The organism is Kluyvera intermedia, from assembly GCF_021440345.1.
GTDB lineage: Bacteria > Pseudomonadota > Gammaproteobacteria > Enterobacterales > Enterobacteriaceae > Kluyvera > Kluyvera intermedia_A.
This window is the reverse complement of sequence record NZ_JAKCNS010000034.1, coordinates 1-57671: the sequence shown is the minus strand read 5'-3', so window position 1 is coordinate 57671 and position 57671 is coordinate 1. Positions and strand designations below refer to the sequence as shown.

Here is a 57671-nt window from a genome sequence, read left to right as displayed (position 1 = left end):
CCTTCGCACCGGGTGAATCAACGGTATTGCCCGAAGTCGAGGTTTTGCTGGCGATTATCAGCGCTTGGCAGGGTGAGAGCCTTCCGCGGCGAATCACTTTCGACGGCGGCCTGCGGCTGGTGGGGTTTGGTGAGCTTCCGGCTTATCCCTGCGGTGGGACACACGTCGCCCAATTATCTGAGGTCGGTGATGTGACGATAACCCAACTGAAGCTCAAGAAAGGGCAAATGATCGTCCACTATTCGTTACAGCCTTGAAATCCTTACCTGCAATGGGGCTACGTTGATTGGCTGGTAGCCTGCGTTTTTCCGGTTGTTTTCTCACCACTCCACGCGATTGCGAGCGAGTTTGACTTCTTTCCTCCACTGCGGCAATGATTCATCCTGCGGGATGAATCATGTCTTTTACTGATATTCCTCTCTGTTTATCATTAAATTCTAATTATGGACGTTTTCGGCTGGCGACCCTACAGCGGGCTAGTTACTCTGAAAACGATTTACGCAATTTTAATAAAAGAGAATAGCTATGCATGATGCACAAATCCGCGTTGCCATCGCGGGTGCCGGTGGCCGCATGGGACGGCAGTTAATTCAGGCGGCAATGGCGATGGAAGGCGTTCAACTGGGCGCCGCGCTGGAACGCGAAGGTTCCACTTTACTGGGCAGCGATGCCGGTGAACTGGCGGGCGCAGGGAAATCTGGCGTCACCGTTCAGAGCAGCCTCGACGCGGTAAAAGATGATTTTGACGTGTTTATCGATTTTACCCGCCCGGAAGGGACGTTAACGCACCTGGCATTTTGCCGTCAGCACGGTAAAGGCATGGTGATTGGTACCACCGGTTTTGACGATGCGGGAAAACAGGCCATTCAGGACGCGTCGCAGCAAATTGCCATTGTGTTCGCGGCTAACTTTAGCGTTGGCGTCAACGTGATGCTGAAGCTGCTGGAGAAAGCGGCGAAGGTGATGGGCGACTACACCGATATTGAAATTATTGAAGCGCACCATCGGCATAAAGTGGATGCGCCTTCGGGCACCGCGCTGGCAATGGGTGAGGCGATTGCCGGTGCGCTGGATAAAGATCTGAAAGAGTGCGCGGTCTATTCTCGTGAAGGTTATACCGGCGAACGCGTACCGGGCACCATTGGTTTTGCAACCGTACGTGCAGGCGACATCGTTGGTGAACATACCGCCATGTTTGCGGACATTGGCGAGCGCGTGGAGATTACCCATAAGGCTTCCAGCCGCATGACGTTTGCCAACGGTGCGGTGAGATCGGCTTTATGGCTTAAATCAAAATCAAATGGTCTTTTTGACATGCGTGATGTATTAAATTTGAATGATCTATAAGAGTTTATTACCCATCGTGATGTGGTTGTTGTAATCATAACTACTTGATTACGCAGGGCGATATTTTATCGCCCTTTATTTTATCTATTCTTTTGTATTTTATGTGTAAAGTTGGTGTTTTTATATGTTTTCCTGCCATAATGTGTTGGTTAAATGTAAATTTTGACCATCTGGTCTACTTTTTCACTCTGCCGGATACGATTTAACACTCTTCCTGGTCCGCAAGCGTTTTCTACAACGAGTTATCTGATCTTTTTGACCTCTTTTGGCGGCTGATTTACCCAGTGCCACAAAATAATAATAAAAATTGTCCTTTAAGGTAGACTTTTGTCGAGGCTGTCTCTAGAATGCCGCCGTTTGCCAGAAATACGTCGGTAAGCAAATTTGCATTGATTTGTGCCATTGTTATGAATTAATATGCAAATAAAGCGAGTAAATATTCTCTGGAGGGTGTTTTGATTAAGTCAGCGCTATTGGTTCTGGAAGACGGAACCCAGTTTTACGGTCGGGCCATCGGGGCAACGGGTTCGGCGGTTGGGGAAGTCGTTTTCAATACTTCAATGACCGGTTATCAAGAAATCCTCACTGATCCTTCCTATTCTCGCCAAATCGTCACTCTTACTTATCCCCATATTGGTAATGTCGGCACCAACGCCGCCGATGAAGAGTCTTCTCAAGTTCACGCTCAGGGTCTGGTTATTCGCGACCTGCCGCTGATTGCCAGCAACTACCGCAACACCGAAGACCTCTCTTCTTATCTTAAGCGCCATAACATTGTGGCGATTGCCGATATCGATACCCGTAAGCTGACCCGTTTGCTGCGCGAGAAAGGCGCTCAGAACGGCTGCATCATCGCCGGTGATAACCTCGATGCGCAGCTGGCGCTGGAAAAAGCCAAAGCCTTCCCGGGCCTGAACGGGATGGACCTGGCAAAAGAAGTGACCACGGCTGAAACCTACGGCTGGACCCAGGGTAGCTGGACGCTGGAAGGCGAGCTGCCGGAAGCGAAGTCCGAAGAAGAGCTACCGTTCCACGTCGTTGCCTACGATTTTGGCGCGAAACGCAACATTCTGCGTATGCTGGTTGACCGCGGCTGCCGCCTGACGGTGGTTCCGGCGAAAACCTCTGCCGAAGACGTTCTGAAGATGAATCCAGACGGTATCTTCCTGTCAAACGGCCCCGGCGACCCGGCTCCGTGTGACTACGCGATTGAAGCGATTGAAAAATTCCTCCAGACCGAGGTTCCGGTCTTCGGCATCTGCCTGGGCCATCAGCTGCTTGCGCTGGCCAGCGGTGCGAAAACCATCAAGATGAAATTCGGTCACCACGGTGGTAACCACCCGGTGAAAGATATCGATAACAACGTGGTGATGATTACCGCGCAGAACCACGGCTTTGCGGTCGATGAAGCGACGCTGCCGGCTAACCTGCGCGTGACCCACAAATCGCTGTTCGATGGCACCCTGCAGGGGATTCACCGCACCGATAAACCGGCATTTAGCTTCCAGGGCCACCCTGAAGCGAGCCCGGGTCCACACGACGCTGCGCCGCTGTTCGACCACTTTATCGAGTTAATTGAGCAATACCGTCAGTCCGCGAAATAATCAGGAGTAATAGAGCCATGCCAAAACGTACAGACATAAAAAGTATCCTGATTCTGGGCGCGGGCCCGATTGTTATCGGTCAGGCGTGTGAGTTTGACTACTCCGGTGCCCAGGCGTGTAAAGCGCTGCGTGAAGAGGGTTACCGCGTCATTCTGGTGAACTCCAACCCAGCGACCATCATGACCGACCCGGAAATGGCCGATGCGACCTATATCGAGCCGATTCACTGGGAAGTGGTACGCAAAATCATTGAGAAAGAGCGTCCAGACGCCGTGCTGCCAACCATGGGCGGCCAGACCGCACTGAACTGTGCGCTGGAGCTGGAACGTCAGGGTGTGCTGGAAGAATTCGGCGTCACCATGATTGGTGCGACCGCTGACGCAATTGATAAAGCCGAAGACCGCCGCCGTTTCGACGTGGCGATGAAGAAAATCGGCCTCGACACCGCGCGTTCCGGTATTGCACACACCATGGAAGAAGCGCTGGCGGTTGCCGCTGACGTGGGCTATCCGTGCATCATCCGTCCAAGCTTCACCATGGGCGGCACCGGCGGCGGTATCGCCTACAACCGCGAAGAGTTCGAAGAAATTTGCGAACGCGGTCTGGATCTGTCCCCAACCAAAGAGCTGCTGATTGATGAGTCGCTGATTGGCTGGAAAGAGTACGAGATGGAAGTGGTGCGTGATAAAAACGACAACTGCATCATCGTCTGCTCTATCGAAAACTTCGACGCCATGGGCATCCATACCGGTGACTCCATCACCGTAGCGCCAGCCCAGACGCTGACCGACAAAGAATACCAAATCATGCGTAACGCCTCGATGGCGGTACTGCGTGAAATCGGCGTTGAGACCGGCGGCTCCAACGTCCAGTTCTCGGTAAACCCGAAAGACGGTCGCCTGATCGTTATCGAAATGAACCCGCGTGTATCCCGCTCTTCGGCGCTGGCTTCTAAAGCCACCGGCTTCCCGATTGCCAAAGTAGCGGCGAAACTGGCGGTGGGTTACACCCTTGACGAACTGATGAACGACATCACCGGCGGCCGCACTCCGGCCTCCTTCGAGCCGTCCATCGACTACGTTGTGACCAAGATTCCTCGCTTCAACTTCGAGAAATTTGCCGGTGCTAATGACCGTCTGACCACCCAGATGAAATCTGTCGGTGAAGTGATGGCGATTGGCCGTACTCAGCAGGAATCCCTGCAGAAAGCGCTGCGCGGCCTGGAAGTCGGCGCAACGGGCTTCGACCCGAAAGTCAGCCTCGACGACCCGGAAGCGCTGACCAAAATTCGCCGCGAACTGAAAGACGCGGGTGCCGAGCGTATCTGGTACATCGCCGATGCCTTCCGTGCTGGCCTGTCCGTCGATGGTGTCTTCAACCTGACCAACATCGACCGCTGGTTCCTGGTGCAGATTGAAGAGCTGGTTCGTCTGGAAGAGAAAGTGGCTGAAGTCGGTATCACCGGCCTCAACGCTGATTTCCTGCGCCACCTGAAACGTAAAGGCTTTGCCGATGCGCGTCTGGCTAAACTGGCTGGCGTCCGCGAAGCGGAAGTCCGCAAACTGCGTGACCAGTATGACCTGCACCCGGTCTACAAGCGCGTCGATACCTGTGCGGCAGAGTTCGCCACCGACACCGCCTACATGTACTCCACCTATGAAGATGAGTGTGAGTCCAACCCGTCCGTTGACCGCGATAAAATCATGGTTCTCGGCGGCGGCCCGAACCGTATCGGCCAGGGTATTGAATTCGACTACTGCTGCGTCCACGCCTCGCTGGCGCTGCGCGAAGACGGTTACGAGACCATCATGGTCAACTGTAACCCGGAAACCGTTTCTACCGACTACGACACTTCTGACCGTCTGTACTTTGAGCCGGTGACGCTGGAAGACGTACTGGAAATCGTGCGTATCGAGAAGCCGAAGGGCGTTATCGTGCAGTACGGCGGCCAGACTCCGCTGAAGCTGGCGCGTGCGCTGGAAGCCGCTGGCGTACCGGTTATCGGTACCAGCCCGGATGCTATCGACCGTGCAGAAGACCGCGAGCGCTTCCAGCATGCGGTTGACCGTCTGAAGCTGAAACAGCCGGCCAACGCCACCGTCACCGCCATCGAAATGGCAGTCGAGAAAGCGAAAGATATCGGCTATCCGCTGGTGGTTCGCCCGTCCTACGTACTCGGCGGTCGCGCGATGGAAATCGTCTACGATGAAGTCGACCTGCGTCGCTACTTCCAGACCGCCGTCAGCGTCTCTAACGATGCGCCGGTGCTGCTGGACCGCTTCCTTGACGACGCCATTGAAGTCGATGTCGACGCAATCTGCGACGGCGAAATGGTGCTGATTGGCGGCATCATGGAGCACATCGAGCAGGCAGGCGTCCACTCCGGTGACTCCGCGTGTTCTCTGCCAGCCTACACGCTGAGCCAGGAAATCCAGGACGTGATGCGCCAGCAGGTACAGAAACTGGCCTTCGAACTGCAGGTTCGCGGTCTGATGAACGTGCAGTTTGCGGTGAAAGACAACGAAGTCTACCTGATTGAAGTCAACCCACGTGCGGCACGTACCGTACCGTTCGTCTCTAAAGCGACCGGTGTACCGCTGGCGAAAGTGGCAGCGCGCGTGATGGCAGGCCAGACGCTGGCACAGCAGGGCGTCACCAAAGAAATCATCCCACCGTACTACTCGGTGAAAGAAGTGGTGCTGCCGTTCAACAAATTCCCGGGCGTTGACCCGCTGTTAGGGCCTGAAATGCGCTCTACCGGGGAAGTGATGGGCGTCGGTCGTACCTTCGCAGAAGCGTTCGCTAAGGCACAGTTGGGCAGTAGCTCAACCATGAAAAAACAGGGCCGTGCGCTGCTCTCCGTTCGCGAAGGCGACAAAGAGCGCGTGGTTGACCTGGCCGCTAAGCTGCTGAAACAGGGCTTCGAGCTGGATGCAACTCACGGTACCGCAGTCGTGCTGGGTGAAGCGGGTATCAACCCACGTCTGGTTAACAAGGTGCATGAAGGTCGTCCGCACATTCAGGACCGTATCAAGAATGGCGAATACACCTACATCATCAACACTACCGCGGGCCGCCAGGCAATTCAGGATTCCAAGCTGATTCGCCGCAGCGCGCTGCAGTACAAGGTGCATTACGACACCACCCTGAACGGCGGCTTTGCCACCGCGATGGCACTGAATGCCGATGCGACTGAAAAAGTGACTTCGGTTCAGGAAATGCATGCGCAAATTAAGAAGTAAGCGTAAGGCATAAAAAAACGCCGGGCATTTGCCCGGCGTTTTTGTTTTGTAGGTCTGATGAGCTTTCGTTTTCAAGTATGTCACCCGGCAGCACTTAACCGAGCCGGGCGACGGGTTTATTGTTCCGTGGCTGGCATTGCGGCGGCGGTCTGCTGCGACTTGCTGGCCTGCTCTTCACGGTATTTCAGGTTATCCCAGATGCGGAAGAACGGGTAATACATCACCAGCGAGATGCCGAGGTTGACGATTTGCAGTACCGACCCGGAGATATGACCGCCGGTTGCCAGGTATCCACTGACCACAATTGGCGTCGTAAACGGTAGGGCGATCCCGGCTGGTTTCGCCACCAGACCGGTGGTCATCGCCACGTAGGAGACAATCACCAGCACCACCGGGGTCAGAATAAACGGCACCACCAGGTACGGGTTCATCACGATAGGAATACCGAATACCATCGGCTCACTGATGTTAAACAGGCTGCCCGGCGCGGCAATTTTACCGAGCTGCTTCATCTGCACGCTGCGGCTGCGCAGAATCATGAAAATCACCAACCCTAACAGCGCCCCGGTGCCGCCCGGCGCAATCCATAAATCGTAAAACTGCTGGGTAATAATGTGTGGGATCGGCAGACCGTTCTGGAACGCTTCCAGGTTCTCGGACATATTGCTCAACCAGACCGGGCGGATAAACACCAGCACGATGGTGTCGCCGTGCAGGCCCAGCATCCACAAAATACCAATCAGCAGCACCGAGATAATCATCCCCGGCAGCGAACCGCCGACGTGGCTCATTGGGATTCCGACCAGTTCGGTGATCATGGTATTGATATCGCCAAACGGCGTGGCTTCAACCAGCAGGCGCAGCGCCAGCACCACCGCCAGCACGCAAAAGCCGGGGATCAGCGCAAGGAAGGATTTCGCCACCGCCGGAGGGACGCCTTCCGGCATACGGATAACCAGATTACGGTCGTTCACGAAACGGTAAATTTCCGTGGAAAGTAGGGCAATCAGGATGGCAACGAACAGCCCCTGGCTGCCAATCTGCCCCATCGGCATCACCCCTTTCACCAACTGCGCCACATCGCTGCCCGCAGGCGTAAACATGATGTGCTGTGGAATGGTCATCACGAAGGCCACCAGAGATACGGCCCCGGCGGTCAGCGGATCAAGGGTGCGGTACTTCTCCGCCAGACGGTAGGCGATACCGAAACTGGAGATAAGCGCCATGATGTCGTAGGTCGCCTTCACCGGATAGAGGACTTTCTCCTGCCACGTTGGGCCGAAAAGTTCGCTCATCAGTTGGCCGTAACCGGGGACCGGCAAATAGGCGAAGATCAGGAAAAATGAGCCTATCAACATAAACGGCATGTTGAGGATGATACCGTCACGTACTGACAGCACGTGCTTTTGTCCGGCAATTTTAAGCGCGGTCGGCAAAACGTATTTATCAATTATCGACTTATTCACAGACACCCCCTGCCCGGAGCAGACGTTGCCGACCGGGTTTTATTGTTTTAGTTATTGTTTGCCGAACTGCGGCAGCCACGCTTTGTTGATACGTAACACCTCGTCGACCAGCGCCGTCGCCAGATTGACGTCGGCCACTAATGGGTTGGCAACCAGCGCCAGTAGCGCTTTATCTTTGTCGCCGTGCACCGCCGCGTCGATGGTCAGACGCTCAAAATCTTTCACCTGCTGCGTCAGGCCGTTCATCAGCGGCGGCAGTTTGCCAAAGGCCAGCGGATGCGCGCCGAGCGCGTCAATCAGACAGTTGGTTTCAATCACCGCATCGTCCGGCAGCCCCTGAATGGCGCCGTTGTTGGCGGTGTTGACCACCATTTCAACGCCGAGGTTGTTATGCAGGGCGTTAATCAACTGGACCGCCACTTCGGAATAGAAGGAACCGCCGCGCTGGCTCAGCTCTTCGGGTTTCTTATCCAGATGCGGATCGGCGTACAGTTTGAACAGCGACGCTTCCACCTTCATCACCTGCTCGGCGCGGGTGCCTTTGCTGTCGGCATCCGCCAGCTCATCTTCCAGCATGGTGCGGGTTTGCCAGAAGTAACGATGATAAGGGCAGGGAATCGCGCGCAGCGCCCGCAGCAGCGACGGCGGCCAGGGGATTGCTTTGATGTTATTCATCGACAGCTGCTCGCCGTCGCACAGCATCTCAATCACTTCGTCGGTCGCGTCGCGGCCGCCTGCCAGTACTTTATGTACCCAAACCATATGATTCAGGCCGGCAAAGCGCAGCGATACCTCGTCATAAGGCAGCTTCAGCATGTCGGCAATCATGTGATGTATGGTGACCGGCACGTTGCACAGACCAATAATTTTGGCGTTGCTGTGGCGTGAAACCGCTTCGGTGACTATCCCGGCGGGATTGGTGAAGTTGATTATCCACGCGTCCGGGGCCAGGCGTTCAACGCGCTCGGCAATATCCAGCATCACCGGGATGGTGCGCAGCGCTTTAGCGAAACCGCCGACGCCGGTGGTCTCTTGCCCCAGCAGCTTATGGCTTAAGCCCAGTCGTTCATCGGCCGCGCGAGCGGGTAGCTGGCCGACGCGCAGCTGGGTGAGGACAAACTGGGAGCCTTCAATAGCGCTATCTGCATCGAAATGGACTGAGACTTTCACCGACTCCAGCCCGCTTCTGTCGAGCATACGACGGGCGAGGGCGGCGATGATCTCGACCTTCTGACGCCCCGCGTCGACGTCAACCAGCGCCAGTTCCGCCATGGGTAGGGAGGCATGGCGCGTAATTAATCCTTCAATCAATTCCGGGGTATAGCTGCTTCCCCCACCAATAACGGTAATTTTCATCACTTTCTCCACGGCCTTAGGCCATCAGCTGGATCGCTTTGTCGAGGACGCGATCGCCGCGCATCGTGCCGTAATCCATCATGTCGATAACCGCCACCGGTTTACCAAGCGGTGCGGAAATCTCGCTTAGGCGAGCCAATTCAAACTGCACCTGTGGGCCAAGCAGCACTACATCCGCCTGAGCAAGCTGCTGCTCAATTTCGGCGACCGGGTAGGCGTTGATCTCTACCGCCAGCGAACGCTTCTCGGCTTCGGCGCGCATCTTCTGCACCAGCATGCTGGTGGACATCCCGGCGGCGCAGCACAACATGATTTTTTTCATTACAACATTCCCCTCGTTTGAAAACATATTTCATACATTAGCGGTTTTGCTGAGGATGCATGAAAATTATTTTCATGGGTGTGATCGACGTTAAAATATTGAGTAAGCCTATGGAGAAGGGCTAAAAATGTGATCCTTCACAAATGAAATGAATATTTCAGGATCTCTTTTCGCACAGAAGCCGCGTAGACGATCGAATGAATTGAAAAATAATTTCAATAAATTATGATGTTTTTCATGAGCAGAAAAGAATCTGCTGACAAGAGGACACTCTGGTTATGGACATTGTTTATCAGCTGGTGAATGGGGTCTCCGGGCTGCCGGCGCAGGAATCTCGTCTGGCGCGTTTTTTCCTCGACAATTTTGCCCAAATCCCTGAAGCGACTATTGAAGAACTGGCGGCCAAAGCGGGCGTGAGTCCGGCGACGTTGCAGCATTTCTCGCGCAGTATCGGCTGTAGCGATATCAACGATTTTATCGGCCAGGTGCGTCGGCAGCAGCAGGTTAACAGCCGTGCGCTGCCGGCCGCACCGAGGCTGGGCGATGCTGCGTGGGTCGATCCCGGTACGCTGCAAAAGCTGGCGAAAAATGCCGGGGTGAGCAGCGATATTCTCGAACGCTTTTCCCATTCGATTGGCCGGGAAAGCAGCGACGATATTCTGGGGCAAATCCGCCAGCGGCTGCATGATTTCAGCCAGCAGGAGTCGCGCGTCGCGCAGATGATCCTCGACGATGTGTCATTTGCAGCTTCCGCCACGATAGATCAGCTGGCGACCGCTGCTGGAGTCAGTCCGGCGACGATCACTCGCTTTGCGCGCGCGGCGGGCTGTGACGATATTCGCGATCTGCGCATGAAGCTGGCGCAGGCCAGCACGCCGGTAAGCGGCGGGGATATGCCCGGGCCGTGGCGGGAAACGCTCAATCATATTCAGCAATCGCTTAATACCCAGCTCTGCGAGCTGTCCCCGGCAGCGGTTGAACGGGCGGCGAGCGTGATAAAACAGGCGAAGGGGCGGCATATTTTCAGCGCCAGTACCGCGGATGCGCCGTTTGCCAATCTGTTGCAGTATCGGCTGCTCACCCAAGGCTATCCGGCCAATGTGTGCGTGGATCCGGCGCTGATGGGGATTACTGCGTCAATGCTGGGGGCCGGGCAGGTACTGGTGGTGTTTGCTGCCAGCTCGCCCGGCAGCGCGCTTATCGCCGCCGTTCATCAGGCGCGTTGGGCGGGAGCGGAGATCGTGGTCATTGGAGAATCGCAAGGCGCATTGGCGCATGAGCAAAATATCTCGCTGCCGCTTAACGATCCGCGCTACGGCTCGCTGCTGGTGATTGATCTGCTTTGCGACGGGATTGATAAAAAATAGAAGGATCGAGCCTCACGCGCATCGCGTGAGGCCGCTTATCAGAACGCAGTTTCCAGCGTTTCCAGCACGTTGTAGCTATCGTCAATCAGCAGCAACGCTTTCCATTTGTCGAAGGTCAGGCAGGGATGCGAGGTGCTGAATACCAAAATATCACCGACCTTCACATCGGCCTCCGCAGTCAGTTTTAACATTGCGTGTTGATCCATAATGCCGGTGGTTTCGATACTTTTCGCTGCCAGTTCTCGAGGTTTTCCTGCGCGATAATGGGCGATTGGCTGCGGTAATCCGGCGTCAAAAGCGCTGTCGCGCTTGCCAAAGTTGACGATTGCCCGACCGTTTTCCGGCACCGATTGCACCATTGCCACCAGTTCCAGCGCCGAAACTAGACAGCCGCCGAGATCGCAGGCGGTCCGATCGCGGGCGACAATCGCGTCCTGCGCCTCCAGATAGATACCGGCATCGTGGGTGATATAGCATCCCGGACGGATGACTATTCGGCAGTTGGCCGGTTTCGCCGTCTCCAGCCAGACGTTACACACCACGTCATACCACACCGATCCGGCGCCGGTCAGAATAAACTCGCCTTCGACGTAGCGCTCAAGCTGACAGGCCAGCGCTGCGGCCTCGCGCAGCAGCGCTTCAACTTTTGGCTGCGGGTTATCGCCGTGCAGCACTCCTTCGTACAGCTCCAGCCCCCGCTGGCGTAGCGCCGGGAGGTGCGAGATCTCTTGCGCCAGTGTCAGCGCCTGCTCCGTCGTGCGGCAGCCGCAGCGTCCGCCCGGAACGCCCAGTTCCAGCAGAATATCCAGCGTTTGGTTTTTGCCCGCGAAGAAGGCCGAAAGCGTGCGGGCATTCTCAATGCTATCAACGCAGCATAGGTAATCGACCTGCGGATATTGCGTTTTCAGCTCGGAGATAAGCTGCATATTGGCCTTGCCGACCAGCTGATTAACCATCAATACGCGCTGAATACCGCTGGTCATCGCCACGCTGGCTTGCCAGGCGCTACCGACGCCAATCGCCCAGGCGCCGGCCTGCTGTTGCTGCTGGAAGATCCACGGCGTCATGGTTGTTTTGCCATGCGGCGCGAGCGATACGCCGCGCGCGTCGGCATAACGTTGCATCCACTGAATATTGTTATCTAACGCCGATTTTTTGATGACCGCTGCCGGCAGGCATACGTCTTCATTGAGAATGTTGGCAGGGGTAAACAGTGGGGCGGATTTATGAGGGACGAGGAAGCCGTTCTGGTATTTCATAACATAATTCCTTAGAGGTTGTATTTTATATCATGAGTCGTTTCAGATTTAACTTTATGTAAATAATCGAAATTTTTAATTTTTATTGTTGTTAGTGAATTAAAGTATCATTATTCAAGTCTTGTTTTGCGTAGTCTTTCACTGTTTTCTGCGCTTGTAAATGGTCAACTTTGGGCCAGGAAACGACAGGGGTAATGAAGAGATGCAGTTTGATTATCTGTTCCGCAACGTCACGGTTATCGACGGCAGCGGCGGCCCGCAGTATCGCGGCGATGTGGCGGTAAAAGGCGATCGCATTGTTGAGATAGCGCCTGCCATCCACGGCCCGGCCCAGCATGAAATTGACGGTACCGGGCGAGTGCTAGCGCCGGGATTTATCGACGTTCACACCCACGATGATATCAACGTTATCCGCATGCCTGAGTACCTGCCGAAAATCAGCCAGGGGGTGACCACCGTTATTGTCGGTAACTGCGGCATTAGCGCGGCAGCGGCGAGCATGAAAGGTGAAGTCCCCGATCCGATGAACCTGCTGGGTGAAGCCGGGCATTTTATCTACCCCACGGTCGATGCCTACGCTGAAGCGGTCACTCAGGCGCGGCCCGCGGTGAACGTCGGAACGCTTATTGGCCACACCGCGCTGCGTAATAATCATATGGACTCTCTATTCCGCGCTGCTAACGAGGCGGAGATTCAGGCCATGCGGGAACAACTGCGCCTGGCCTTGCAGCAAGGGGCGTTAGGGCTGAGTACCGGGCTGGCCTATGCTTCCGCCTTCCAGTCAACCACCGAAGAGGTGATGGCGCTGACGCAGGAGCTGGCGGCGGGGAACGGCATTTACACCACCCATTTACGCTCTGAGTTTGAACCGATTCTTGAAGCCCTGGATGAGGCATTCCGCGTCGGGCGTCATGCGAAGGTTCCGGTGGTGGTTTCACACCACAAATGCGCCGGGGCGCAAAACTGGGGGCGGACGGTGGAGACGCTGGCGCTGTTTGATAAGGTGCGTGAGCAGCAGGATGTTGCTTGCGACTGCTATCCGTATTCCGCCAGCTCCTCGACGCTGGACATGAAACAAATTACCGCTGATTTCGACATCGTCATCACCTGGTCAACTCCGCATCCAGAAATGGCCGGGCAAACCTTAAAGCAGATTGCCGATAGCTGGTCGCTGAGTCTGGAAGAGGCCGGTAAGCGCCTGATGCCTGCCGGGGCCATCTACTACAACATGGATGAAAAAGACGTGCAGCGGGTGTTGCGCTACCCGCTGACCATGGTCGGTTCCGATGGATTACCCAACGATCCGATGCCGCATCCGCGCCTGTGGGGCGCTTTCCCACGTGTGCTGGGACACTACAGCCGCGATGAGCAACTTTTCCCGCTGACCGAGGCGGTGCACAAGATGACCGGCATGTCGGCGGCGCGTTTCCAGCTTGCCGACCGCGGGCTGGTAAAATGCGGTTATTTCGCCGATCTGGTGCTGTTTGATCCGCAAACTGTCCGCGATGTTGCTAGTTTCAGCGACCCACAGCAGCCTGCTGCCGGTATCGAAGCGGTGATGGTCAACGGCGTGATGAGCTATGGTCAGGCTAACAATGTTATCGGGCGTGCCGGGCGATTCCTGCGCCGGTAGGCCACAACACTTAAGGAGCAACAATGAGCATTAAACGTTATGGCGTGGGCGGCAGTACCGGCACCGGCGGGCAGTCGCTGCCGTTTGCGAAAGCGGTAGAGGCGGGCGGCTGGCTGTATGTGTCCGGGCAAACGCCGATGAAAGACGGCGAGGTGGTTGAAGGCGGTATTATCGAACAGTCGCGTCTGGCGATTCAAAACTGCGTGGACATCATGCAGGATGCCGGTTACACGCTGGCTGACGTAGTGCACGTTAAGGTCTACCTGACCGACGCGCGCTACTTCCAGTCGTTCAACAAAGTGTTCCGCGAGTTCTTTGCCGATCATCCGCCGGCCCGCGTTTGCTGCGTGGCGGATCTGGTGGTGGACTGTAAGGTCGAGGTTGATTTGACCTGTTACAACGCGGAGCGCGCGAAGTAACAGGGGCGAGCCTGGGTGGGGGGGAAAACCGTCGTGCTCCCGACGGCACTAAGCGGTTCCCTCTCCCCGAGGGGAGAGGGCTAGGGGGGAAGCGCTAATCTCCCAGCGGTTGCCGGTCAATCCCGCCGCGGTGGCTATCCAGCGCCAGCTTGATTCGGCGCAGACGGTTTTTAGTCTGCGTCTTATTCACCATCGCCAGTTCCGTTGCCAGCACGTCTACCATGGCTAGCATGGCGTAACGCGAGGTGCTCGGCTTAAAGATATAATCGTTTTCACGCACGACAAGCGGCAGCACCACATCGGCGTTGTTTGCCAGCGGCGTATCGGCGGGGGTAATCGCAATTACCTTTGCACCGTACTGGCGGGCAATCGCCGCGCTTTCCACCACTTCTTGCGTATAGCCGCCGAGCGATAGCGCCAGCACCACGTCATTGGATGCCACCGATGAACACATCATGCGCACCAGCAAGCCATCACTTTGGCTCACCACCGGCAACCCTAAGCGGAACAGGCGAAACTGAACTTCCTGCGCGCAGATCGTCGATCCGCCGCCCATCCCGATAGCAAGGATTTGCCGCGCGCCGCTTAACCATTCGACGGCGTTTTTCAGCGATTCAGGATTGAGTGCCCGGCGATTGATCTCCAGCACGTTGATGATCGTCTCATAGATCCCCTGTACCCCTTCAAGATCCGGGACATCGAGGATAAAGCGCTGTCCTACCGCCAGCGACTGCGCCAGCTTGACCTTCAACTCACGCACGTCTTTGCAGCCAATGGCTCGCGCAAAGCGGGTGATTGACGCCTGGCTGGTCTGGGTCAGGCGCGCCATTTCGGCGATGGGTAACGTGGTCGCGGCCTGAACGTCGTCGAGAATAAACTGCGCGATGCGCTTCTCGGTGGCGGTCAGTTCGACAAAGCGGTCGGTAATGCAGGAAATGATGTCGATGGAAACGGACATGGTAAGCCCCTGAAAATAAATAGCCGGTACTTTGTACCATAGAAACCAGGCGCTGTGGGAAACGGTCATCCGCATTGTTGGGACAGCGCTCAAGGATCAACGCTTCGGAGTGTTCTGGTTTCGCTCACGCTTTTTAGCCACTACCCTAAAATGGTTAGTGTGATAACGAATTTGGGCTGAAAAGCAAGAGGGAAACATGACCAACTATAAGCGATTGACCGTAGCGATTCTTACCGCGGGTGCACTCTTTACCGTGGCCGGGTGTTCTTCCAACCAGACGTTAAAAACCACCGATGGCAAAACGATTGTGACCGACGGTAAACCTCAGGTGGATGATGATACCGGCCTGGTATCGTACAAAAATGCTGAGACGGGTAAAACTGAGCAGATTAACCGCGATCAGGTTAAGGAAATGAACGAGCTCGATAATTAAACACTGATGTGGCCCCGTAATATGCCGTACGGGGCCTGCGCATCATGCTTAGAGCAGCGCGCTATCGATTTTGACGATAATCTTACGCAGCGGCGCTCCCGCACCCAGGCTCGCCATCGGGCGATGAAGCTCGCCCGGGAACAGAATCGCAATCTCTTCCGCATGCAGGTGAATCAGCGTTTCGCTGCTGATTTGGGTACAAAAACCGATATCGTGCGCCTGGTTAAACTCACCGTCGGCGATAATCTCCAGCCCATTATTTCCTGCACCAATGATCTCCTCACCCGCCAGCACGATATGAATATCAATGTACTGCCGATGGTATTCCGGACGCTGTTCGGCAAGCGGTTTGGTTTCGCCCTCTACCACGTTAAAGAACAGGTTATCCCCTTCAACGATGTATTTTCCCGGCGGCAGCGAGTGCGGCTCCTGCTGGATAACGGCGCGCAGCGCTTTACGGATAACCGCAGGATAGAACGCGTTTTTCTCCGCGTGGATCAGTGTGTCGATAATCATGCCGGAACTCCCTGTGCGGGTTGAGGGGCTAAAAGGGTTAACGAGCGGGCGACAATAGTGGAAACATCGGTTGAAACATCGACCGGCTGAATATCCGGCTCGCTGGCATCTGGCGCTTCCAGTGCGGCAAACTGGCTACGCAGCAGCGCCTCCGGCATAAAGTGGCCTTTACGCGCCTGCATACGCTGCAAAATACAGTCGTAATCACCGGTCAGCCACAGAAAACGTAAACGCGGGTTACCTTCGCGCAGCTGGTCGCGATAGCGTTTTTTCAGCGCCGAGCAAACCAGTACGCCGGACTCATTTTTTTGCCCGAGACTAAAAATAACGTCGCCAATGCGCTCCAGCCACGGCTGGCGGTCGCTGTCTTCCAGCGGTTGGCCGGAAGCCATCTTGATGATGTTTTGGCGCGGGTGCAGATCGTCACCGTCGATAAATTTCGCGCCCAGCGCCTGCGATAGCGCCAGTCCAACGGTGGTTTTTCCGGTGCCGGAAACGCCCATTAAAATAATGCATTGCCCTGCCATGAGTGGCTCCTTTCTCACACCGCAACCAGCATGCCGCCGTCGACAAACAGCAAATGCCCGTTCACAAAATCGGAGGCTTTCGACGATAAGAATACCGCCGCGCCAACCAGCTCCTGCGGGTCGCCCCAGCGTGCCGCCGGGGTGCGTTTGCACAGCCAATCGGTAAAGGCTTTATCATCCACCAGAGCCTGAGTCATCGCCGTTTTGAAATAACCTGGGGCGATACCGTTCACCTGAATATTGTGTCGTGCCAGCTCCACGCACATACCGCGCGTCAGCATTTTGACCGCCCCTTTGGCGGCGGCGTAAGGGGTGATGGTGTCGCGTCCCAGCTCGCTTTGCATCGAACAGATATTGACGATTTTCCCGGACTGGCGGGTCATCATGCGTTTGGCAACGGCCTGTGAAACGAGGAACACGGCGGTTTGGTTCACGGCAATGACGTCATTCCACTCCTGCACCGGAAACTCGGTGAAAGGATGGCGGCGCTGAATACCGGCGTTGTTAAACAGCACATCGATAGCGCCAATGTCTTCTTCAATCTGCGCGATAGCGGCTTCTACGGAGTCCGGGTCAGTGACGTTAAAGACCGCGGTATGGGCGGTGGCGCCTTCATCACGTAATTTCATCGCCGCTTGTTCAGCACGCTCGGTGGAAATGTCGTTAATGATGATTTCTGCGCCATACTGCGCCAGCCCCTGTGCCATGACGTAGCCGATGCCCTGGCCGGAGCCGGTAATTAAAATATGTTTGCCCTGTAAGCTGAATAAATTGTTCATCGCTGTTTCCTGTATCACGGACGGCATACGCCCTGGGAAGATGCTGTCTATCTCACGGTTTTTATGTCGGTGAAACTGTGATGAAGATCACTCCCAACTATGTTACAAAAAGGGGTTACAGCATGTGTGATCCAGGGGCGGAAATCGTTGGGGAAACCGCGCTGCATGCGGCTTCCTGCCTGCGTTAGCGCATTCTCTTTTCGGGCGTCAGCAGGCATAATAGCCGGACAGTATTCGGCCATGACGGACAGGGTTAATGAAAGCACAACGGATAACGTTAGATGATATCGCCACGCTCGCGGGCGTAACCAAAATGACCGTCAGCCGTTATCTGCGCACGCCGGAAAAGGTGAAACCGGAAACGGCGGAAAGGATTGCCAGCGTGATTGCCGAAGTGGGCTATCAGCCCGATGCCGATAATCCCGCCATCAGCAGTAATATTGCGCCGCGCATTGGCGTACTGATTCCCTCCTTTAATAACCAGATTTTTGCCGATGTATTGGCCGGTATTGAATCCGTGACGACTGCGCACGGTTATCAAACGCTGGTGGTGAATTATGATTACGACAGCCAGCGCGAAGAGGAACAAATTGCCACCGTACTGGCGATGAACGTGAAGGCGCTGCTATTAACTGAATCGGTGCATACGCTACGCGCGGATAAATACCTGAAGGCGGCGAAAATACCGATTGCCGAAGTGATGGGGTTATCCGATAACGCCGGTCGTATTAACGTCGGTTTTGATAATTACCGTGCCGGATTCGATATGACCAATATGCTGCTGGCCAGCGGCAAAACGCAGATTATCTATTTTGGTTCAATGTCGGATATCCGCGATGAACAGCGCTATGCGGGCTACTGCAAAGCGATGGAAGAGGCCGGTTTGACGGTTGGGCGGATTGCGCCGAATAAGGTCTCCTCGGTTTCGATTGGCACCGGGATGATGACGCTGGCGCGACAGATGTATAAAGAGATGGATGCCATTTTGTGTACGAACGACGATCTGGCGGTTGGAGTGTTACAGGAGTGCATCGCTTCGGGTATCACGGTACCGCAGGAGATGGCGATTGCGGGCTTCCATGGGCTGGAGATTGGGCAGATAGTTAGCCCACGCCTGGCCAGCGTACTGACACCGCGCTTTGAAATGGGTAAAGTCGCTACCGAGATTTTAATTAAGAAAATAAAAGGCTTACCGACTATCGAAAAAGTCGACCTGCACTATCGCCTGTCGATGGGTGAAACCATCTAACCTCTCCCTCCTGATCCCCTGTGTTACGTGGTTGTTGCCACCCAGCCTGCGCCAGCGCTGGGTTTTGCCTTCGCGATCACGTCATCCGTAACACGGATTTCTAACACGATCCAGCGTGATGCAGATCGCAAAACGACGCAGTGAAAACCCGTTTGATAGGCGTAACGAATTTTCGAACTCTCAAACAGGTAAAACGATGAATACTGCAAACCCGAATACTGTGTTGTTGATTGCTCCGGTGGTTGACGGCTTGCTGGATAAACTCTCTTCCGCCTTCCAGGTCTATCGTCTGTATGAACAGGCTGACCCGCAGGCGTTCTTACGCCAGATTGGCGGCGACGTTCAGGCGGTGGTGACCCGCGGCGATATTGGCGTAACCCGTGCGGTACTTGAACAGCTGCCGAATGTGGGGCTGGTGGCGGTGTTTGGCGTCGGTACTGATGCGGTCGATCTCGACTACACCCGTGAACATCAGATTGCGGTGACCATCACCTCCGGCGTGCTGACCAATGATGTGGCCGACCTGGCCATGGGGCTGCTGATCTCCGGCGCGCGTCAGCTTTGTCAGGGCGACAAATTTGTCCGCGACGGCAAATGGCTCAAGCAGGCACCCGCGCTGGCGACCCAGGTCAGCGGTAAGCGAATCGGTATTTTCGGCATGGGCAATATCGGCCAGGCCATTGCCCGTCGCGCCCACGGTTTTGATATGGAGATCCTGTATACCGACCGTAAAAAACTCAGCCATGTTGATTACCAGTGGTGTGCCGATCTGCACACGCTGGCCCATGAAAGTGATTTCCTGGTGATTGCCGCCTCGGGCGGTGCCGCCAACCGGGGGCTGATTGATGCCAGCGTGTTTAACGTGATGCCGAAACATGCGTGGCTGATTAATATCGCGCGCGGCACGCTGGTGGATGAAAAAGCCTTAATTCACGCGTTACAAAATGGGGTGATTGCCGGGGCGGCGCTGGATGTTTATGAAGACGAACCGCATGTACCGGCGGCGCTGATGGCGCTGGATAACGTGGTTTTACAGCCGCATGTGGCCAGTGCCACCCATGAAACCCGCCAGCGCATGAGCGAGGTGGTCTTTAATAATGTCGCCGCCTTTTTTGACCATGCGCCATTACCGAATGCCATCGATTAAGCGTGACCTTTTCTCGCCATTAAATAACGTGACCTTCCCTCGATAGAGAGTGTGAATTATGAATGAGAAAATACCTGGCACTCGCTGGCTGCGCATCATTGCGCCTGTTCTCATCGCGTGCATTATTTCGTTTATGGACCGGGTTAATATTAGTTTTGCGCTGCCCGGCGGTATGGAGTCCGACCTGGGTATTACCAGTCAAATGGCCGGTGTCGCCAGCGGCATCTTTTTTATTGGTTATTTATTTCTGCAAATACCAGGTGGCCGCATTGCCGTTAATGGTAGCGGGAAACGGTTTATCGCCTGGTCGCTGATGGCCTGGGCGGTGGTATCCATCGCCACCGGTTTTGTCACTCACGAATATCAGCTGCTGGTGCTGCGCTTTATTCTCGGCGTCTCGGAAGGCGGAATGCTACCGGTGGTGCTGACGATGATCAGCAACTGGTTCCCGGAAAAAGAGATTGGCCGTGCGAATGCCTTTGTGATGATGTTTGCCCCGCTGGGCGGGATGCTGACGGCCCCGGTCTCCGGGGCGATTATTGCCGCGCTCGACTGGCGCTGGCTGTTTATCATCGAAGGGCTATTGTCGCTGGTGGTGCTGCTGGTGTGGTGGTTGATGATTAGCGACCGTCCGGAAGAGGCGCGCTGGCTGCCGGCTCGCGAACGTGAATACCTGCTGACGGCGCTCCACGCCGAGCGGGAGGCTCGTCGCTCGGAAGCGCCGGTCAGCAAAGCCCCGGTGCGGGAAGTGTTCCGCAACTCCGGGCTGATGAAGCTGGTATTGCTGAACTTCTTCTACCAGACCGGCGACTACGGCTACACCCTATGGCTGCCGACCATCCTGAAGAATCTGACCGGGGCCAATATGGCGAGCGTCGGCGTACTGGCTATCCTGCCGTTTGTCGCCACCCTTGCCGGGATCTACATCATTTCATTGTTCAGCGATCGTAGCGGCAAGCGTCGTCTGTGGGTGCGTTTCTCGCTCTATGGCTTTGCCGCCGCGCTGCTGGCCTCGGTGGTACTGCGGGACAATGTGGTCGCCGCCTATATCGCGCTGGTGATTTGTGGTTTCTTCCTGAAAGCGGCAACCAGCCCGTTCTGGTCGATTCCGGGACGTATCGCGATGCCGGAAGTGGCGGGCAGCGCGCGTGGTGTGATTAACGGTCTGGGGAACCTCGGCGGCTTCTGCGGCCCGTATCTGGTCGGGGTCATGATTTATTTCTACGGTCAGAACGTGGCGGTGTGTGCGCTAGCCGGTTCGTTAATCATTGCTGGGACCATCACCTTCTTCCTGCCGAAAAACTGCGACCTGAGCCATACGCCTGATGTCCCGCCGGTGGCAGATAAACCGGCCAACCAACCTTCCTGAACTCTCCTCTGGGGGCGCTTGTCGCCCCCCAAATCCTGCTGTTACGTCAACTGACCCTGTAAGTGTCATCATTAACTGTCTAAACTCAGGGATAAGAGCCTACCCCACTAGGCTATTTCACTTGTCATTTTGATCCTGGGCAGTGCTCAAAATCCTCACGTACTCCGTGTACGCTCCGGGATTGAAGCGCTGTCCGTGTCCAAACTGACTACGCCAATTACGCCTACTGGGATTGGCTCAAAATAATGAAGTAAGACAGGCGAATCATGATTCTGATTATTTATGCGCATCCTTATCCGCATCACTCGCATGCGAATAAGCGAATGCTTGAGCAGGTAAGGACGCTCGACGGAGTGGAAATCCGTTCCCTCTATCACCTCTATCCCGATTTTAATATTGATGTTGCTGCCGAACAGGAGGCGCTGTCTCGTGCCGATCTGGTTATCTTGCAGCATCCCATGCAGTGGTACAGCACGCCGCCGCTGCTCAAGCTGTGGCTGGATAAAGTGCTGTCCCATGGTTGGGCGTATGGCCACGGCGGTACGGCTCTGCACGGTAAAAGCGTAATGTGGGCGGTGACTACCGGCGGTGGTGAAAGCCACTTTGAGATTGGCTCGCATCCGGGGTTTGAGGTGCTGGGACAACCGCTGGAGGCGACCACGGCATACTGCGGGATGAAATGGCTGCCGCCGTTTGCGGTGCACTGCACGTTTATCTGCGATGAAGAGACGCTGCAGGCGAAAGCGCGCCACTATAAACAACGGCTACTGGCCTGGCAGGAGGAGCACAATAATGGATAGCCATACGCTCATACAGGCGCTGATTTATCTCGGATCGGCGGCGTTGATTGTCCCCATCGCCGTTCGCCTGGGGTTAGGGTCGGTGCTTGGCTACCTGATTGCCGGTTGCATTATCGGCCCGTGGGGATTGCGGCTGGTGACTGACGCCGAGGCGATTCTGCATTTCGCGGAAATTGGCGTGGTGCTGATGCTGTTTGTGATTGGCCTGGAGCTAGACCCGCAGCGGCTGTGGAAGCTCCGCGCGTCGGTATTTGGCGGCGGTCTGCTGCAGATGGTGCTGTGCGGCGCGCTGATTGGCGCCTTCTGTATCTTCCTCGGCCTGCGCTGGCAGGTGGCGGAATTAATCGGTATGACGCTGGCACTCTCTTCGACCGCCATTGCAATGCAGGCGATGAACGAACGCAACCTGACGGTGACTCAGGTCGGGCGCAGCGCCTTTGCGGTGCTGCTGTTCCAGGATATCGCGGCAATTCCGCTGGTGGCAATGATCCCGCTACTGGCAACCAGCGGCGGTTCAACAACGCTTGGCGCATTTGCTTTCTCCGCGCTGAAGGTCGCCGGGGCGCTGGCGCTGGTGGTCGTTCTTGGCCGCTATGTTACGCGTCCGCTGTTACGCTTTGTTGCGCGTTCGGGGCTGCGTGAGGTATTCAGCGCCGTGGCCCTGTTCCTGGTGTTTGGTTTCGGCCTGCTGCTGGAAGAGGTCGGTCTGTCGATGGCGATGGGGGCATTTTTGGCCGGGGTACTGCTGGCAAGCTCCGAATACCGCCACGCGCTGGAAAGCGATATCGAACCGTTTAAAGGGCTGCTGCTGGGGCTGTTCTTCATTGGCGTCGGGATGTCTATCGACTTCGGGACGCTTATCCATAACCCGCTGCGTATTATTACGCTGCTGGTCGGTTTCCTGGTGATTAAATCGTTCCTGCTGTGGCTTATCGCTAAACCGTTGCAGGTGCCGCGTTCGCAGCGTCTGTGGTTTGCGGCACTGCTGGGTCAGGGGAGTGAATTTGCCTTCGTGGTCTTTGGCGCGGCGCAGATGGCGAATGTGCTGGACGCTGACTGGGCAAAAGCGCTGACTCTGGCCGTCGCGCTGTCGATGGCGGCAACACCGATTCTGCTGGTGCTGCTGACGCGTATGGAAAAACGCGCCAGCTCCGGGGATTCACGTGAAGCGGATGAAATCGATGAAGAGCAGCCGCGGGTGATTATCGCCGGCTTCGGCCGCTTTGGTCAGATTACCGGGCGTCTTCTGCTCTCCAGCGGCGTGAAAATGGTTATCCTCGATCACGATCCGGACCACGTCGATACGCTGCGTAAATTCGATATGAAGGTGTTCTACGGCGATGCGACCCGGGTCGACCTGCTGGAGTCCGCCGGGGCGGCGAAAGCGGAAGTGTTGATTAACGCTATCGACGATCCGCAGGCCAGCCTGCAGCTGACGGAGCTGGCGAAGGAGCATTTCCCGCATCTGACGGTGATTGCCCGTGCGCGCGACGTTGAACACTATATCCAGCTGCGTCAGGCCGGGGTTGAAGCACCGGAACGTGAGACCTTTGAAGGGGCGCTGAAATCGGGCCGGCTGGCGCTGGAGTCGTTGGGACTTGGCGCTTATGAAGCGCGTGAGCGTGCCGATCTGTTCCGTCGTTTCAATACGCAGCTGATGGAAGAGATGGTGATGATGGCGGAAAATGACGCCTCTTCACGGGCGGCGGCGTTTAAACGTACCAGCGCCATGTTGACCGAAATCATCAATGAAGATCGTAATCATCTGTCGGTGGTACAGCGTCACGGCTGGCAGGGGACGGAAGAGGGGAAGCACAGCGGCAATCCACAGGATGAACCTGAGGTCAAACCAACGCTGTAAGCACGGCTGAACTGTAATGCTGGCTGTCCACTTTAGCTTCGTGGACTTGCCAGCAAATCTAAAAATTTTCTTATTCTTTACCTGGCTGCCAGTCGACGAAAGTTTATGCTTTCCGTATAGTGGCGACAATTTTTTTCGCATCTGGGACACACTCAATGATCAGTCTGATTGCTGCACTAGCGGTAGATCGCGTTATCGGTATGGAAAACGCCATGCCCTGGGACCTGCCGGCCGATCTGGCCTGGTTTAAACGCACAACATTAAACAAACCCGTGGTAATGGGGCGCCTGACCTGGGAATCCATCGGTCGTCCGCTGCCGGGCCGTAAGAACATCGTTATCAGCAGCCAGCCTGGCACCGACGATCGCGTGCAGTGGGTGAAATCGGTTGATGAAGCCATTGCGGCCTGCGGTGACGTGGAAGAGATTATGGTGATTGGCGGTGGTCGCGTGTATGAGCAGTTCCTGCCGAAAGCGCAGAAGCTGTACCTGACGCACATCGATGCGGAAGTGGAAGGCGATACCCATTTCCCGGATTACGATCCCGACCAGTGGGAATCAGTATTCAGCGAATTCCACGATGCGGATGAGCAGAACTCCCATAGTTACTGCTTCGAAGTGTTGGAGCGTCGTTAAGACCGAGCTTTTCCCCGGCGGCGCTTCGCTTGGCCGGGCTACCAAAACAAAAACGCCGGGTCGGACCCGGCGTTTTTGTTTTCATGATGTATCCGACCTGTGGCCGGGGGATGCCCCGAACTACGAAGCAACCGCCTCACTCTCGCCCGGATTCAGACGACGATTCGATGGCTGCGCGAAGTACATTTTATCTTCCCAGCGCAGACAGGTGAGATCGCCGCCCCAGCAGCAGCCGGTGTCCAGCGCATAAATCCCTTCCGGTGTGCCTTTACCTTCCAGCGACGCCCAATGACCAAAGGCCACGCTGTACTCTTCGGTAATCGGGCCTGGCAGCATAAACCATGGCTTCAGCGGAGCGGGTACGTCTTCCGGCGACTCTTTGCTGTACATATCCAGCTGGCCGTTCGGGAAGCAGTAGCGCATCCGGGTGAAAGCATTGGTGATAAAGCGCAGTCGTGCCAGACCGCTAAGATCCGCCGACCAGTTATTTGGCATATCGCCGTACATCGCGTCGAGGAAGAACGGATAGGAGTCGCTGGACAATACGGCTTCAACGTCGCGCGCGCACTGTTTGGCGGTTTCCATATCCCACTGCGGCGTAATACCCGCATGCGCCATCACTAATTTTTTATCTTCATCCACCTGCATCAGCGGCTGACGACGCAGCCAGTTGAGCAGATCGTCGGCATCCGGTGCTTCGAGCAGCGGGTTAAGGCGATCTTTCGGCTTGTTGCGGCTGATACCCGCGAAGACGGCCAGCAGGTGCAGGTCATGATTTCCCAGCACGATTTTGACGCAGTCGCCTAACGATTTAACGTAGCGCAGCACCTCTAACGAACCTGAGCCGCGCGCGACCAAATCTCCCGTCAACCATAGGGTATCTTTGCCTGGCGTAAACTCAACCTGTTGCAACAGGGCAATTAACTCATCGTAGCAACCGTGAATGTCGCCAATAAGGTATGTAGACATAATTAATGAATCAGCGTGGGAACAAAGAGACGGAAAACGGGGATGTCGATAGCGAACGGCACGCCGTCCACGTCGATCATGTCATAGTGGCCCTGCATGGTGCCGAGCGGCGTTTCCAGCACGGCACCGCTGGTGTACTGATATTCACCGCCGGGCTCGATGTGTGGCTGAACGCCGACGACACCTTCACCCTGTACTTCGGTTTCACGGCCATGGCCGTTGGTGATAACCCAGTAACGCCCTAGAAGCTGAACCGCAGTTCGCCCGAGATTGCGAATGGTCACCGTATAAGCGAAAACGTAACGTTCCTCTTCCGGCATGGAGTGCGTCTCAATGTAGACGCTCTGAACCTGGACGCAAACTCGTGGCGAATCAATCATGGTCTAGCTCTCCTTGGAGGGCGCATTCTCTGACAGATAATTGGCCATCCGGCAGTATTGCGCAACAGAGATATTTTCTGCACGCATCGCTGGGTCGACACCTAATTCCGTCAACAGCTCAACGCTGAACAGGTTGCCCAGGCTGTTACGGATGGTTTTACGACGTTGGTTAAACGCTTCGGTCGTAATACGGCTCAGTACGCGGACATCTTTTACCGGGTGCGGTTTGGTGGTATGTGGCACCAGACGGACAACGGCGGAATCCACTTTTGGCGGTGGCGTAAATGCGGTCGGCGGAACTTCAAGAACCGGGATCACATTGCAGTAGTATTGCGCCATGACGGTCAAACGACCATAGGCTTTACTGTTTGGTCCTGCAACCAGACGGTTAACCACTTCTTTTTGCAGCATGAAGTGCATGTCTGCAATAGCATTAGTATAGCTAAACAGGTGGAACATCAACGGCGTGGAGATGTTGTACGGCAGGTTGCCGAACACGCGCAGCGGCTGACCCAGTTTTTCAGACAGCTCGCCAAAGTTCATGGTCATGGCATCCTGCTGATAAATGGTCAGCTTCGGCCCCAGGAACGGGTGAGTTTGCAAACGTGCCGCGAGGTCGCGGTCCAGTTCGATAACGGTCATTTCGTCAAGACGTTCGCCAACCGGTTCGGTTAGCGCAGCGAGGCCCGGGCCGATTTCAACCATCGCCTGGCCTTTTTGCGGATTAATGGCCGCAACAATGCTGTCGATAACGAACTGGTCGTTTAAGAAGTTTTGCCCGAAGCGTTTACGGGCTAAGTGGCCCTGATGGACTCGATTATTCATTAGAGTTAACAATCATTTTGATGGCGAGATTAAGCGCCGTAATAAAACTGCCGACGTCCGCTTTCCCAAGGCCAGCCAGTTCAAGGGCGGTACCATGGTCAACGGAGGTGCGAATAAAGGGTAAGCCGAGCGTAATATTCACGCCGCGACCAAATCCCTGGTATTTTAGCACGGGTAGGCCCTGATCGTGGAACATTGCGAGTACGGCATCGGCGTGGTCCAGATACTTTGGCTGGAATAAGGTATCAGCAGGCAGCGGCCCGCTGAGATTCATCCCTTTCGCCCGCATCTCGTCCAGCACTGGGATGATGGTGTCGATCTCTTCGGTACCCATATGGCCGCCTTCTCCGGCGTGCGGATTCAGGCCGCAAACCAGAACGTGGGGCTCGGCAATACCAAACTTGTTGCGTAAATCGTCGTGCAGGATGGTAATGACTTCCCGCAGCAGATCCGGCGTGATGGCGTCACTCACCGCTTTGAGCGGCAGGTGCGTGGTCGCCAGCGCAACGCGCAGCTCTTCGGTGGCCAGCATCATCACCACTTTTTCGGCACCCGCGCGCTCTTCGAAGAACTCGGTATGGCCGGTAAAGGCGACGCCGGCATCGTTAATAATGCCTTTGTGTACCGGCCCGGTGACTAGCGCAGCAAACTCCCCGTTCAGACAGCCATCACAGGCCCGCGCCAGCGTCTCGACGACATAACGCCCGTTGTCGACGTTTAATACGCCGGGCTGGACGTCAGCATGCAGCGCAACGGGCAGCAGCGTTAGCGTACCGGCACGTTGTGGTGTTGCGGAGTGGTCGGGAGAGTAGGGTAAAAGCGTGAGGGGGAGGCCAAGGAGCCTGGCCCGCTCGATGAGCAGGCCGCCGTCTGCACAGACGACCAGTTCGAGCGGCCAGTCGCGCTGGGCCAGTTGGATAACGAGATCCGGGCCAATCCCGGCGGGTTCGCCGGGAGTGATAACAACGCGATGTTGTGTCATTAGTTGCTCAGAATTTTAACGTAGGCGCTTGCGCGCTGTTCCTGCATCCAGGTAGCCGCTTCTTCAGAGAACTTACGGTTCATCAGCATACGATAAGCACGATCTTTCTGTGCCGCATCGGTGCGGTCAACGTTACGCGTGTCCAGCAGCTGAATCAGGTGCCAGCCGAAGGAGGAGTGAACCGGGCCGCTCATTTGGCCTTTGTTCAGCTTCATCAGCGCATCGCGGAATGATGGATCGTAGATATCCGGCGTCGCCCAGCCTAAGTCACCGCCCTGGTTAGCAGAGCCTGGATCCTGAGACAGTTCTTTGGCCGCTTTCTCGAAAGTGGTTTTGCCGCTGCGGATATCCGCTGCAACCTGCTCCAGCTTCGCACGCGCCTGATCGTCGGTCATGATTGGCGATGGCTTCAGCAGAATGTGGCGAGCGTGGGTTTCAGTCACAGAGATGTTCTGAGTCTGGCCGCGCATGTCGTTGATTTTCAAGATGTGGAAACCAACGCCGGAACGGATTGGACCGACAACATCACCTTTTTTCGCCGTGCTCAGCGCCTGTGCAAAGATTGCCGGCAGCTCCTGAATACGACCCCAGCCCATCTGGCCGCCTTTCAGCGCCTGCTGGTCTGCAGAATAGGTGATAGCGAGCTTACCGAAGTCGGCACCGTTACGTGCCTGCTCGACGATAGACTCAGCCTGGCTCTGCGCTTCGTTGACCTGATCGGAGCTTGGATTTTCCGGCAGCGGAACCAGGATGTGGCTCAGGTTCAGCTCAGTGCTGGCGTCGTTCTGGGTACCAATCTGGTTGGCCAGAGCGTCAACTTCCTGCGGCAGCACGGTAATGCGACGGCGCACTTCGTTGTTACGCACTTCAGAAATCAGCATCTCTTTGCGAATCTGGCTGCGATAGGTGTTGTAGTTCATCCCATCGTAAGCCAGACGGCTGCGCATCTGATCCAGCGTCATGTTGTTCTGCTTAGCAATATTGGCGATCGCCTGATCGACCTGCTCGTCAGAAACCTTCACGCCCATTTTCTGCCCCATCTGCAGGATAATCTGATCCATGATCAGACGCTCCAGAATCTGGTGGCGCAGGGTTGCGTCGTCCGGCAGCTGTTGGCCAGCCTGACCAGAGTTCATTTTGACGGACTGCATCAGGCCATCAACGTCGCTCTCGAGTACGACGCCATTATTTACAACGGCTGCAACTTTATCGACAACCTGCGGGGCAGCGAAGCTGGTATTCGCAACTAAGGCGATACCGAGAAGCAGCGTTTTCCAGTTCTTCATACTTTTTCCATTTCAATTAACCGCAATGCGGATGATGTGTCTAACCAGTGACATTACAGCGAGCTTTGGTACGGCATGATGTTGGAACGCAGCATCTGCTGGGTACCCAGACCGTAGTTAGAGCTCAGACCACGCAGCTCAATGCTGAAGCCGATGGAGTTATCATATTTGGACCGACCGCCAGTGTTGCTGCTGTTGTAATCCCAGCCGTTGAGCTTACGCTCGTAGCCTACGCGGATCGCATAGCAGCAGGAGTTATACTGCACGCCAAGCATCTGATCGGCCGAGCTATGGGTGTTGGTGTCAAAGTAATAGGCACCCACCACGGACCAGCGGTCGACGATTGGCCAGCTTGCCGTTGCGCCAACCTGCGAGATCCCTTCCCGATACTGCTCGGCCGTTGAGTAAGTTGGCAGCGTGGCCTGGATATACTCTGGGCTGGCGTAGCGGTAGGTCAACTGCACTAAACGCTCGTCGTCCTGGCGGTATTCAATAGCTGAACTGCTGGTGGAGATGTTGTTCAGACGGGTATCGTACTGAATCCCACCGCGTAAACCCCACTTGTCGCTGATGCGCCAGTAGGTATCACCTGCCCAAACCAGCGAGCCCGTTTTGTCGTCTTTCTCCCAGTTTACGTTGTCATCACCGGTACGAGACTCGGTGAAATAGTAGATTTGACCAACGGAAACGTTAAAACGTTCAACGGCAGCGTCATCATAAATACGTGATGTGACACCGGTCGTGATTTGGTTTGCCGACGCAATACGATCAAGGCCGCTGTAGCTGCGGTCGCGGAACAGACCGGAGTAGTCAGATTGCAGGAAAGTTGAGTCGTAGTTATTGATTTTGCTCTGATCGCGGTACGGGATGTACAGGTACTGCATCCGCGGTTCCAGAGTCTGGGTATAGCCCGGAGTCAGCTCAACATCGCGCTCAAAGACCATTTTGCCGTCAACTTTCAGCTGCGGCATGGTGCGGTTGACCGAACTGGCCAGCTGATTAGCGTTGTCTGGATCGCGATTGTAGCTGTCGATATTGCTCTGGTTATAGTGTGTCGCCAGCAGCTTCGCTTCGGTATTGATGCTACCCCAACGGTTGCCCAATGGCAGACTGATGGTCGGCTCCATGTGCACACGCGTTGCTTCAGGCAGGCTGCTGTTGCTGTTGACGAACTTAACCGCCTGCGCATAAAGGTGCGTATCAAACGGCCCGACGTCGTTCTGATAGGCGTTCACGTCCAGCTGCGGCTCAGCAGAATAGGAGTTGCTGTTGGCGCGGTCGAAGACCTGGAACTGTTTTGACGACACGGTCGCATCGAAGTTCTGCACCACATAGCCGACGCTCAGCTTCTGCGTGGCATAGCCATCGGTACTGGAACCGTATTTGGAGTCAAAGTCGTTAAAATAGTCCGGATCGCTGACTTTGGTGTAATCGGCGTTGAAGCGCCACACTTGATCCATGACCCCGGCATGATGCCAGTAGAACAGCCAGCGACGGCTGTTTTCATCGTTCGGGTGATCGTTTGAATAGACCTTATCGGATGGCAGATAATCCAGCTCAAACAGGCCTTGACCGGCCTGGCTCAGATAGCGGAATTCGTTCTCCCACATGACGCCGCCACGCTTGTCCATATAGTGCGGGGTCAGCGTTGCGTCCATGTTTGGCGCAATGTTCCAGTAGTACGGCAGTGAGAACTCAAAGTGGTTTGAGCTACCGTACTTGGCGTTTGGAATCAGAAAACCTGAGCGACGCTTGTCACCCACCGGAAGCTGCAGATAAGGGCTATAGAAAACCGGCACCGGGCCAATTTTAAAGCGCGCATTCCAGATTTCCGCGACCTGTTCTTCGCGATCGTGGATCACTTCGCTCCCGACCACGCTCCAGGTGTTAGAACCCGGCAGACAGGAGGTAAAGCTGCCGTTTTCCAGAATGGTGTAACGGTTTTCGCCGCGCTGCTTCATCACGTCCGCGTTGCCACGGCCCTGACGGCCAACCATCTGGTAATCACCTTTCCAGACGTTAGTGTCTTTGGTATTCAGGTTTGACCAGGCTTTAGGCCCTTTCAGAATTACCTGATTATCGTCATAGTGGACGTTACCGAGTGCATCAACGGTACGAACAGGCGTAGGCTGACCATCGGCCTGCTTCTGATGCAGCTGAACTTCATCTGCCTGCAAGCGGCTATTGCCCTGATTAATATCAACGTTGCCTTTAAAAACGGCGTTTTCAGGGTAGTTGCCATCGGCGTGATCGGCAGTAATGGTGACGGGCTGCTCGTTAGTCTTGCCGCTTACCAGCGGGCGATCGTAACTCGGGACGCCAAGCATACATTGTGATGCGAGATCCGCAGCCAATCCCTGCTGACTGTACAAGGCGCTGGCGATCATGGTCGCGAGGAGAGTGGGAATACGTTTTTTCATACGTTGTATTTGTTGTTCCGTCATCTATAGCATTGCGGCTTGCAAACGGTCAGAGACTAACGTACTCATCGTTATCACGCTAGTTTTATCCTGCCCGTTCTCGCCAGAGGTGTTATGCACGGCATTGAATGACAGGTATGATAATGCATATTTTAGCCGCTGGCATGACGATTTGGGGAGTATATGCAGTATTGGGGAAAAGTGATTGGTGTGGCCATCGCTCTATTAATGGGCGGAGGGTTTTGGGGCGTTGTCCTCGGGCTGCTTGTGGGTCACATGTTTGATAAGGCGCGAAGCCGTCGCATGAACTGGTTTGCCAATCAACAGCAGCGTCAGTCGCTGTTTTTTGCCACCACGTTTGAAGTGATGGGCCACCTGACCAAATCGAAAGGGCGCGTGACCGAAGCGGATATTCATATCGCCAGTCTGTTTATGGATCGTATGAATCTGCACGGTGAATCGCGCACGGCGGCTCAACAGGCATTTCGCGTCGGTAAAGCCGACAACTATCCGCTGCGCGAAAAAATGCGTCAGTTCCGCAGCGTCTGTTTTGGTCGTTTTGATCTGATTCGCATGTTTCTGGAGATCCAGATTCAGGCGGCGTTTGCCGACGGTTCATTGCACCCGAATGAGCGCGATGTGCTGTACGTGATTGCTGAAGAGCTGGGGATCTCCAACGCCCAGTTCGATCAGTTCCTGCGTATGATGCAGGGCGGCGCACAGTTTGGCGGCGGCTATCATCAGCAGTCGCAGGGCGGCAACGGCGGCGGCTGGCAACAGGCGCAACGTGGCCCGACGCTGGAAGATGCCTGCAACGTGCTGGGCGTGAAGCCCAACGATGATGCCACGACCATTAAGCGCGCTTACCGTAAGTTAATGAGCGAGCATCACCCGGATAAACTGGTGGCCAAAGGGTTACCGCCGGAGATGATGGAGATGGCGAAGCAGAAAGCGCAGGAAATTCAGAAAGCGTACGAGCTGATTAAAGAACAGAAAGGGTTTAAGTAAGCGTTTAATCGTCGTCGGATGACGGTCTGTGTCTTACCCGGCCTACGCAGAATGGTAGGCCGGGTAAGCGAAGCATCCTTAGATGAGGGCTTCGTTAAAAATCGACCGGTGCCTTGAACGTCATACTGGTGCCAAATTCCGGATGGGTAATGGTCAACGTCTGCGCATGCAGCTGCAAACGGGGTGCCATCGCCAGTGCTTCCGGTGTGGCGTAAAAACGGTCACCCAGAATCGGGTGCCCCAGTGCCAGCATATGCACGCGCAGCTGGTGAGAACGCCCGGTAATTGGTTTTAGCAGCACGCGGGCGGTGTTATCCGCCGCGTACTCCAGCACTTCATACTCGGTCTGCGCCGACTTCCCGGTTTCATAACACACCTTCTGCTTAGGCCGGTTCGGCCAGTCGCAAATCAGCGGTAAATCTACCAGACCTTCCTGCGGCTGCGGGTGTCCCCACACGCGAGCCACGTATTGTTTCTTCGGCTCGCGTTCGCGGAACTGGCGTTTTAGCTCACGTTCAGCCGCTTTGGTCAGGGCTACTACGATGACGCCACTGGTTGCCATATCGAGGCGGTGCACTGACTCCGCCTGCGGAAAGTCGCGCTGGACGCGCGTCATGACGCTGTCTTTATGCTCTTCCTGACGGCCGGGCACGGACAACAAGCCGCTTGGCTTGTTGACCACCATGATGTGCTCATCCTGATAGAGGATGACCAGCCATGGATCCTGTGGCGGAAAATAGTTTTCCATTCCCATAGCGGGCTCCTGTTACTGGTGAGTGACGACGATCAGACGCAGTGCGTCCAGACGCCATCCCGCCTGTGATAGGCTTTCCATCACCTGCTGACGGTTGCTTTCAATCGCCGACAGTTCGTCGTCGCGAATGTTTGGGTTCACCGCTTTCAGCGCTTCCAGACGCGACAGTTCAGCGCTGAGCTTCTCATCGGCTTCCTGACGTGCGCCATCAATCAGCGCCTGCGCAGCTTTGGCAATCTGCCCTTCGCCCAGTTGCAGAATTGCGTGCACATCCTGTTGTACCGCATTCACCAGCTTGCTGCCGGTATGACGGTTTACCGCGCTGAGCTGGCGGTTGAAGGTTTCAAACTCGACCTGAGCGGCGAGGTTGGTACCGTTCTTATCCAGCAGCATACGCACCGGCGTCGGTGGCAGGAAGCGGTTAAGCTGCAGCTGTTTTGGCGCCTGCGCTTCAACAACATAAATCAGTTCAACCAGCAGGGTACCGACCGGCAGCGCCTTGTTTTTCAACAGTGAAATGGTGCTGCTCCCGGTATCGCCGGAAAGGATCAGATCCAGACCGTTGTGAATCAGCGGGTGTTCCCAGGTGAGGAACTGCGCGTCTTCGCGGGACAGTGCGACATCACGCTCGAAGGTCACGGTGCAACCATCTTCCGGCAGACCCGGGAAGTCTGGCACCAGCATGTGATCGGATGGCGTCAGCACGATCAGGTTTTCACCGCGATCGTCCTGGTTGATGCCGACGATATCGAACAGGTTCATGGCAAAGGCAATGAGGTTGGTATCGTCATCCTGCTCTTCGATGCTTTCAGCCAGAAGCTGTGCTTTCTCGCCGCCGTTGGAGTGAATTTCCAGCAGGCGATCGCGGCCCTGTTCCAGCTGTGTTTTCAGCGCTTCATGCTGTTCGCGGCAGGCTTTAATCAGGTCGTCAAAACCGTCAGTATTTTCTGGAGTCGCCAGGTAGTTGATCAGTTGACCGTGAACGCTGTCATAGATGGTACGGCCGGTCGGACAGGTGTGCTCGAATGCGTCGAGACCTTCATGGAACCAGCGAACCAGCACCGACTGAGCGGTTTTTTCGAGGAACGGCACGTGGATCTGAATATCGTGCGCCTGACCGATACGGTCCAGACGGCCGATACGCTGCTCCAGCAGGTCCGGGTTGAACGGCAGGTCAAACATCACCAGGTTGCTGGCGAACTGGAAGTTACGGCCTTCAGAGCCGATTTCTGAACACAGCAAAACCTGAGCGCCGCTGTCCTCTTCGCCAAACCAGGCGGCGGCGCGGTCACGTTCGATAATTGACATGCCTTCGTGGAATACGGCGGCGCGGATGCCTTCGCGTTCGCGCAGAACCTGCTCCAGCTGCAGCGCAGTGGCGGCTTTGGCGCAAATCACCAGGACTTTCTGCGAACGGTGCGCGGTCAGGTAGCCCATCAGCCACTCAACGCGCGGATCGAAGTTCCACCAGGTACCGGTATCGCCTTCAAATTCTTGATAAATCTGCTCTGGATACAGCATGTCGCGAGCGCGTTCTTCGGCGCCTTTGCGAGCACCCATAATGCCGGAGACTTTAATCGCCGTCTGATACTGTGCCGGCAGCGGCAGCTTGATGGTGTGCAGTTCGCGTTTCGGGAAGCCTTTCACCCCGTTACGGGTGTTACGGAACAGCACGCGGCTGGTACCGTGGCGGTCCATCAGCATGGAGACCAGCTCCTGGCGTGCGGCTTCGGCGCCTTCGCGATCGCTGTTGGCGGTTTGCAGCAGGGCTTCAATATCCTGCTCGCCAATCAGTTCGCCCAGCATATTCAGATCATCATTACTGAGTTTGTTACCGGCCAGCAGCAGCGCGACGGCGTCGGCTACTGGACGATAATTATTTTGTTCTTCAACAAACTGTGCGAAATCGTGGAAGCGGTTCGGGTCAAGCAGACGCAGACGCGCGAAGTGGCTTTCCATACCCAGTTGCTCCGGCGTTGCAGTCAGCAGCAGGATGCCAGGCACGCGCTCGGCCAGCTGTTCAATCGCTTGATATTCGCGGCTTGGTGCCTCTTCGCTCCACACCAGGTGGTGCGCTTCATCGACCACCATCAGATCCCATTCGGCATCGCACAGGTGTTCGAGGCGCTGTTTGCTACGACGCACGAAGTCCAGCGAGCAGATCACCAGCTGTTCGGTTTCAAATGGGTTATAGGCGTCGTGCTGGGCTTCGGCATAGCGTTCATCATCAAACAGCGCAAAGCGCAGGTTGAAGCGGCGCAGCATTTCGACCAGCCACTGATGCTGCAGGGTTTCTGGCACGATAATCAGTACGCGCTGTGCCGCACCGGACAGCAGCTGTTGGTGCAGGATCATCCCGGCTTCAATGGTTTTACCCAAGCCAACTTCATCTGCCAGCAGTACGCGCGGAGCGTGACGACGGCCAACATCATGGGCGATGTTGAGCTGATGTGGAATAAGGCTGGTGCGCTGGCCGCGCAGGCCGCTCCATGGCATGCGGTACTGTTCGCTCTGGTACTTACGCGCGCGGTAGCGCAGCGCGAAACGATCCATGCGGTCAATCTGACCGGCAAAGAGACGGTCCTGCGGTTTGCTAAACACCAGTTTGCTGTCGAGCAGTACTTCGCGCAGCATCACGTTCTCTTCTTCGGTGTCCTGACGGGTACCGATGTACGCCAGCAGACCATTTTCTTCTTTAACTTCATCAACGAGCAACTGCCAGCCTTCATGGCTTGTTATCGTGTCGCCGGGATTGAACATCACGCGGGTCACGGGGGAGTCACTACGGGCGTACAGACGGTTCTCTCCGGTTGCCGAAAAGAGTAGGGTGACGGTTCGTGCATCCATTGCAACAACAGTACCAAGTCCCAATTCGCTTTCTGTATCGCTGATCCAGCGTTGACCAAGTGTAAAAGGCATATGCGTTCGGCTCTATCTTTAATAAATTGCAGGCAATATTCATCCACCACCTAAAGGAAGGCGGCGAGTGAATGAGGTCCAGGAATGGAAAGGGCGCTATGGTACTGGATGGCGAGACGTTAGTCACCTGTCAAAATAGACCCAGTTGCCCTGTCACTATTGTAGCAAAATCGTCGTCGACAAAGGGGAGAATTCCTTCGGCAACGGGCGCTAATTGTTTTGTCAGGTAGTGATCGTAATCCAGCGGTGATTGCTGATATGCCAGCGGCTCCGGGCCGTTAGTGGTCCAGACGTAGCGGATGCTTCCGCGCTGCTGGTACTGTTGCGGACGGCCAAGCCGCACGTTGTGTTCATCGGCCAGGCGAGCGGCGCGCACATGCGGCGGGATGTTACGCTGATACTCCGCCAATGGGCGACGCAGCTGCTTACGATAAACCAGCTGTTCGTCCAATTCACCGGCCATTAGTTTATCGATGGTTTCGCGAATGAAATCCCGGTACGGCTCGTTGCGGAAAATGCGTAAATAGAGGGCCTGCTGAAACTGCTGCGCCAGCGGCGTCCAGTCGGTGCGGACGGTCTCTAGCCCTTTGTACAGCATGCGCTGTTTATCACCTTCCTGAATCATCCCGGCGTAGCGTTTTTTACTGCCGGTATCGGCCCCACGAATGGTCGGCATCAGGAAGCGGCAAAAGTGGGTTTCAAATTCCAGCTCCATCGCGCTGGTCAGGCCGCTTTTTTGTAGCTCATCGGCCCACCACCGGTTCACAAACGCGACCAGCGAACGGCCAATTTCGGCGGCTTTATCTTCATCATGGGCGCGTTTGAGCCAGACAAAGGTGGAGTCGGTATCACCATAAATGACGTCATAGCCCTGCGATTCGATCAGCGCTTTGGTCTGGCGCATGATCGCATGCCCGCGCATGGTTATCGACGAGGCCAGACGAGGATCGAAAAAGCGGCAGGCGCTGGTGCCCAGTACGCCGTAGAAGGCGTTCATGATGATCTTCAGCGCCTGCGATAATGGTTTGTTGTGCTGGCGTTTTGCTTCATCACGGGCGTGCCAAATCTGGCTGACGATCCCCGGCAGGCAATGCTTATTGCGGGAGAACCACGCGTCGAGAAAACCTTCCGTGCTGTGCTGTTGTTCAGGATGCGCCATCCCTTCAATCAGGCCAACCGGGTCTATCAGGAATGAGCGAATGATCGACGGATACAGGCTTTTGTAGTCGAGCACCAGCACAGAATCATACAGCCCGGGGCGCGAGTCCATGACGTAGCCACCAGGGCTGGCCTGCGGAGGGACTTCGCCAAGGTTGGGTGCCACATAGCCGAGGCGATGCATGCGCGGAAAATAGAGGTGGCTAAAGGCGGCGACCGAGCCGCCGTGTCTGTCGACTGCCAGGCCGTTGACCGTGGCGCGCTCCAGCAGGAACGGCATAATTTCCGTTTTGTGGAAAATGCGCGTCACCAGCTCGCAGTCTTTCAGGTTATAGGTGGCCAGTGCGGGTTTATCTTCGGCGAAACGGCGGTCAATTTCGTCCATCCTGTCCCACGGATTATCAATGGCTTTGCCTTCGCCCAATAATTCACGAGAGACATTTTCCAGAGAAAAGGACGAAAAGCTCCAGAAAGCGGATTTCAGCGCTTCAATGCCATCGATAATTAACCGCCCGGCGGCCTGGGCGAAGAAGACGCCATTTTTAAAACCGTGCTCGCGCCACTCTAGCTCGCTGCCGCCGCGCCCGAGCAGCAGCGGGACTTTGTAACGTTCGGCGCTTTTTTGCAGTACCCGAAGATCAAACTGCACCACGTTCCAGCCGATCAGCACATCCGGATCGTATTCAGCAAACCAGGCGTTGAGTTTTTCCAGCAGCAGCGGGCGGCTGGCAACATATTCGAGATGAAAATCGACCTGTGGCTGCTGCTCCGGGGGTGAACCGAGCATATAGACGGTGCGCTGGCCACAGCCTTCAAGGCCGATGCAGTAGAGCTCGCCGTGACGGCTGGTTTCGATATCCAGTGATACCCATTTCAGCGGTGGGCGGTAGTCCGGGTTTGGCTTCATTCGCGCCTGGCGAAGGGTGGTGCCGCGCCTTTCGCCTTCAACCCATACCGGAGCGGTGATAAAGCGCTCCATCAGGTAACGTTCCGGCGGGCGGACGTCGGCTTCATAGACGGTAATGCCGTTTTCGCGCAGTAGCTTTTCCAGCCGCATCAATTGGCGATGGGCACGGCAGTAAAGGCCAAAAACCGGCTGGCGATGGAAATCTTTGAGGGTGAGCGGCGCAAAACGCAGGCCATTTTCACCGTGCAGCAGGCGTTCAACCTGCGCACGCTGGGATTCGGGGATAAACGCCACAGACTCTTGCGGCGGCAGCGTGACCTGCAGCGGGCCGCTGTCGGTCGCCAGCCAGAAAATCAGCTCTGTGCCCTGCGGTGTATCCCGCCAGTGACGGGTCAATAGAAAACCTTCTTGTGCCTGCGTCACGCGCTGCTCTTTGTCAGTAAACCTTGCCCAAGTATAGCATGAACGCTACAGGGTATGGGGTTATATACAGTATTTATAGGTTGGTTATAAGCTGTATTTACTTCCCTTTCAATGTGTCAATGAGGGGAGAGATCATCTGTGCTCTGAGCGCCTCTTTGTCGCCGCGGCCCGCATATTTGATATCAGGGTGCGCATAGCGGTTCATTTCGCGGGCAATATCCAGCATGGCATTGCCATAGCGACGCCCTTTCGTCATTTCATTTTCCTGCTCAATCACCTGCACCATGATATCCATGGTGGAATTGAGCATAACCTCGATCTCACACTTCATTTTGGGCAAAATGCTTTTCACCTGCGCGAGCACCGCGGCTTTGGCATCTTCCATAACATCCTGATCAATAACGTAGTTAGAAACCAATTGAACGGTGATTTTGTCTACCATCCGAGAGAAGTTTTTGAAGAGGATCCCATCGCTGCAAATGCGGGGCAGATTCTTAAGGAAGGAGAAGTAATTATTGCCATCATAATCAAGTAGCGAGCCGTATTTGTCTTGAGTGAGCTCGGTGTAGGCATAGATAGCTTTTTTAGGGCCGCGTACTTTTGATTCGGCGATAACCAGGTGACGTGTTTCAGGATCGTAGGCGACAACGTCAATATCACTCCAGCCACCATTTTCGGTTTGATAGGCAAATCGAACCCGGGTCCAATAATCCTTTAGCAGCCAGTAAGATTCAATAATTCCTTCCGAGACCATAACTTCAGACATGTGTGAGACCTTAATATGAGTATTTAGACATATGAAGCGTACGCTTGCCGTAACAACTTAAATATTAAGTTGATTTTACGACGCTTTAGCTGTGCTAAATAAGTCCAGGAATCAGGTAGGGAAGGGATTTAAAAATAGATTGTTATGCCGTCAGAACCTGTTCTGACGGCCATAATTTACTGCCCGTAATAAGCCTTTGCCCCGTGCTTACGCAAGTAGTGTTTATCCAGCAGCGTTTGCTGCATATCCGGTAGCTCTGGCGCTAGCTGGCGGCAGAAGATACCCATATAGGCAATCTCTTCCAGAACGATGGCGTTATGCACCGCATCTTCGGCATTTTTGCCCCACGCAAACGGGCCGTGGGAATGAACCAGTACGCCGGGCATTTGCGCTGGGTCAATGCCGTTTTGCCGGAAGGTTTCGACGATCACCGCGCCGGTTTCCCATTCGTAATCACCGTTGATTTCCGTGTCGGTCATCAGGCGGGTACAGGGCACGGCGCCGTAGAAATAGTCGGCGTGGGTGGTGCCGGTCGCTGGAATAGACTGCCCGGCCTGCGCCCAGATGGTCGCATGGCGCGAGTGGGTGTGAACGATGCCGCCGAGCGTGGGAAATGCTTGATACAGCAGGCGGTGGGTTGGGGTATCCGATGAGGGTTTTTTCTTACCCTCGACCACTTCACCGGTTTCGAGGCTCACCACCACCATATCGTCAGCGGTCATCACGCTATAGTCGACACCGGAAGGTTTGATCACCAGCACGCCGCACTCGCGGTCAACGGCGCTGACGTTGCCCCAGGTTAAGGTCACCAGGTTGTGTCTGGGAAGCGCCAGATTGGCTTCCAGCACCTGACGTTTGAGATCGTCTAACATGGTTTGCTCCGTGTTTCAGTTTCCCTCACCCCGGCCTTCTCCTGCAGGGAGAAGGGGAAGGGCAGATATGCACTCAACGGTTCCCTCTCCCTTTGGGAGGGAGTTAGGGTGAGGGGAAGCGGCTTATCGTTTAGAACCGAAATACACCTCGTTCCAGCGCAGCGCGTCTTTAAACGCTGGCAGACGGGTATCGTTGTCAATGACGGCGATTTCAATATCGTGCAGCTCGGCGAACTGGCGCATATCGTCCAGCGTCAATGCGTGGCTGAACACGGTATGGTGCGCGCCGCCGGCGATGATCCACGCCTCAGAAGCGGTTTCCAGATTTGGATGTGCCTTCCACAGAGCGTTCGCCACCGGCAGTTTCGGCAGGTTGTGCGGGGTTTTCACCGTTTCGATGGTATTGACCAGCAGGCGGTAGCGGTCGCCAAGATCGATCATGCTCGCGACGATTGCCGGGCCGGTCTGGGTGTTAAAGATCAGACGCGCCGGATCGGCCTTGCCGCCGATGCCCAGATGCTGTACGTCGAGCAGCGGTTTGTCTTCGACCGCGATGGATGGGCAGACTTCCAGCATGTGCGAACCGAGCACCAGATCGTTCCCACCGTCGAAGTGGTAGGTGTAGTCTTCCATAAATGAGGTGCCGCCCTGTAGACCGGTCGACATCACTTTCATAATGCGAAGCAGGGCGGCGGTTTTCCAGTCGCCTTCGCCCGCAAAGCCGTAGCCTTGCTGCATCAGGCGCTGCACGGCGAGGCCCGGGAGCTGCTTCAGGCCGTGCAAATCTTCAAAGGTGGTGGTGAAGGCGTGGAAACCGCCTTCTTCGAGGAAGCGTTTCATCCCCAGCTCGATGCGCGCGGCGTCTAACACGTTCTGGCGTTTGTCGCCGTGGATCTGCGCGGCAGGCGTCAGGCGATAGCTGCTTTCATATTCATCAACCAGCGCGCTGATTTCACCGTCGGTCACGGCGTTGACCACCTGTACGAGATCGCCCACCGCCCAGGTATTGACCGAGAAGCCGAACTTAATCTGCGCCGCGACTTTATCGCCGTCGGTGACGGCAACTTCACGCATGTTATCGCCAAAGCGGCACACTTTCAGCTGACGGGTATCTTGTTTAGAAACGGCCTGGCGCATCCAGTCGCCGATGCGTTCCTGGGCGCGTTTTTCCTGCCAATGGCCGGTCACAACGCTGTGCTGCTGACGCATACGGGCGCCGATGAAACCGAACTCGCGGCCGCCGTGTGCGGTCTGGTTGAGGTTCATAAAGTCCATATCGATGCTGTCCCACGGCAGGGACGCGTTGAACTGGGTATGGAACTGCAGCAGCGGTTTGTTGAGTTGGGTCAGGCCGTTTATCCACATCTTCGCAGGAGAGAAGGTGTGCAGCCAGACAACCAGGCCGGCGCATCTATTATCGTAGTTGGCATCACGACAAATCGCGGTGATTTCATCCGGGCGCGTCCCCAGCGGTTTCAGCACCAGCTTGCATGGCAGCTTAGCTTCGGCATTTAAGGCATTAACCACGTGCTCCGCGTTTTGTGTCACCTGACGCAGTGTTTCTGCGCCATATAGATGCTGGCTGCCAATGACAAACCACACTTCATAATTATCAAAAACGGTCATAGTCGTATCCTTTAATGAGTCAACGCTGCAGGGGAAGTCGCGGATTTTTCCGACGAAGCAGCTGGAAGATAATGGTGTTCGGCGCTGACGGCCCATTGCTGGTAGCGCTGGTAAAGCTGTTCAAAGCGTTGAGCTTGCAGAGGCTGCGGCTGTAACGTGTGTTCAACGCGGCTAGCCATCTGCTGCTGGGCTGCAGGAATATCGTCATGAACGCGGGCGGCGACGGCGGCGAAAATCGCCGCACCCAGCGCGCAGCACTGATCGGAGGCCACAATCTGCAGCGGACGGTTGAGCACATCGCAGCAGGCCTGCATGATGACGCGGTTTTTACGGGCGATACCGCCCAGCGCCATCACGTTATTGACCGGGATGCCTTGTTCGGTGAAGCACTCCATAATGGCGCGGGCGCCAAAGGCGGTGGCGGCAATCAGCCCGCCAAACAGCGCAGGGGCATCGGTTGCCAGATTTAAATCGGTGATCACGCCCTTCAGACGCTGATTAGCGTTCGGCGTACGGCGACCGTTAAACCAGTCGAGCACCACCGGTAGATGGTCGAGCGAAGGATTGCTGGCCCACGCTTCGGTGAGAGCCGGAAGCAACTGCTTCTGGCTGGCTTTGATCTGCTCTTTAAGTTCAGGATGCTGGGCGGCAAGCTGTTCCAGCGGCCAGCCGAGCACGCGGCCAAACCAGGCGTAGATATCGCCGAAGGCCGACTGGCCCGCTTCCATCCCGATAAAGTTGGGCACCACGCTGCCGTCAACCTGGCCGCAGATGCCTTTCACCGTGCGGGTGCCGACGCTGTGTTTGTCGGCGATCAGGATGTCGCAGGTAGAAGTACCAATCACTTTCACCAGCGCGTTGGGCTGTGCGCCCGCACCGACTGCGCCCATATGGCAGTCGAATGCGCCGCCGGAGATAACCACTTTGGTTGACAACCCTAGGCGCTCGGCCCAGTCGGCGGTCAGCGTGCCGACGGGAACGTCTGCAGTCCAGGTTTCGCTAAACAGCGGGCAGGGCAGATGCTGATTGAGAATAGGGTCAAGTTCGTCGAAGAATGATGTTGGCGGCAATCCGCCCCAGCTTTCGTGCCACAGGGATTTGTGCCCGGCGCTACAGCGGCCACGGCGAATATCCTGCGGGCGAGTGGTGCCGGAAAGCAGCGCCGGAACCCAGTCGCAGAGTTCAATCCACGACGCGGCGGCCTGCGCGACGGTACGGTCTTCGCGGGTGACATGGAGGATTTTGGCCCAGAACCATTCGCTGGAGTAAATGCCGCCAATGTAGCGGGAGTAATCTTCTTTACCCGGCTGGTGGCACAGGCGGGTGATGGCTTCGGCCTCTTCAACTGCCGTATGGTCTTTCCACAGCACGAACATGGCGTTCGGGTTGTCGGTGAACTCTTCTTTCAGCGCCAGCACGTTACCGTCGGCGTCAATTGGGGCGGGCGTTGAGCCTGTGCTGTCGACGCCAATGCCGACCACATCCGCGCGCTGAGCGCTGGAAAGTTCGGCCAGTGCGCCTTTCAGCGCGGCTTCCATCGACTCAATATAGTCGCGTGGATGGTGGCGGAAGCGGTTATTCGGCGCGTCGCAGAAACGCCCTTCCTGCCAGCGCGGATACCATTCGACGCTGGTAGCGATTTCTTCACCCGTCGCGCAATCAACTGCCAGGGCGCGGACTGAATCACTGCCAAAATCGAGGCCAATTGCGATTGCCATCGTGTTACTCCATCTCAAAGAAAACGTGATAGTGAAACAGTAGATATCTCCGCTAAAAACCGTCAGGCAGGAACCGCTAATCTTATGGATGATCTTGCTGTCACCTGCCAAAGTGTGACGCTGTGCAAATAATCAATGTGGACTTTTCTGCCGTCTTTATAGACACTTTAGGTGTGGTCCTGACCGCATATCATTCCTGGATTAATTCTCTAAGTGCCTTGAAATAACGGGGTTGACAGCGGCTCTGGTTCTGTTATCGATTTAGCGCACCAGTCGTGAGGATAAAAAGCCGAGTATGGATAATTGGTTTCTTGAGATATCAATGAGGGTGAGCTGAAATGGCTGAAATGCAAAACGATCCCCTGCTGCCTGGTTATTCGTTTAACGCCCATCTGGTCGCGGGATTAACGCCGATCGAAGCCGGGGGATACCTGGATTTTTTCATCGACCGACCGCTCGGGATGAAGGGGTTTATTCTGAATATGACGGTGCGCGGTGAAGGCGTGATTGAAAATCAGGGCAAGCAGTTTGTTTGCCGTCAGGGCGATATGCTGCTTTTTCCGCCGGGCGAAATTCATCATTATGGCCGCCATCCTGACGCCAGCGAGTGGTATCACCAATGGGTCTACTTCCGTCCGCGTGCCTACTGGCACGAGTGGCTGAACTGGCCCGCTATCGTGGCGCAAACCGGTTTTTATCGTCCGGATGAAGCGCATCAGGCGGAGATTGCCAACCTGTTTGGCAAAATTATCGACGCCGGACAGGGCGTTGGACGTTACTCAGAGCTGCTGGCGATTAATCTGCTGGAGCAGTTATTACTGCGCCGTATGGAAGCGATTAACGAATCGTTGCATCCGCCAATGGACAACCGGGTGCGCGATGCCTGTCAGTACATCAGCGATCATCTGGCGGACAACCACTTTGAAATCGCCAGCGTGGCTCAACATGTTTGCCTGTCGCCGTCGCGCTTATCGCACCTGTTCCGCCAGCAGCTTGGGGTGAGCGTGCTGAGCTGGCGCGAGGATCAGCGTATCAGCCAGGCAAAACTGCTGCTGAGCACCACGCGGATGCCTATTGCGAGCGTAGGGCGTAACGTCGGCTTTGAAGATCAGCTTTATTTCTCGCGGGTATTTAAAAAATGCACCGGTGCCAGCCCGAGTGAATTTCGCGCGGGATGTGAATAAAAGGTAAAGAAAAGGAAATGCACTGTGTCGGCTTTTGTCTTTACCAGTAAACTCTAAAGACAATTGAAGGCTTGACGTTGCGGGGGACGCTCCGGAGAATCCCTGCTTCGTTTTCAAACCGGGCACACTATGCAAGAACTGCTGGAACACTTTATTACGCAATCCACGACCTATTCGCTGATTGCGGTGGCGCTGGTTGCGTTTCTGGAATCCCTGGCGCTGGTCGGCTTGATTCTGCCGGGTACCGTGATGATGGCGGGGTTGGGCGCGCTCATTGGCAGCGGTGAAGTGAATTTCTGGCAAGCGTGGCTGGTGGGGATCGTTGGCTGTCTGCTCGGCGATTGGATCTCCTTCTGGCTGGGGTGGCGTTTTAAAAAGCCGCTGCACCGCTGGTCGTTTATGAAGAAAAACCGCGCGCTGCTGGATAAAACCGAGCACGCTTTGCATCAGCACAGCATGATTACCATTCTGATTGGCCGCTTTGTCGGTCCTACGCGCCCGCTGGTGCCGATGGTCGCCGGAATGCTTGATCTGCCGGTCGCCAAATTTATTACCCCCAATATTATTGGCTGCGTGCTGTGGCCGCCGCTGTACTTCCTGCCGGGTATTCTGGCCGGGGCGGCTATCGATATTCCTGCTGATGAAAATAGCGCGAGCTTTAAATGGCTGCTGTTGGCCGCGGCGCTGTTACTGTGGGTTGGCGGCTGGTTGTGCTGGCGTTTGTGGCGTAGCGCCAGTCAGAGTCAGGATCGTTTGAGCGCATTTTTACCGCGCCAACGCTTGCTGCTGCTGGCTCCGCTGGTGACAGGCGTGGCGCTGGTCGCGCTGGTCAGCGTGATTCGTCACCCGCTAATGCCGGTGTATATCGATATTTTACGCAAAGTGGTCGGGCTGTAATGAGGGGAGTGCCGGATAAAGCATAGGCTTATCCGGCGGGTATCACGCGGTGATACCCAACATGGCGGAAGCGCTGGCGTTACCGCTCAACAGTTCCTGTGTGTCGCCATCCCAGGCGATGCGCCCATCGGCAATCACCATCGCCCGCGTGGCAATGCGCGCGGCATCTTCCACGCTGTGTGACACCATTAGTAACGTCAATTGCTGACGCTGGCAGACGTCGTCGACCAATTGCAGCATCTCCTGACGAAGCGCCGGGTCGAGTGCGGAAAAGGGTTCATCCAGCAGCAAAATCGGCTGCTCTCGCACCAGACAGCGCGCCAGCGCCGCGCGTTGACGCTGGCCGCCGGAAAGCTCGCCGGGAAACCTGTCCAGCATGGTCTCAAGGCCCATCTGTCCGGCAATAACCTGCAATTTACGTTGCTGATCGGCTGAGAGCTTCAGGCGCGGCGTCATTCCCAGCGCAATGTTCTGACGCACCGTCAGGTGGCTAAACAGATTGTTTTCCTGAAACAGCATCGATACCGGCCGCTGCGATGGCGGCGTAGCCGTATGGACTCGCCCCCCCAACATGATTGTCCCACTGGCTGGCGGCAGAAAACCGGCAATCAGATTGAGCAGCGTGGATTTACCCGCCCCGCTAGGGCCGAGGATCGCCACCTTTTCGCCCTGTGCAATCGAGGTGGTGAAGCGCATTGGCAGGTGCTGATACAGCCAGGTGACATCATTGAGTTTTAGCATGGCGTCCGGGTAACTTTTCAATAACGGTAAACAGAGCAAAGCACAGCAGCAGCAGAATCAGCGCGGTCACCGCGCCGTCCTGGCTGCGGTAGGTGCCAATCTGCTGATACAGATAAAACGGTAGCGTGCGGAAATTTTCGTTGCCGAACAGCGCCACGACGCCGAAATCACCAATCGACAGGACGCAGGCAAAGGCCAGTGCCTGCGCCAGCGGACGTTTCAGCGCCCGTAGTTCGACCACCCGCAGCCGATTGAAACCGGCAAGCCCCAGCGATTCGCACAGAATCGTGTAGCGGGCGGTAATGTCGCGCATCGGCGTTTCCAGCACTTTGATGGCATAAGGCACTGCCATCAGCGCGTTGGTGAAAATCACAATATCGTCGGCGGATTCCGGCAGGCCGATGGTGTTGTTAAGCAGCAGGAAGAAGCCGGTTGCCAGCACGATCCCCGGCATCGCCAGAATCAACATTCCGCTTAGCTCCATCGCCTGTCCGGCCAGTTGTCGATTGCGCGCCCGCAGTTCGCGGCTGCTCCACAGTAGCATCATGGTGAGGATTACGCACAGCACGCCAGCGGCGATGGCGATACGCAGCGATGTGCCAATGGCTTGCCATAAAATCTGCTGCTGTAGCACCTGCCACAGGCTGGCGTTGATGCCGTCAAACACCACCGCCAGCAGCGGTGGCAGCAGCAGTAACAGCGTGACAAAAATTAGCAGCGCGTCGCTAATCCGACTGTGCCAGCGGTCATCGGGATCGCGCCAGCCGTGGACCTGAGTATTGCCGACGGCAATGGCTCGGCTTAGCCGCTGGCTCAAGAGCACCAGTGCCAGGCAGCAGGTCATCTGAATGATCGCCAGCATCGCCGCGCGCGCCGGGTCATAATCGAAGTTCAGAGCCTGATAAATGGCCAGCTCAATGGTGGTGGCGGAAGGCCCGCCGCCCAGCGACAGTACGGTAGCGAAGCTGGCGAAACAGAGCATAAAAATCAGCGTGGCAATAGGCAGAATTTGCCGCCGCATCCACGGCCATTCGACGTAACGAAAGAACGGATAGCCGCGCATGCCCAACTGGGCAGCAAGCTGACGCTGCTCGCCGGGGATTTGCTCCAGCGCTTGCAGCAGCAGGCGAGTCGCCATCGGCATATTAAAGAAGACGTGCGCCAGAAGAATGCCCTGTAGGCCGTAGGGCGAGAAATTCCACTGCCAGCCGAGCCACGCGTAAAGCTGCGCCAGCCAGCCCTGGCGCCCGTAAACGCTGAGAATACCGAACACAGCAACCAGTACCGGTAAAATCAGCGTCATGGCGCACAACCGCAGCAATAGCTGTCGGCCAGGGAAGCGGCGTCGGTAAAGCGCACGCGCAAGGAAGATGGCCGGCACAACCGACAGCAGTGCCGAAAGAAACGCCTGCCAGAAGGAGAAGCGCACCACGTGCCACAGGTAGCTATCTCCGAGCAGCGCCGACCATGAGATCTCCGGCGCGTTCAGCCACAGCGCCAGAAACGCTGCCAGGGCAACGGCCACCATCAACGCGGTGGCCGTGAGCCCAGGGTACAGCCAGCGGGGAATTAGCGGCTGGCTGCGCGAAGCCATGCGTTAATCCAGTTTTGACGTTCTGTGGCCACCTGCTGTGGGGTAAATTCAAGCGCGGTTTGTGGTTTCACCAGGCTGTTAAAGCCTTCCGGCAGCGTGACCTGGGTGACTGGATACATCCAGTTGCCGGTCGGGATGGCGTTCTGGAATGCCGGGGAAACCATAAAGTTCAGGAACTCATCAGCCAGTTTCTGCTGTTTGCTGGCGGCGGTTTTCGCGGCCACTTCCACCTGCAGATAATGGCCTTCGGTAAAGGCTGCCGCCGCGTAGTTATCTTTCTTCTCTTCGATAATGTGGTACGCCGGAGAGGTGGTATAGCTCAGCACCAGGTCGCTTTCCCCTTTCAGGAACAGGCCGTAGGCTTCGCTCCAGCCTTTGGTGACGGTAACGGTTTTGGCCGCCAGCTTCTGCCAGGCTTCCGGTGCTTTGTCACCGTAGACTTTTTGCATCCACAGCAGCAGGCCTAAACCCGGTGTGCTGGTGCGCGGGTCCTGATAAATCACGCGCCATTTCTGAGAGCTTTCAACCAGCTCTTTCAGGCTTTTCGGTGGGTTTTTCAGTTTGTTTTTATCGTAGACGAAGGCGAAGTAGCCGTAGTCGAAGGGTACAAAAGTATCGTTAGTCCAGCCGCCCGGGACGCTTACCGCGCTGGCAGGAACGTTGCTTTTGGCAAACAGTTTGGTGTCGGTAGCGGCCTGCAGCAGGTTGTTATCCAGCCCTAACACCACGTCAGCTTTGCTGTTTTTGCCTTCCATTCGCAGACGGTTCAGCAGCGACACGCCATCTTCCAGCGCCACGAACTTCAGTTCGCAGTTACAGTCGGCTTCAAATGCTTTTTTCACCGCAGGACCTGGGCCCCAATCGGCAGCAAAGGAGTCATAGGTATAAACCGTCAGGACCGGTTTAGCGAAGGCCGGAGCGGCCACCAGGACCAGCAGGGGGAGTAATTTTTTGAACACTTTGCACCTTTAGTATATTGGTGGCAAAGGATTTTGAGTGAGCCTCAAATCCCTTCGCCGGGATTATCCGGATCAGGTTCGACGGGTATTATCTCAGCCCATACACTTCATCTTTTGAGCTGCTGGCTGCACTCGTTCGCCGCCTTGATGCAACTCAAATGATTTCGTGTATGCTTTTTTAGCACCCCGTTGAGAACGGCACATTGTAATGATTACGTGAATAAATCAAAAGCCTTAAGCGCGATCCTATCCGGTTCTACGGATCCGGCGGAGCAAACCAGGCCGATTTAAAGTCAAACCAGCCTAAAGTGTTCATGCGCACGCCGCGCATACTGCGCTGCCCCTGGATCATCAGCCAGTGGTGAATCAGCGGTACCACGCATTGATTTGCCAGCAATTGCTGGCACCAGTCGGCCTGCGGGAGATCGTCCGCCCGCCAGCGCGCCGCATCCTGCTCCCAGTCGATGGGAATGCAGTGGCGAATTAGCGGTACTTCATACAGATAGGCAAATAACGAGAAATCCAGCGGCAAGGTGAAGTTGGCGCTGTTAAGCCAGATATCGCTCACCACCTCGCCCCGATGCCATTCGTCGTATTCCACTTCCTGAATGTTCAGCGTGACCTGATGTTCCGCCAGCAGCTGCTGCATGATGAGGCCGATGATTTTGTGTTCGACGTGCTCCCGGTAATAGGTCAGGGTGATTGACTCCAGTCCGGCCGGTTTCTCGCAGGCTTGACTGCGCGCATGGTGCCAGCGCGGCAGCAGTCCATAGGCTGGAAACCAGTGGCTTTGGTGTTGATCGCCCGCGTGGTAGAGAAGATTGTTGGGGTGAAATATGTGGCTCAGCCATTGACGCACCGCCGGATTGCTACCGCGTGGGCTGCGAGCATCGAATAGTAGGTAGTAGCAGCCTTCTTCCAGCCGGCTCTCGATCGCTTTTTCGCTCTGCGTGGTGCCCTGGAGCGTCAGGCCGCAGTTATTCTCTTCCCCAATTTCCGGTAGCACCCAGACGTTAACTTCATCAATTAAAGCACGGAAACCAAAGTAATCATCAAAGGCGTGGATCTTCAGCTGGTTCAGGTTGTTGCGTGCCACCGCATACGGGCCGGTACCGACCGGTATGCGGGAGAAATCGGGCAGCGATTGCCACTCGCGCGGCAGGATCATTGCCGATACCTGGCCTAACAACAAAGGCAGCCAGCGGTCGGGCTCATGCAGATGCACATCCAACGTCCACGCGGTCGGGGAGTCGATGCGCGCAATATTGGAGAACAGCGGTAGCGTCATGCTGCGGTGCAGCGAAGCGATGACGTCGTCCATCTCCAGTTCGCGTCCGTGATGGAAATGAATGCCAGGACGCAAATAAAAACGCCAGTGTAATGAGGAAATTGCCTGCCAATGGTGCGCAATATCGGCTTCCAGTTCCCCATTTGCCTCATTTACTCGGGTCAACGCGCTAAATATTTGCCGCGCAATGTGGGTTTCCGAGCGTCGTAGGGCCGTTCCGGGAAGTAAATTGTGCATCGGGCGGTAGTAAAGCACGCGTAAGATATGCCGCCCCTGACGGAAACTCCGGCCTAAATGCGACACCAGCATCTGGCGCACCGCCGCTTTATCGCCAACCAGTTGTACCAGCTGATCGATCCGGTCTTGCTCCAGCAGATCCTCCGCGCGTTGCTGCTGCAATGCCAGTCCGGTATAGAGGAAGGTGAGCCTGGAGCGCTTGCCACGCCCGACTTCTGCCTCCCAGGTGAGCCAGCCGCGCGCCTCCATAGTGTTCAATAGCGTACGCATATGGCGGCGGGAACAGCTCAGCAGTTCGGCCAGATTATTCAGCGTGGTTTCCTGCGATTTACCTTCGCAGCACTGCCATAAGCGGATGAATTGTTGTTGCAGTCGACCTGAAGGCATAAAAGAGGAACTCCCGCTAAAAACTCAGCAATTTATTAATCCCTATATTAAGCCAATAATAGCTTTCGATGAAGCGAGGAGGTGTCTACCCGTCGTCTTTCAAGTTGCAGATGCATTGGCTGCGCCTGCTCGTCCCGGCCACATCGTTGTATGTGAATGGGGGCTAACAGGCTTGCGGTTTTCCAGCAACTCGAAATCCATAGGGTAGATGAGGAGGTCACTATGTATCAGTTCTACCAGCGTTATTTTTCTGCTACCAAAAATGTTTCCTGGCTGGCCCGTCAGGCAACCGCGCAGCGGCTTGAAGTGCTGAATGCTCTGATGCAATGGGAAGTTACGAACCCGACCTCTGAGCATTAATTCGCCTAATCATGTGTGACTGAGTATTTGCCAGCAGGTATCATCTGCTGGCTTTTTTTTATTCTTTCGTGTGCACAAAGGATTTCAGATGCTCTGGTTAATGACGATGGGACGACGTCTCAACGGTGTGTATGCCGCCTTTATGATGGTGGCGTTTATGATGGGGATTGCGGGAGCGCTGCAAGCGCCGACGTTGAGCCTGTATCTCAGCCGTGAGGTCGGCGTGCAGCCGTTCTGGGTTGGCCTGTTCTATACCGTCAATGCAGTTGCTGGGATCGTGGTTAGCCTTGCGTTGGCAAAGCGATCCGATAGCCGGGGAGACAGGCGTAAGCTCATCATGTTCTGTTGCCTGATGGCGGTAGGCAACGCGCTATTGTTCGCCTTCAATCGCCATTATCTGACGCTGATTACCTGCGGCGTGCTGCTGGCCTCGATCGCCAACGCCGCCATGCCGCAGCTGTTTGCGCTGGCGCGCGAATACGCCGACAGTTCGGCCCGTGAAGTGGTGATGTTCAGCTCGGTGATGCGTGCGCAGCTCTCGCTGGCGTGGGTGATTGGCCCGCCGTTAGCCTTTATGCTGGCGCTGAACTACGGCTTTACCGCCATGTTCTCTATCGCGGCCGCTATTTTTGCCATTAGCCTGGCGCTGATCGCGCTGACGCTACCTTCGGTGGCGCGAATCGAGCAACCCGCTGACGCGGAGCAGAATCCGGTCAGCGGCTGGAAAGATAGCAACGTCCGCATGCTGTTTATCGCCTCGACGCTGATGTGGACCTGCAACACCATGTATATCATTGATATGCCGCTGTGGATCAGCAGCGATCTTGGGCTGCCTGATAGTCTGGCGGGGATCCTGATGGGCACTGCTGCCGGGCTGGAAATTCCGGCAATGATCCTTGCGGGCTACTACGTGAAGCGCTTTGGTAAACGGCGGATGATGGTCACGGCGGTGGCCGCGGGCGTCATGTTTTATATCGGCCTGATATTTTTCCATAGCCACACGTCGCTGCTGGTATTGCAGCTATTTAACGCCGTGTTTATCGGTATCGTCGCCGGGATTGGTATGTTGTGGTTCCAGGATTTGATGCCGGGACGCGCAGGGGCGGCGACTACGCTGTTTACCAACAGTATTTCGACCGGCGTGATTCTCGCAGGTATTGTGCAGGGCGCGCTGGCGCAAAGTTTCGGCCACTTCTCGGTATACTGGATGATTGCGGGGATTTCGCTGGTGGCGCTGGTAATGACCTGCCGGGTGAAGGACGTGTGAGGTGATAATGCCGGATGCGCAGGGCATCCGGCATATGAGGCGTTAACGCATAAACGCTGGTTGCTTATTCTCATAAGTAGAAATGGAATCTTCGTGCTGCAGCGTCAGGCCAATACTATCCAGGCCATTAATCATGCAGTGGCGGCGGAAGTCGTCGATTTTAAAGCTATAAGTCTTCTCGCCCGCTTTCACCACCTGCGCTTCCAGATCCACTTCAAATTTAATCCCCGGATTGGCTTTCACCAGCGTAAACAGCTCGTCGACCTGCTCATCGCTCAGGGTCACCGGCAGCAGCTGGTTGTTAAAGCTGTTGCCATAGAAGATGTCGGCAAAACTTGGGGCAATCACTACTTTAAAACCGTAGTCGGTCAGCGCCCACGGCGCGTGTTCGCGTGAGGAACCACAGCCGAAGTTTTCCCGCGCCAGCAGGATGGAAGCGCCTTTGTACTCCGGGAAGTTCAGCACGAACTCAGGATTCGGCTGCTCGCCTTTGTCGTCGAGGAAGCGCCAGTCGTTAAACAGGTGCGCGCCGAAGCCGGTACGGGTGACTTTCTGCAAAAACTGTTTTGGGATAATCGCATCGGTATCGACGTTCGCGGCATCCAGCGGCACCACCAGTCCCGTATGTTGGGTAAATTTCTCTGCCATGATGGTTTCCTTATTTCATGCTACGAATATCGGCGAAATGGCCGGTTACCGCGGCCGCTGCGGCCATCGCCGGGCTGACCAGGTGAGTACGGCCACCGCGGCCCTGACGGCCTTCAAAGTTACGGTTGCTGGTGGAGGCACAGCGTTCGCCCGGGTTCAGACGGTCGTTGTTCATCGCCAGGCACATCGAGCAACCTGGCAGACGCCATTCAAAACCGGCTTCGATAAAGATCTTATCCAGACCTTCCGCTTCTGCCTGCGCTTTTACCGGGCCGGAGCCTGGCACAACCAGCGCCTGCACGCCAGGAGCCACTTTGCGGCCTTTGGCGATTTCAGCCGCTGCGCGTAAATCTTCAATACGCGAGTTGGTGCAGGAACCGATAAACACTTTATCGATAGCGACATCGGTCAGCGGAATACCCGGCTTGAGGCCCATGTAGGCCAACGCTTTCTCGGCGCTGGCGCGCTCGACCGGATCGTTAAAGGATGCGGGATCCGGAATGTTGTCATTCACGGAGATCACCTGGCCTGGGTTGGTGCCCCAGGTGACCTGCGGCGCGATGTCTTCGGCTTGCAGAGTGACGACGTTGTCAAAGGTTGCGCCGTCGTCGGTTTTCAGGGTTTTCCAGTAGCTTACCGCGTCGTCAAAATCTTTGCCTTTCGGCGCGTGCAGACGGCCTTCTACGTAGTTGAAGGTGGTTTCGTCTGGCGCCACCAGGCCTGCTTTCGCACCCAGTTCGATAGCCATATTACACAGGGTCATACGACCTTCCATGGTCAGGTCGCGAATCGCCTGGCCGCAGAATTCCACCACGTAGCCGGTACCGCCGGCGCTGCCGGTTTTACCGATAATCGCCAGCACGATGTCTTTCGCTGTAATGCCCGGCGCTGCTTTGCCGTTGACTTCAATCTTCATGGTTTTCGCGCGACCCTGTTTCAGGGTCTGCGTCGCCAGCACGTGCTCGACTTCCGAGGTGCCGATACCGAACGCCAGCGCACCGAATGCGCCGTGAGTCGCGGTGTGGGAGTCGCCACAAACGATGGTCATGCCCGGCAGGGTGACACCCTGTTCCGGCCCCATGACGTGCACGATACCCTGGTAAGGGTGATTCAGGTCATACAGCTCTACGCCGAATTCGTTGCAGTTCTTAATCAGCTCCTGCATCTGAATACGCGCCATCTCGCCGGAGGCGTTGATGTCTTTGGTCTGCGTGGAAACGTTGTGATCCATCGTTGCGAAGGTTTTGCCCGGCTGACGAACCGGACGCTTGTGTGCGCGCAGACCGTCGAACGCCTGTGGTGAAGTCACTTCGTGCACCAGGTGGCGATCGATGTACAGCAGAGGCGTTTCGTTTGGCGCTTCAAACACCACGTGAGCATCAAACAATTTTTCGTATAAGGTCTTCGCCATGGTTACACCCCTTCGGCAACGTAGCGGGCAATGATGTCGCCCATTTCATCGGTACTGACAGCCGCGCCGCCGCGGGCTAAGTCGCTGGTGCGAACGCCTTCTTCCAGCGCGCGGTTGATAGCGGCTTCAATCGCAGAAGCGGCATCGTTAGCATCCAGGCTGTAGCGCAGCAACAGCGCCAGCGACAGAATTTGTGCGATTGGGTTAGCGATATTTTTACCGGCGATATCCGGCGCTGAGCCACCGGCCGGTTCGTACAGGCCGAAGCCTTCTTCGTTCAGACTCGCAGATGGCAGCATCCCCATGGAACCGGTGATCATCGCGCATTCGTCGGAGAGAATGTCGCCGAACAGGTTAGAACACAGCAGCACGTCAAACTGGGACGGGTCTTTAATCAGCTGCATAGTGGCGTTGTCGATGTACATATGCGCCAGTGCAACGTCCGGATACTCTTTGCTGATTTCGCTGACGATTTCGCGCCACAGAATAGAAGACTGCAGTACGTTGGATTTGTCGATAGAGGTCACTTTGTGACGGCGTTTGCGCGCAGATTCAAAGGCAATGCGGGCAATACGCTCAATTTCGAAACGGTAATACACTTCGGTATCAAACGCTTTTTCGTGCTGACCGCTGCCTTCGCGGCCTTTCGGCTGGCCGAAGTAGATACCGCCAGTCAGTTCGCGGACGCACAGAATGTCGAAGCCGTTAGCGGCGATATCGGCGCGCAGCGGGCAGAACTCTTCCAGCCCCTGATACAGTTTCGCTGGACGCAGGTTGCTGAACAACTTGAAGTGTTTACGCAGCGGCAGCAGGGCACCGCGCTCTGGCTGCTGCGCTGGTGGCAGGTTTTCCCATTTTGGGCCACCCACGGAGCCAAACAGAATTGCATCGGCCTGGTCGCAGCCATCGACGGTCGCCTGTGGCAACGGCTCGCCGTGGCGGTCGATGGCGATACCACCGACATCATAATGGCTGGTGGTAATACGCATATCAAAACGCTGACGTACGGCTTCCAGTACTTTCAATGCCTGTGTCATGACTTCCGGGCCAATACCGTCACCTGGTAACACAGCAATATGGTAATTCTTCGACATTACACGGTTTCCTTGTTGTTCTCGTTATTCTTAATTTTGCGTTGCAATTCTTTTTCGACTTCGGCGGCGCGCCAGATGTTGTTCAGCACGTGAACCATTGCTTTGGCGGAGGATTCGACGATATCTGTCGCCAGACCCACACCGTGGAAACGACGACCGTTATGGGTGACGACGATATCGACCTGGCCCAGCGCGTCTTTCCCCTGGCCTTTAGCGTTCAGGTCATATTTGACCAGCTCAACGTCGTAGCCGGTGATGCGGTTAATCGCCTGGTAAATCGCGTCGACCGGGCCGTTGCCGTTAGCGGCTTCGGCTTTACTCTCTTCGCCACAGGCCAGTTTGACGGAGGCGGTGGCGATATCGCTGGAGCCGGACTGCACGCTGAAGTAATCCAGACGGAAATGCTCAGGTTCTTCCTGCTGCTTGTTAATGAACGCCAGCGCTTCCAAATCGTAATCAAAGACCTGGCCTTTTTTGTCCGCCAACTTCAGGAAGGCGTCGTACAGGTGGTCCATGTTGTAGTCGGTATCTTTGTAGCCCATCTCTTCCATGCGGTGCTTCACGGCGGCGCGGCCGGAGCGAGAGGTCAGGTTCAACTGAACCTGATTCAGGCCGATGGATTCCGGGGTCATGATTTCGTAGTTTTCGCGGTTCTTCAGGACGCCATCCTGGTGGATGCCGGAAGAGTGGGCGAAGGCACCGGTGCCGACGATGGCTTTGTTGGCCGGGATAGGCATGTTGCAGATCTGGCTAACGGTCTGGCTGGTACGCCAGATTTCATTGTGGTTGATGGCGGTGTGCACTTTCATGATGTCTTTGCGCACTTTAATCGCCATGATGACTTCTTCTAAAGAACAGTTACCCGCGCGTTCACCGATGCCGTTCATTGCACCTTCAACCTGACGAGCGCCCGCGTGGACTGCCGCCAGCGAGTTACCGACCGCCATCCCTAAATCGTCGTGGGTGTGAACGGAGATGATTGCTTTGTCGATATTCGGTACACGCTCATACAGGCCGGTGATGATATTGGAGAACTCAAATGGCAGGGTGTAACCGACGGTATCTGGAATATTAATGGTGGTCGCACCGGCATTGATGGCGGCTTCAACCACACGAGACAGCTGATCGATTGGCGTACGGCCTGCATCTTCGCAGGAAAATTCCACATCATCGGTGTAATTACGCGCCCGTTTCACCATATAGACCGCACGTTCAATCACTTCTTCCAGCGTGCTGCGCAGCTTGGTGGCGATATGCATTGGTGAGGTGGCGATAAAGGTATGAATGCGGAATGCTTCAGCCACTTTCAGCGACTCGGCGGCAACATCAATGTCCTGCTCGACGCAGCGCGCCAATGCACAGACGCGGCTGTTTTTAATATTGCGAGCGATAGTCTGTACAGACTCGAAATCGCCCGGAGAAGAGACTGGGAAGCCGACTTCCATTACGTCAACGCCCATACGTTCGAGGGCGAAGGCAATCTGCAGCTTCTCTTTCACGCTCAGGCTTGCCTGTAATGCCTGTTCACCATCACGTAAGGTCGTATCAAAAATAATGACTTGCTGGCTCATGGTTTAGGTCCTTGGGTTTACTTGGGCGCCTTGCTACGAGCATAAAAAAACCCGCGCAGCGGCGCGGGTTTTTGTTTTACTGATGATGACTTAACGTAATACGTCGCACACCAGTCTACCGCGCACAGAAGAGGCGTTTAGTAGTAGTAGACCGTTGATGCGAGTGATACGAAACATTGTCATCATTCTCCAGATGAATTCGATATGCTATTAGTGGTACTGGATATGACTTCTGATGTCAACCCTGAATGAAGATGAGAGAGCATAATGAACGGGTAAACGAAACGATTGAATTAGCTAATTGTGCTGATGAATGTCTCAGTTTATAGAGAATCATTTTTAGGCTAATTCATAGTTTTAATATTTTGTCGCATTTGAACATCTTTTATTGCATCCAAACATGAGTTTGTCATGTGCTGACGGTGTTTGTATCGTCATGATAGTCATGTGATTTATTTTTAATATATCGTATTTTGTATAGTTAAAAGCGAACTATCTGATACAAAAATGTTAATTATGGCTATTCTCCAATAAAACACTTTAATAAATCTAAATTTATCATTCCGATTTCGGTGTGTTGTGTATTCGTCTGATCTATGGGTAAACTGCGTGCTATCAATTTGGTGATATAAATAAGAGCCGCTTTTATCCTTCATAAGCTGTGCTTTTTGGGTAATGACTCCAACTTATTGATAGTGTTTTATGTTCAGATAATGCCCGATGACTTTGTC

The 57671-nt window shown here is 55.6% G+C and carries 49 protein-coding genes and 1 riboswitch (1 of these 50 running past the window's edge); of the genes, 19 read left to right on the top strand and 30 right to left on the bottom strand.

Annotated elements, in window-relative coordinates; genetic code table 11:
- The 4 genes from LZ634_RS10550 to carB form a co-directional block, all read left to right on the top strand.
- On the top strand, window positions 1-257 hold the 3' end of the coding sequence (locus LZ634_RS10550; protein ID WP_234504762.1) for an alanyl-tRNA editing protein. The gene continues 376 nt to the left of window position 1, outside the view; only the last 257 of its 633 coding nucleotides appear in the window; its start codon lies off the left edge, out of view; its stop codon occupies window positions 255-257.
- Window positions 258-525: 268 nt separating this feature from the next.
- The gene (gene dapB / locus LZ634_RS10545; protein ID WP_234504760.1) at window positions 526-1347 is read left to right on the top strand and encodes a 4-hydroxy-tetrahydrodipicolinate reductase; all 822 of its coding nucleotides are present in this window, start codon (window positions 526-528) and stop codon (window positions 1345-1347) included.
- A gap of 455 nt (window positions 1348-1802) precedes the next feature.
- Window positions 1803-2951, top strand: coding sequence for a glutamine-hydrolyzing carbamoyl-phosphate synthase small subunit (gene carA / locus LZ634_RS10540; protein ID WP_234504758.1), 1149 nt, complete (start codon window positions 1803-1805; stop codon window positions 2949-2951).
- 17 nt (window positions 2952-2968) lie between these two features.
- Window positions 2969-6193 carry a carbamoyl-phosphate synthase large subunit gene (gene carB, locus LZ634_RS10535; protein WP_234504756.1) on the top strand — a complete coding sequence of 1075 codons (3225 nt, stop codon included), beginning with the start codon at window positions 2969-2971 and terminating at the stop codon, window positions 6191-6193.
- A gap of 116 nt (window positions 6194-6309) precedes the next feature.
- Here the strand turns inward: carB and celB are convergent, their stop codons facing one another.
- The 3 genes from celB to LZ634_RS10520 are packed head-to-tail and all read right to left on the bottom strand — an operon-like array spanning window position 6310 to window position 9337.
- Entirely contained in the window at window positions 6310-7659 is a 1350-nt protein-coding gene (celB, locus tag LZ634_RS10530) for a PTS cellobiose transporter subunit IIC (protein ID WP_061282987.1), read from the bottom strand.
- 51 nt (window positions 7660-7710) lie between these two features.
- On the bottom strand, window positions 7711-9015 hold the full coding sequence (locus LZ634_RS10525) for a 6-phospho-beta-glucosidase (protein ID WP_234504754.1): 1305 nt from the start codon (window positions 9013-9015) through the stop codon (window positions 7711-7713).
- Window positions 9016-9031: 16 nt separating this feature from the next.
- Entirely contained in the window at window positions 9032-9337 is a 306-nt protein-coding gene (locus LZ634_RS10520) for a PTS sugar transporter subunit IIB (protein ID WP_061282985.1), read from the bottom strand.
- A gap of 278 nt (window positions 9338-9615) precedes the next feature.
- Here LZ634_RS10520 and LZ634_RS10515 point away from each other — a divergent pair, with 278 nt between their 5' ends.
- Window positions 9616-10704 carry a MurR/RpiR family transcriptional regulator gene (locus LZ634_RS10515; protein WP_234504751.1) on the top strand — a complete coding sequence of 363 codons (1089 nt, stop codon included), beginning with the start codon at window positions 9616-9618 and terminating at the stop codon, window positions 10702-10704.
- A 38-nt stretch (window positions 10705-10742) separates the two neighbouring features.
- Here LZ634_RS10515 and LZ634_RS10510 read toward each other — a convergent pair whose 3' ends face one another.
- Window positions 10743-11963 carry an amino acid deaminase gene (locus tag LZ634_RS10510; protein WP_234504748.1) on the bottom strand — a complete coding sequence of 407 codons (1221 nt, stop codon included), beginning with the start codon at window positions 11961-11963 and terminating at the stop codon, window positions 10743-10745.
- Window positions 11964-12165: 202 nt separating this feature from the next.
- Between LZ634_RS10510 and LZ634_RS10505 the strand changes: the two genes are divergently transcribed.
- The gene (locus LZ634_RS10505) at window positions 12166-13596 is read left to right on the top strand and encodes an N-acyl-D-amino-acid deacylase family protein (protein WP_234504745.1); all 1431 of its coding nucleotides are present in this window, start codon (window positions 12166-12168) and stop codon (window positions 13594-13596) included.
- 23 nt (window positions 13597-13619) lie between these two features.
- Entirely contained in the window at window positions 13620-14015 is a 396-nt protein-coding gene (locus LZ634_RS10500) for a RidA family protein (RefSeq protein WP_234504742.1), read from the top strand.
- Between the two features lie 94 nt (window positions 14016-14109).
- On the opposite strand, the gene LZ634_RS10495 is transcribed toward LZ634_RS10500, so the two are convergent.
- Complete coding sequence (locus tag LZ634_RS10495; RefSeq protein WP_234504739.1) at window positions 14110-14973, bottom strand: MurR/RpiR family transcriptional regulator; 864 nt, start codon at window positions 14971-14973, stop codon at window positions 14110-14112.
- A gap of 196 nt (window positions 14974-15169) precedes the next feature.
- On the opposite strand from LZ634_RS10495, the gene LZ634_RS10490 reads away from it, so the two are divergent.
- A complete protein-coding gene (locus LZ634_RS10490) occupies window positions 15170-15406 on the top strand; it encodes a YgdI/YgdR family lipoprotein (protein ID WP_234504736.1) in 237 nt (78 codons plus the stop codon).
- 48 nt (window positions 15407-15454) lie between these two features.
- Here the strand turns inward: LZ634_RS10490 and LZ634_RS10485 are convergent, their stop codons facing one another.
- From LZ634_RS10485 to idnO, 3 genes are read right to left on the bottom strand one after another with little or no spacing between them, the layout of a single operon-like run.
- A complete protein-coding gene (locus tag LZ634_RS10485) occupies window positions 15455-15922 on the bottom strand; it encodes a YhcH/YjgK/YiaL family protein (RefSeq protein ID WP_234504734.1) in 468 nt (155 codons plus the stop codon).
- Window positions 15919-16449 carry a gluconokinase gene (locus tag LZ634_RS10480; protein WP_234504732.1) on the bottom strand — a complete coding sequence of 177 codons (531 nt, stop codon included), beginning with the start codon at window positions 16447-16449 and terminating at the stop codon, window positions 15919-15921. Before LZ634_RS10480 ends, LZ634_RS10485 begins: the two co-directional genes overlap by 4 nt.
- A 14-nt stretch (window positions 16450-16463) precedes the next feature.
- A complete protein-coding gene (gene idnO / locus LZ634_RS10475; RefSeq protein ID WP_234504730.1) occupies window positions 16464-17228 on the bottom strand; it encodes a gluconate 5-dehydrogenase in 765 nt (254 codons plus the stop codon).
- A 256-nt stretch (window positions 17229-17484) separates the two neighbouring features.
- Between idnO and LZ634_RS10470 the strand changes: the two genes are divergently transcribed.
- The 6 genes from LZ634_RS10470 to folA all read left to right on the top strand — a co-directional run bounded on the left by LZ634_RS10470 (window position 17485) and on the right by folA (window position 24289).
- Window positions 17485-18477 carry a LacI family DNA-binding transcriptional regulator gene (locus LZ634_RS10470; RefSeq protein WP_234504728.1) on the top strand — a complete coding sequence of 331 codons (993 nt, stop codon included), beginning with the start codon at window positions 17485-17487 and terminating at the stop codon, window positions 18475-18477.
- Between the two features lie 196 nt (window positions 18478-18673).
- Window positions 18674-19624, top strand: a complete 951-nt coding sequence (locus LZ634_RS10465) for a 2-hydroxyacid dehydrogenase (protein WP_234504726.1) — start codon at window positions 18674-18676, stop codon at window positions 19622-19624.
- Between the two features lie 58 nt (window positions 19625-19682).
- Window positions 19683-20993 (top strand): MFS transporter, encoded by a 1311-nt coding sequence (locus tag LZ634_RS10460; protein ID WP_234504725.1) that lies wholly within the window; start codon window positions 19683-19685, stop codon window positions 20991-20993.
- Between the two features lie 266 nt (window positions 20994-21259).
- Window positions 21260-21793 (top strand): glutathione-regulated potassium-efflux system oxidoreductase KefF, encoded by a 534-nt coding sequence (gene kefF, locus LZ634_RS10455; RefSeq protein ID WP_234504722.1) that lies wholly within the window; start codon window positions 21260-21262, stop codon window positions 21791-21793.
- Complete coding sequence (gene kefC / locus LZ634_RS10450) at window positions 21786-23654, top strand: glutathione-regulated potassium-efflux system protein KefC (RefSeq protein ID WP_234504720.1); 1869 nt, start codon at window positions 21786-21788, stop codon at window positions 23652-23654. The genes kefF and kefC overlap by 8 nt, the downstream gene beginning before the upstream one ends.
- A gap of 155 nt (window positions 23655-23809) precedes the next feature.
- Window positions 23810-24289 (top strand): type 3 dihydrofolate reductase, encoded by a 480-nt coding sequence (gene folA, locus LZ634_RS10445; protein WP_052283075.1) that lies wholly within the window; start codon window positions 23810-23812, stop codon window positions 24287-24289.
- Between the two features lie 120 nt (window positions 24290-24409).
- Here folA and apaH read toward each other — a convergent pair whose 3' ends face one another.
- From apaH to lptD, 6 genes are read right to left on the bottom strand one after another with little or no spacing between them, the layout of a single operon-like run.
- Window positions 24410-25258, bottom strand: coding sequence for a bis(5'-nucleosyl)-tetraphosphatase (symmetrical) ApaH (gene apaH / locus LZ634_RS10440; protein ID WP_234504717.1), 849 nt, complete (start codon window positions 25256-25258; stop codon window positions 24410-24412).
- 2 nt (window positions 25259-25260) lie between these two features.
- On the bottom strand, window positions 25261-25638 hold the full coding sequence (gene apaG, locus LZ634_RS10435; protein WP_234504716.1) for a Co2+/Mg2+ efflux protein ApaG: 378 nt from the start codon (window positions 25636-25638) through the stop codon (window positions 25261-25263).
- Between the two features lie 3 nt (window positions 25639-25641).
- Window positions 25642-26463 (bottom strand): 16S rRNA (adenine(1518)-N(6)/adenine(1519)-N(6))-dimethyltransferase RsmA, encoded by an 822-nt coding sequence (rsmA, locus tag LZ634_RS10430; RefSeq protein WP_234504715.1) that lies wholly within the window; start codon window positions 26461-26463, stop codon window positions 25642-25644.
- Window positions 26456-27445: a 4-hydroxythreonine-4-phosphate dehydrogenase PdxA gene (gene pdxA, locus LZ634_RS10425; RefSeq protein WP_234504714.1), complete on the bottom strand. Its 990-nt coding sequence runs from the start codon at window positions 27443-27445 to the stop codon at window positions 26456-26458. The genes rsmA and pdxA overlap by 8 nt, the downstream gene beginning before the upstream one ends.
- On the bottom strand, window positions 27445-28731 hold the full coding sequence (surA, locus tag LZ634_RS10420) for a peptidylprolyl isomerase SurA (protein ID WP_234504713.1): 1287 nt from the start codon (window positions 28729-28731) through the stop codon (window positions 27445-27447). The genes pdxA and surA overlap by 1 nt, the downstream gene beginning before the upstream one ends.
- 53 nt (window positions 28732-28784) lie before the next feature.
- Window positions 28785-31151 carry an LPS assembly protein LptD gene (lptD, locus tag LZ634_RS10415; RefSeq protein ID WP_234504712.1) on the bottom strand — a complete coding sequence of 789 codons (2367 nt, stop codon included), beginning with the start codon at window positions 31149-31151 and terminating at the stop codon, window positions 28785-28787.
- A 183-nt stretch (window positions 31152-31334) separates the two neighbouring features.
- Here lptD and djlA point away from each other — a divergent pair, with 183 nt between their 5' ends.
- On the top strand, window positions 31335-32159 hold the full coding sequence (gene djlA / locus LZ634_RS10410) for a co-chaperone DjlA (RefSeq protein ID WP_234504711.1): 825 nt from the start codon (window positions 31335-31337) through the stop codon (window positions 32157-32159).
- 94 nt (window positions 32160-32253) lie between these two features.
- Here the strand turns inward: djlA and rluA are convergent, their stop codons facing one another.
- The 7 genes from rluA to araB form a co-directional block, all read right to left on the bottom strand.
- Window positions 32254-32913 carry a bifunctional tRNA pseudouridine(32) synthase/23S rRNA pseudouridine(746) synthase RluA gene (gene rluA / locus LZ634_RS10405; RefSeq protein ID WP_052283068.1) on the bottom strand — a complete coding sequence of 220 codons (660 nt, stop codon included), beginning with the start codon at window positions 32911-32913 and terminating at the stop codon, window positions 32254-32256.
- 12 nt (window positions 32914-32925) lie between these two features.
- Entirely contained in the window at window positions 32926-35832 is a 2907-nt protein-coding gene (gene rapA, locus LZ634_RS10400) for an RNA polymerase-associated protein RapA (RefSeq protein WP_234504710.1), read from the bottom strand.
- A gap of 130 nt (window positions 35833-35962) precedes the next feature.
- Window positions 35963-38320 (bottom strand): DNA polymerase II, encoded by a 2358-nt coding sequence (polB, locus tag LZ634_RS10395; protein ID WP_234504708.1) that lies wholly within the window; start codon window positions 38318-38320, stop codon window positions 35963-35965.
- Window positions 38321-38417: 97 nt separating this feature from the next.
- Window positions 38418-39086 (bottom strand): hypothetical protein, encoded by a 669-nt coding sequence (locus LZ634_RS10390; RefSeq protein ID WP_234504705.1) that lies wholly within the window; start codon window positions 39084-39086, stop codon window positions 38418-38420.
- A gap of 176 nt (window positions 39087-39262) precedes the next feature.
- Window positions 39263-39958 (bottom strand): L-ribulose-5-phosphate 4-epimerase, encoded by a 696-nt coding sequence (araD, locus tag LZ634_RS10385; RefSeq protein WP_234504702.1) that lies wholly within the window; start codon window positions 39956-39958, stop codon window positions 39263-39265.
- Window positions 39959-40081: 123 nt separating this feature from the next.
- Window positions 40082-41584: an L-arabinose isomerase gene (gene araA, locus LZ634_RS10380; protein WP_234504699.1), complete on the bottom strand. Its 1503-nt coding sequence runs from the start codon at window positions 41582-41584 to the stop codon at window positions 40082-40084.
- Between the two features lie 11 nt (window positions 41585-41595).
- Entirely contained in the window at window positions 41596-43302 is a 1707-nt protein-coding gene (gene araB / locus LZ634_RS10375; protein ID WP_234504696.1) for a ribulokinase, read from the bottom strand.
- A 338-nt stretch (window positions 43303-43640) separates the two neighbouring features.
- Here araB and araC point away from each other — a divergent pair, with 338 nt between their 5' ends.
- Together araC and LZ634_RS10365 are read left to right on the top strand one after the other, a co-directional pair.
- Window positions 43641-44486 (top strand): arabinose operon transcriptional regulator AraC, encoded by an 846-nt coding sequence (araC, locus tag LZ634_RS10370; protein ID WP_234504694.1) that lies wholly within the window; start codon window positions 43641-43643, stop codon window positions 44484-44486.
- A 129-nt stretch (window positions 44487-44615) separates the two neighbouring features.
- Window positions 44616-45383 (top strand): DedA family protein, encoded by a 768-nt coding sequence (locus LZ634_RS10365; RefSeq protein WP_234504692.1) that lies wholly within the window; start codon window positions 44616-44618, stop codon window positions 45381-45383.
- 42 nt (window positions 45384-45425) lie between these two features.
- On the opposite strand, the gene thiQ is transcribed toward LZ634_RS10365, so the two are convergent.
- The 4 genes from thiQ to sgrR form a co-directional block, all read right to left on the bottom strand.
- Window positions 45426-46124 carry a thiamine ABC transporter ATP-binding protein ThiQ gene (thiQ, locus tag LZ634_RS10360; RefSeq protein ID WP_234504691.1) on the bottom strand — a complete coding sequence of 233 codons (699 nt, stop codon included), beginning with the start codon at window positions 46122-46124 and terminating at the stop codon, window positions 45426-45428.
- Complete coding sequence (gene thiP / locus LZ634_RS10355) at window positions 46108-47718, bottom strand: thiamine/thiamine pyrophosphate ABC transporter permease ThiP (RefSeq protein ID WP_234504689.1); 1611 nt, start codon at window positions 47716-47718, stop codon at window positions 46108-46110. The genes thiQ and thiP overlap by 17 nt, the downstream gene beginning before the upstream one ends.
- Window positions 47694-48677 carry a thiamine ABC transporter substrate binding subunit gene (gene thiB / locus LZ634_RS10350; RefSeq protein WP_234504687.1) on the bottom strand — a complete coding sequence of 328 codons (984 nt, stop codon included), beginning with the start codon at window positions 48675-48677 and terminating at the stop codon, window positions 47694-47696. Before thiB ends, thiP begins: the two co-directional genes overlap by 25 nt.
- 31 nt (window positions 48678-48708) lie before the next feature.
- Window positions 48709-48876: riboswitch (TPP riboswitch) on the bottom strand.
- 57 nt (window positions 48877-48933) lie between these two features.
- Window positions 48934-50589 (bottom strand): HTH-type transcriptional regulator SgrR, encoded by a 1656-nt coding sequence (gene sgrR, locus LZ634_RS10345; protein WP_234504685.1) that lies wholly within the window; start codon window positions 50587-50589, stop codon window positions 48934-48936.
- Window positions 50590-50811: 222 nt separating this feature from the next.
- Between sgrR and sgrT the strand changes: the two genes are divergently transcribed.
- Entirely contained in the window at window positions 50812-50949 is a 138-nt protein-coding gene (sgrT, locus tag LZ634_RS10340; protein WP_234504683.1) for a glucose uptake inhibitor SgrT, read from the top strand.
- A gap of 88 nt (window positions 50950-51037) precedes the next feature.
- Window positions 51038-52216 carry a sugar efflux transporter gene (locus tag LZ634_RS10335; RefSeq protein ID WP_234504681.1) on the top strand — a complete coding sequence of 393 codons (1179 nt, stop codon included), beginning with the start codon at window positions 51038-51040 and terminating at the stop codon, window positions 52214-52216.
- Between the two features lie 42 nt (window positions 52217-52258).
- On the opposite strand, the gene leuD is transcribed toward LZ634_RS10335, so the two are convergent.
- The 5 genes from leuD to leuL form a co-directional block, all read right to left on the bottom strand.
- Window positions 52259-52864 (bottom strand): 3-isopropylmalate dehydratase small subunit, encoded by a 606-nt coding sequence (gene leuD / locus LZ634_RS10330; protein WP_234504678.1) that lies wholly within the window; start codon window positions 52862-52864, stop codon window positions 52259-52261.
- 10 nt (window positions 52865-52874) lie between these two features.
- A complete protein-coding gene (gene leuC / locus LZ634_RS10325) occupies window positions 52875-54275 on the bottom strand; it encodes a 3-isopropylmalate dehydratase large subunit (protein WP_234504675.1) in 1401 nt (466 codons plus the stop codon).
- A gap of 2 nt (window positions 54276-54277) precedes the next feature.
- Window positions 54278-55369, bottom strand: coding sequence for a 3-isopropylmalate dehydrogenase (gene leuB / locus LZ634_RS10320; protein WP_234504673.1), 1092 nt, complete (start codon window positions 55367-55369; stop codon window positions 54278-54280).
- Complete coding sequence (leuA, locus tag LZ634_RS10315) at window positions 55369-56940, bottom strand: 2-isopropylmalate synthase (RefSeq protein WP_061282260.1); 1572 nt, start codon at window positions 56938-56940, stop codon at window positions 55369-55371. Before leuA ends, leuB begins: the two co-directional genes overlap by 1 nt.
- A gap of 90 nt (window positions 56941-57030) precedes the next feature.
- Entirely contained in the window at window positions 57031-57117 is an 87-nt protein-coding gene (gene leuL, locus LZ634_RS10310) for a leu operon leader peptide (protein WP_234504796.1), read from the bottom strand.
- Window positions 57118-57671 lie beyond the last annotated feature (554 nt).

Coding starts and splice junctions, on each gene's coding strand:
- rsmA (WP_234504715.1), bottom strand. CDS start 26,463: ATGAATAATCGAGTCCATCAGGGCCACTTAGCCCGTAAACGCTTCGGG.
- araA (WP_234504699.1), bottom strand. CDS start 41,584: ATGACCGTTTTTGATAATTATGAAGTGTGGTTTGTCATTGGCAGCCAG.
- araD (WP_234504702.1), bottom strand. CDS start 39,958: ATGTTAGACGATCTCAAACGTCAGGTGCTGGAAGCCAATCTGGCGCTT.
- LZ634_RS10515 (WP_234504751.1), top strand. CDS start 9,616: ATGGACATTGTTTATCAGCTGGTGAATGGGGTCTCCGGGCTGCCGGCG.
- leuC (WP_234504675.1), bottom strand. CDS start 54,275: ATGGCGAAGACCTTATACGAAAAATTGTTTGATGCTCACGTGGTGTTT.
- LZ634_RS10495 (WP_234504739.1), bottom strand. CDS start 14,973: ATGTCCGTTTCCATCGACATCATTTCCTGCATTACCGACCGCTTTGTC.
- rluA (WP_052283068.1), bottom strand. CDS start 32,913: ATGGGAATGGAAAACTATTTTCCGCCACAGGATCCATGGCTGGTCATC.
- rapA (WP_234504710.1), bottom strand. CDS start 35,832: ATGCCTTTTACACTTGGTCAACGCTGGATCAGCGATACAGAAAGCGAA.
- lptD (WP_234504712.1), bottom strand. CDS start 31,151: ATGAAAAAACGTATTCCCACTCTCCTCGCGACCATGATCGCCAGCGCC.
- LZ634_RS10525 (WP_234504754.1), bottom strand. CDS start 9,015: ATGAAAATTACCGTTATTGGTGGGGGAAGCAGCTATACCCCGGAATTG.
- LZ634_RS10365 (WP_234504692.1), top strand. CDS start 44,616: ATGCAAGAACTGCTGGAACACTTTATTACGCAATCCACGACCTATTCG.
- leuA (WP_061282260.1), bottom strand. CDS start 56,940: ATGAGCCAGCAAGTCATTATTTTTGATACGACCTTACGTGATGGTGAA.
- carB (WP_234504756.1), top strand. CDS start 2,969: ATGCCAAAACGTACAGACATAAAAAGTATCCTGATTCTGGGCGCGGGC.
- djlA (WP_234504711.1), top strand. CDS start 31,335: ATGCAGTATTGGGGAAAAGTGATTGGTGTGGCCATCGCTCTATTAATG.
- kefC (WP_234504720.1), top strand. CDS start 21,786: ATGGATAGCCATACGCTCATACAGGCGCTGATTTATCTCGGATCGGCG.
- leuB (WP_234504673.1), bottom strand. CDS start 55,369: ATGTCGAAGAATTACCATATTGCTGTGTTACCAGGTGACGGTATTGGC.
- LZ634_RS10335 (WP_234504681.1), top strand. CDS start 51,038: ATGCTCTGGTTAATGACGATGGGACGACGTCTCAACGGTGTGTATGCC.
- araC (WP_234504694.1), top strand. CDS start 43,641: ATGGCTGAAATGCAAAACGATCCCCTGCTGCCTGGTTATTCGTTTAAC.
- LZ634_RS10465 (WP_234504726.1), top strand. CDS start 18,674: ATGAATACTGCAAACCCGAATACTGTGTTGTTGATTGCTCCGGTGGTT.
- LZ634_RS10520 (WP_061282985.1), bottom strand. CDS start 9,337: ATGAAAAAAATCATGTTGTGCTGCGCCGCCGGGATGTCCACCAGCATG.
- thiQ (WP_234504691.1), bottom strand. CDS start 46,124: ATGCTAAAACTCAATGATGTCACCTGGCTGTATCAGCACCTGCCAATG.
- folA (WP_052283075.1), top strand. CDS start 23,810: ATGATCAGTCTGATTGCTGCACTAGCGGTAGATCGCGTTATCGGTATG.
- pdxA (WP_234504714.1), bottom strand. CDS start 27,445: ATGACACAACATCGCGTTGTTATCACTCCCGGCGAACCCGCCGGGATT.
- araB (WP_234504696.1), bottom strand. CDS start 43,302: ATGGCAATCGCAATTGGCCTCGATTTTGGCAGTGATTCAGTCCGCGCC.
- dapB (WP_234504760.1), top strand. CDS start 526: ATGCATGATGCACAAATCCGCGTTGCCATCGCGGGTGCCGGTGGCCGC.
- surA (WP_234504713.1), bottom strand. CDS start 28,731: ATGAAGAACTGGAAAACGCTGCTTCTCGGTATCGCCTTAGTTGCGAAT.
- idnO (WP_234504730.1), bottom strand. CDS start 17,228: ATGAACAATTTATTCAGCTTACAGGGCAAACATATTTTAATTACCGGC.
- LZ634_RS10485 (WP_234504734.1), bottom strand. CDS start 15,922: ATGATTATCGACACACTGATCCACGCGGAGAAAAACGCGTTCTATCCT.
- LZ634_RS10390 (WP_234504705.1), bottom strand. CDS start 39,086: ATGTCTGAAGTTATGGTCTCGGAAGGAATTATTGAATCTTACTGGCTG.
- LZ634_RS10470 (WP_234504728.1), top strand. CDS start 17,485: ATGAAAGCACAACGGATAACGTTAGATGATATCGCCACGCTCGCGGGC.
- sgrT (WP_234504683.1), top strand. CDS start 50,812: ATGTATCAGTTCTACCAGCGTTATTTTTCTGCTACCAAAAATGTTTCC.
- leuL (WP_234504796.1), bottom strand. CDS start 57,117: ATGTTTCGTATCACTCGCATCAACGGTCTACTACTACTAAACGCCTCT.
- thiP (WP_234504689.1), bottom strand. CDS start 47,718: ATGGCTTCGCGCAGCCAGCCGCTAATTCCCCGCTGGCTGTACCCTGGG.
- apaG (WP_234504716.1), bottom strand. CDS start 25,638: ATGATTGATTCGCCACGAGTTTGCGTCCAGGTTCAGAGCGTCTACATT.
- LZ634_RS10505 (WP_234504745.1), top strand. CDS start 12,166: ATGCAGTTTGATTATCTGTTCCGCAACGTCACGGTTATCGACGGCAGC.
- LZ634_RS10480 (WP_234504732.1), bottom strand. CDS start 16,449: ATGGCAGGGCAATGCATTATTTTAATGGGCGTTTCCGGCACCGGAAAA.
- kefF (WP_234504722.1), top strand. CDS start 21,260: ATGATTCTGATTATTTATGCGCATCCTTATCCGCATCACTCGCATGCG.
- LZ634_RS10510 (WP_234504748.1), bottom strand. CDS start 11,963: ATGAAATACCAGAACGGCTTCCTCGTCCCTCATAAATCCGCCCCACTG.
- sgrR (WP_234504685.1), bottom strand. CDS start 50,589: ATGCCTTCAGGTCGACTGCAACAACAATTCATCCGCTTATGGCAGTGC.
- leuD (WP_234504678.1), bottom strand. CDS start 52,864: ATGGCAGAGAAATTTACCCAACATACGGGACTGGTGGTGCCGCTGGAT.
- LZ634_RS10500 (WP_234504742.1), top strand. CDS start 13,620: ATGAGCATTAAACGTTATGGCGTGGGCGGCAGTACCGGCACCGGCGGG.
- LZ634_RS10460 (WP_234504725.1), top strand. CDS start 19,683: ATGAATGAGAAAATACCTGGCACTCGCTGGCTGCGCATCATTGCGCCT.
- LZ634_RS10490 (WP_234504736.1), top strand. CDS start 15,170: ATGACCAACTATAAGCGATTGACCGTAGCGATTCTTACCGCGGGTGCA.
- apaH (WP_234504717.1), bottom strand. CDS start 25,258: ATGTCTACATACCTTATTGGCGACATTCACGGTTGCTACGATGAGTTA.